The sequence below is a fragment of the uncultured Prevotella sp. genome, from assembly GCF_946407605.1.
GTDB lineage: Bacteria > Bacteroidota > Bacteroidia > Bacteroidales > Bacteroidaceae > Prevotella.
Genome location: NZ_CAMJOS010000026.1, coordinates 1 through 50,497, shown reverse-complemented (window position 1 = coordinate 50,497; position 50,497 = coordinate 1). Strand labels below are relative to the sequence as shown.

Annotated in this window: 36 protein-coding genes; 19 read left to right on the top strand and 17 right to left on the bottom strand. The window is 49.5% G+C overall.

The window, feature by feature from the left end:
• Positions 1-22: 22 nt before the first annotated feature.
• From thiL to sppA, 4 genes are read right to left on the bottom strand one after another with little or no spacing between them, the layout of a single operon-like run.
• Positions 23-1,141 (bottom strand): thiamine-phosphate kinase, encoded by a 1,119-nt coding sequence (gene thiL, locus Q0R57_RS10935; protein ID WP_294747369.1) that lies wholly within the window; start codon positions 1,139-1,141, stop codon positions 23-25.
• A gap of 22 nt (positions 1,142-1,163) precedes the next feature.
• On the bottom strand, positions 1,164-2,039 hold the full coding sequence (locus Q0R57_RS10930; protein WP_294747366.1) for a purine-nucleoside phosphorylase: 876 nt from the start codon (positions 2,037-2,039) through the stop codon (positions 1,164-1,166).
• Positions 1,924-3,099, bottom strand: a complete 1,176-nt coding sequence (gene lpxK / locus Q0R57_RS10925) for a tetraacyldisaccharide 4'-kinase (protein WP_294747364.1) — start codon at positions 3,097-3,099, stop codon at positions 1,924-1,926. Before lpxK ends, Q0R57_RS10930 begins: the two co-directional genes overlap by 116 nt.
• A 25-nt stretch (positions 3,100-3,124) precedes the next feature.
• Positions 3,125-4,918 carry a signal peptide peptidase SppA gene (gene sppA, locus Q0R57_RS10920; protein ID WP_294747361.1) on the bottom strand — a complete coding sequence of 598 codons (1,794 nt, stop codon included), beginning with the start codon at positions 4,916-4,918 and terminating at the stop codon, positions 3,125-3,127.
• 176 nt (positions 4,919-5,094) lie between these two features.
• Here sppA and Q0R57_RS10915 point away from each other — a divergent pair, with 176 nt between their 5' ends.
• The 6 genes from Q0R57_RS10915 (at position 5,095) to Q0R57_RS10890 (ending at position 11,545) form a co-directional block, all read left to right on the top strand.
• On the top strand, positions 5,095-6,396 hold the full coding sequence (locus Q0R57_RS10915; protein WP_294747358.1) for a glycosyl hydrolase family 28 protein: 1,302 nt from the start codon (positions 5,095-5,097) through the stop codon (positions 6,394-6,396).
• A 114-nt stretch (positions 6,397-6,510) separates the two neighbouring features.
• Entirely contained in the window at positions 6,511-6,783 is a 273-nt protein-coding gene (locus Q0R57_RS10910) for a co-chaperone GroES (RefSeq protein ID WP_294747355.1), read from the top strand.
• A gap of 55 nt (positions 6,784-6,838) precedes the next feature.
• On the top strand, positions 6,839-8,470 hold the full coding sequence (gene groL / locus Q0R57_RS10905; protein ID WP_294747352.1) for a chaperonin GroEL: 1,632 nt from the start codon (positions 6,839-6,841) through the stop codon (positions 8,468-8,470).
• Positions 8,471-8,763: 293 nt separating this feature from the next.
• Entirely contained in the window at positions 8,764-8,958 is a 195-nt protein-coding gene (locus tag Q0R57_RS10900; protein ID WP_294747350.1) for a hypothetical protein, read from the top strand.
• Between the two features lie 5 nt (positions 8,959-8,963).
• Positions 8,964-10,523 carry an RNase adapter RapZ gene (locus Q0R57_RS10895; protein WP_294747347.1) on the top strand — a complete coding sequence of 520 codons (1,560 nt, stop codon included), beginning with the start codon at positions 8,964-8,966 and terminating at the stop codon, positions 10,521-10,523.
• A complete protein-coding gene (locus tag Q0R57_RS10890) occupies positions 10,520-11,545 on the top strand; it encodes a helix-turn-helix domain-containing protein (protein ID WP_294747345.1) in 1,026 nt (341 codons plus the stop codon). The genes Q0R57_RS10895 and Q0R57_RS10890 overlap by 4 nt, the downstream gene beginning before the upstream one ends.
• Before the next feature lies 1 nt (position 11,546).
• Here the strand turns inward: Q0R57_RS10890 and Q0R57_RS10885 are convergent, their stop codons facing one another.
• Positions 11,547-12,251, bottom strand: a complete 705-nt coding sequence (locus tag Q0R57_RS10885; RefSeq protein WP_294747343.1) for a hypothetical protein — start codon at positions 12,249-12,251, stop codon at positions 11,547-11,549.
• 188 nt (positions 12,252-12,439) lie between these two features.
• Between Q0R57_RS10885 and Q0R57_RS10880 the strand changes: the two genes are divergently transcribed.
• Genes Q0R57_RS10880 through Q0R57_RS10870 form a run of 3 tightly spaced genes read left to right on the top strand, consistent with a single transcriptional unit; the run spans position 12,440 to position 15,635 of the window.
• Entirely contained in the window at positions 12,440-13,192 is a 753-nt protein-coding gene (locus Q0R57_RS10880; RefSeq protein WP_294747341.1) for a nucleotidyltransferase family protein, read from the top strand.
• A gap of 5 nt (positions 13,193-13,197) precedes the next feature.
• Positions 13,198-14,739, top strand: coding sequence for a glutamine-hydrolyzing GMP synthase (gene guaA / locus Q0R57_RS10875; RefSeq protein WP_294747337.1), 1,542 nt, complete (start codon positions 13,198-13,200; stop codon positions 14,737-14,739).
• Positions 14,736-15,635: a protein phosphatase 2C domain-containing protein gene (locus Q0R57_RS10870; protein ID WP_294747335.1), complete on the top strand. Its 900-nt coding sequence runs from the start codon at positions 14,736-14,738 to the stop codon at positions 15,633-15,635. Before guaA ends, Q0R57_RS10870 begins: the two co-directional genes overlap by 4 nt.
• 13 nt (positions 15,636-15,648) lie before the next feature.
• Here Q0R57_RS10870 and sulP read toward each other — a convergent pair whose 3' ends face one another.
• Positions 15,649-17,328 carry a sulfate permease gene (gene sulP / locus Q0R57_RS10865; RefSeq protein WP_294747332.1) on the bottom strand — a complete coding sequence of 560 codons (1,680 nt, stop codon included), beginning with the start codon at positions 17,326-17,328 and terminating at the stop codon, positions 15,649-15,651.
• 218 nt (positions 17,329-17,546) lie between these two features.
• Positions 17,547-17,978 carry a large conductance mechanosensitive channel protein MscL gene (gene mscL, locus Q0R57_RS10860; protein WP_294747329.1) on the bottom strand — a complete coding sequence of 144 codons (432 nt, stop codon included), beginning with the start codon at positions 17,976-17,978 and terminating at the stop codon, positions 17,547-17,549.
• 250 nt (positions 17,979-18,228) lie between these two features.
• Here mscL and gap point away from each other — a divergent pair, with 250 nt between their 5' ends.
• From gap to Q0R57_RS10825, 7 genes are all read left to right on the top strand, one after another.
• Positions 18,229-19,254, top strand: a complete 1,026-nt coding sequence (gene gap, locus Q0R57_RS10855) for a type I glyceraldehyde-3-phosphate dehydrogenase (protein ID WP_294747327.1) — start codon at positions 18,229-18,231, stop codon at positions 19,252-19,254.
• 251 nt (positions 19,255-19,505) lie between these two features.
• Positions 19,506-20,987 carry a hypothetical protein gene (locus Q0R57_RS10850; protein ID WP_294747323.1) on the top strand — a complete coding sequence of 494 codons (1,482 nt, stop codon included), beginning with the start codon at positions 19,506-19,508 and terminating at the stop codon, positions 20,985-20,987.
• Between the two features lie 9 nt (positions 20,988-20,996).
• Positions 20,997-21,935, top strand: a complete 939-nt coding sequence (gene miaA, locus Q0R57_RS10845; protein ID WP_294747321.1) for a tRNA (adenosine(37)-N6)-dimethylallyltransferase MiaA — start codon at positions 20,997-20,999, stop codon at positions 21,933-21,935.
• Between the two features lie 45 nt (positions 21,936-21,980).
• The gene (locus Q0R57_RS10840; protein WP_294747318.1) at positions 21,981-23,498 is read left to right on the top strand and encodes a glycosyl hydrolase; all 1,518 of its coding nucleotides are present in this window, start codon (positions 21,981-21,983) and stop codon (positions 23,496-23,498) included.
• A 222-nt stretch (positions 23,499-23,720) separates the two neighbouring features.
• Positions 23,721-25,262, top strand: coding sequence for a hypothetical protein (locus tag Q0R57_RS10835; RefSeq protein ID WP_294747315.1), 1,542 nt, complete (start codon positions 23,721-23,723; stop codon positions 25,260-25,262).
• Between the two features lie 184 nt (positions 25,263-25,446).
• Positions 25,447-26,760 carry an NCS2 family permease gene (locus Q0R57_RS10830; RefSeq protein WP_294747313.1) on the top strand — a complete coding sequence of 438 codons (1,314 nt, stop codon included), beginning with the start codon at positions 25,447-25,449 and terminating at the stop codon, positions 26,758-26,760.
• 31 nt (positions 26,761-26,791) lie between these two features.
• Positions 26,792-27,502, top strand: a complete 711-nt coding sequence (locus Q0R57_RS10825; protein ID WP_294747310.1) for a DUF5020 family protein — start codon at positions 26,792-26,794, stop codon at positions 27,500-27,502.
• A gap of 91 nt (positions 27,503-27,593) precedes the next feature.
• Here the strand turns inward: Q0R57_RS10825 and Q0R57_RS10820 are convergent, their stop codons facing one another.
• Genes Q0R57_RS10820 through Q0R57_RS10805 form a run of 4 tightly spaced genes read right to left on the bottom strand, consistent with a single transcriptional unit; the run spans position 27,594 to position 32,459 of the window.
• The gene (locus tag Q0R57_RS10820) at positions 27,594-28,931 is read right to left on the bottom strand and encodes a solute carrier family 23 protein (protein WP_294747309.1); all 1,338 of its coding nucleotides are present in this window, start codon (positions 28,929-28,931) and stop codon (positions 27,594-27,596) included.
• 4 nt (positions 28,932-28,935) lie between these two features.
• The gene (locus Q0R57_RS10815) at positions 28,936-31,134 is read right to left on the bottom strand and encodes a glycoside hydrolase family 3 C-terminal domain-containing protein (protein WP_294747306.1); all 2,199 of its coding nucleotides are present in this window, start codon (positions 31,132-31,134) and stop codon (positions 28,936-28,938) included.
• Positions 31,135-31,166: 32 nt separating this feature from the next.
• Positions 31,167-31,787, bottom strand: coding sequence for a deoxynucleoside kinase (locus Q0R57_RS10810; RefSeq protein ID WP_294747304.1), 621 nt, complete (start codon positions 31,785-31,787; stop codon positions 31,167-31,169).
• A 42-nt stretch (positions 31,788-31,829) separates the two neighbouring features.
• On the bottom strand, positions 31,830-32,459 hold the full coding sequence (locus Q0R57_RS10805) for a deoxynucleoside kinase (RefSeq protein WP_294747301.1): 630 nt from the start codon (positions 32,457-32,459) through the stop codon (positions 31,830-31,832).
• A 115-nt stretch (positions 32,460-32,574) separates the two neighbouring features.
• On the opposite strand from Q0R57_RS10805, the gene coaW reads away from it, so the two are divergent.
• From coaW to Q0R57_RS10790, 3 genes are read left to right on the top strand one after another with little or no spacing between them, the layout of a single operon-like run.
• Positions 32,575-33,393: a type II pantothenate kinase gene (gene coaW / locus Q0R57_RS10800; RefSeq protein ID WP_294747300.1), complete on the top strand. Its 819-nt coding sequence runs from the start codon at positions 32,575-32,577 to the stop codon at positions 33,391-33,393.
• Between the two features lie 21 nt (positions 33,394-33,414).
• On the top strand, positions 33,415-35,892 hold the full coding sequence (locus Q0R57_RS10795; RefSeq protein WP_294747297.1) for a zinc-dependent metalloprotease: 2,478 nt from the start codon (positions 33,415-33,417) through the stop codon (positions 35,890-35,892).
• 14 nt (positions 35,893-35,906) lie between these two features.
• Positions 35,907-38,384 carry a beta-L-arabinofuranosidase domain-containing protein gene (locus Q0R57_RS10790; protein ID WP_294747295.1) on the top strand — a complete coding sequence of 826 codons (2,478 nt, stop codon included), beginning with the start codon at positions 35,907-35,909 and terminating at the stop codon, positions 38,382-38,384.
• A 679-nt stretch (positions 38,385-39,063) separates the two neighbouring features.
• On the opposite strand, the gene Q0R57_RS10785 is transcribed toward Q0R57_RS10790, so the two are convergent.
• The 6 genes from Q0R57_RS10785 to Q0R57_RS10760 form a co-directional block, all read right to left on the bottom strand.
• On the bottom strand, positions 39,064-40,113 hold the full coding sequence (locus tag Q0R57_RS10785; RefSeq protein WP_294747293.1) for a hypothetical protein: 1,050 nt from the start codon (positions 40,111-40,113) through the stop codon (positions 39,064-39,066).
• Positions 40,114-40,194: 81 nt separating this feature from the next.
• Complete coding sequence (locus Q0R57_RS10780; protein ID WP_294747291.1) at positions 40,195-42,426, bottom strand: leucine-rich repeat domain-containing protein; 2,232 nt, start codon at positions 42,424-42,426, stop codon at positions 40,195-40,197.
• A gap of 90 nt (positions 42,427-42,516) precedes the next feature.
• A complete protein-coding gene (locus Q0R57_RS10775) occupies positions 42,517-43,554 on the bottom strand; it encodes a hypothetical protein (protein WP_294747288.1) in 1,038 nt (345 codons plus the stop codon).
• Positions 43,555-43,643: 89 nt separating this feature from the next.
• Positions 43,644-46,649 (bottom strand): leucine-rich repeat domain-containing protein, encoded by a 3,006-nt coding sequence (locus tag Q0R57_RS10770; protein WP_294747286.1) that lies wholly within the window; start codon positions 46,647-46,649, stop codon positions 43,644-43,646.
• A gap of 59 nt (positions 46,650-46,708) precedes the next feature.
• Positions 46,709-48,850 (bottom strand): DUF3244 domain-containing protein, encoded by a 2,142-nt coding sequence (locus Q0R57_RS10765; RefSeq protein WP_294747284.1) that lies wholly within the window; start codon positions 48,848-48,850, stop codon positions 46,709-46,711.
• A 36-nt stretch (positions 48,851-48,886) separates the two neighbouring features.
• Positions 48,887-50,266 (bottom strand): hypothetical protein, encoded by a 1,380-nt coding sequence (locus Q0R57_RS10760; protein ID WP_294747281.1) that lies wholly within the window; start codon positions 50,264-50,266, stop codon positions 48,887-48,889.
• Positions 50,267-50,497 lie beyond the last annotated feature (231 nt).

Here is a 50,497-nt window from a genome sequence, read left to right as displayed (position 1 = left end):
CGACTCGGCAATTCTTAAATTTTTATTTAGCATTGCTCTCACTGCTCAGCGGATTCCAGCCTTGGGCCTTGAGTTCAAATTCCTGACCATCTCGTGTCACGAGGACTTGTCCGAATTTCTGTTCGGTGATATGTCCAATGAGGTGGATATCCTCGATAGCCTTCACCTTCTCAAGGTCGCCAATAGGAACGGTGAACAGCAGTTCATAGTCCTCACCGCCATTAAGGGCACAGGTAGTAACGTTCATCTCCATCTCTTCAGCCATGACAGCTGTCTGATAGTCAATAGGCAGTTCCTTTTCGAAGACGCGACATCCGCAGCCACTCTGTTTACAGATGTGCATGAGCTCAGACGAGAGTCCATCGCTGATGTCCATCATTGCGGTGGGACGGATGCCTGCCTCACGCAATTTCTGAATGATGTCGCCACGAGCCTCTGTCTGCAACTGACGCTGCAGCAAGTACTCTTTTCCACTGAAATCAGGCTGGGAAAGCGTTGAGAGTTGAGCGTTGAGAGTTGAAAGTTTCTGGCTGTCGCCATTGGCCTTTGCCTCCGCCATTTTCTTCTGCAACTCATTCACCTGGGTATAGTACACGTTTTTCTCGCGTTCCAAGAGTTGGAGTCCCATATAAGCCGCACCCAGGTCACCACTCACGCAGATGAGGTCATTGTTTTGAGCACCATTGCGATAGACGATATCCTCCTTAGAAGCCTCGCCAATGCAGGTGATGCTAATGGCCAGTCCTGTATAAGAAGAGGTGGTATCGCCACCTACTATGTCGACATGCCATTTCTCGCAAGCTAGGCGCAGACCCTCATAGAACTGCTCTATGTCTTCCACGCTGAAACGCTTGCTCAGTGCCAGCGATACCGTTATCTGTCGTGGAGTGCCATTCATGGCGAATACATCGCTGATATTCACCATCGCCGACTTATAGCCCAGATGCTTTAGGTCGATATAGGTAAGGTCGAAATGCACGCCTTCCATCAGCAGGTCGGTGGTGACCAGCACTTCCTTGTCAGGATAGTGAAGTACGGCGCAGTCATCGCCAACACCGTACTTTGTTGATTCGTTCTTATTCTCAAGGTCTTTGGTCAGACGGTCTATCAGACCAAATTCTCCAAGTTTTGCTATCTCCATATATATAATAAGGTGTAACGGATTACTTCTTCCAATCCTCTGTAGGATGGTCAGCATTGTGGGTCTCGCGTTTGCTGTGCTCTACCTTCTCAGAGCGTACAATCATCTCGCGCATAATCTCTGTCATGATGGGCTGGGCCTTATCGGCAGCCTCCTGCACTTCCTCATGGCTCACCTCAACAGGATTGTCGAAGCCACCAAGGTCGGTAACCACAGAGATACCAAAGGTACGGATGCCACAGTGGTGGGCCACGATAACCTCGGGCACAGTGCTCATACCTACGGTGTCGCCACCAAGGATACGATACATCTTATATTCTGCAGGCGTCTCGAAGGTTGGTCCCTGCACACCCATATAGACACCATACTGCAGGCGGATCTTCTTCTCGCGAGCAATCTGACTGGCCAGTTTGATGAGTGCAGGGTCGTAGGTCTCGTGCATATCAGGGAAGCGTGGACCCGTGGGGAAGTTCTTACCACGCAGCGGATGCTCTGGGAAGAAGTTGATGTGATCGGTGATGACCATCAGGTCGCCAATCTTGAAGCCAGGGTTCATACCACCAGCGGCATTGCTGACGAAGAGCGTCTTGATGCCCAACTCATACATCACACGTACTGGGAAGGTCACTTCTTTCATCGAATAGCCCTCGTAGTAGTGGAAACGACCTTTCATAGCCATGATATCAACACCTCCGAGTTTTCCGAAGATGAGTTTCCCGCTATGGCCCTCTACTGTAGATACAGGGAAGTTGGGAATATCACTATAGGGAATTTCCAGTGCGTCAGTTATCTCTGAAGCTAATTGTCCGAGACCTGTCCCCAGAACGATGGCTGTCTTCGGACTTGTGGTCATCCTTTCTTTTAACCAGGATGCTGTTTCTTGAATTTTTGCGTACATAGCCTAATATGTTTTCGTTAAACTTATCTTCCTGCTCTAACATGAACTGAATACGAACAGGAAGCGAATAGATGTTTTTCTTAACCTCTTGGCTCAAAGTGCTGATACCAACCAATCGGGCTGCGTCCTTCTCGGTTGTGATGATACACTTAGGCGATGGCATAGCCTCAAAGGTGCTGTTGATGCACTCCACATCCTTTGCACTGAAGTTATGATGGTCGGCAAAACTGAGCGGTGTGAGTTCTTTCACCAACGGCTCAAGGTCTTCCACCATCTGTCGTGGTGAGGCGATACCTGTGAGCAGGAGTACGTTGTAAGACTCGAGATTTGATATTTGAGACAGGAGGGGCGAAGACGGGTTCTCGAAAATGGGCTTGAGATTCCCATACGCCAGTGTGGTAAAGAACAACTGCTGATAGGGAAACAGATCCATGGCTTTGGTGATAACACGATATTCCATGGGTTTCAATTCCTTGGGACATTTGGTGACAATGACTATATCTGCCCTGTTCTTGCCCTTCAAGGGTTCACGCATTCGTCCTGCCGGCAACAGTTTATCATAGATAATCAAGCGATGATAGTCTACCAGCAGAATGTTGATACCAGGTTTTACATAGCGATGCTGGAAGGCATCGTCAAGCAACACCACGTCGATATCTTTATCGCGTGCTGTCAGTTCCTCGATACCATGCACACGGCTTTTGTCTACTGCCACTGTAACTCTCGGAAACTTACGTTTTATCTGGAAAGGCTCATCGCCGATGTCGTGTACGGTGGTGTTATCGTCAGCCACTATAAAACCGTGTGTCTTACGCTTATAGCCTCGACTAAGTACTGCAACCTTCGTACTCCCCTGTAACAATTCTATTAAATACTCCACATGGGGCGTTTTACCTGTGCCACCAACGGTGATATTACCCACTGAGATAACAGGCAACGCAAAGGCACGGCTTTTAAGAATGCCCATCTCAAAGAGAGCATTCCTAAAGCCCACTGCCAGTCCGTATAGCCAGCTCAGTGGCAATAGCCACCTGTTGATCTTGATAAAATCGCCTTCCACCTTATCTCTCGTATGTTATATCGAGTTATCGAATACTGGTCGAGAAAGGCAGACGTGCCTGCAGACGGTTACGCTGACGGTCCTTGCGCAGTTCAACCAAGGGCTCATAGAGTTCGCCCAGAGCCTCACGCAGTTCTCCGTCCAGATAAGTATTCTTTGACTCTTTGGTCGATGAGAGCAGCTCATCAATCCAATCCTTCTTACCAGGATAAGGAGCAGTATAGTAGTTCTCGGCCTTGGCCAGCTCTGCTGCCTTCTTCACTGCATCATTCAAAGAGCCAATCTTGTCAACCAACTTAATATTCAAAGCGTCAGTAGCAATCCACACACGACCCTGAGCAATCTCATGCACCTGTTCTTTGGTCATGCCGCGACCCTCTGCCACGATGCTGAGGAAAGTATCATAGCCACGATCAACGTAAGTCTGCATAAAGCGCAGCTCCTCTTCGTTATCCTTGGCAAACACCAGGTTGGTCTCATAATCGGTGTGCTTGTTGGTCTGCACGCCATCCCATGTAATGCCCAGTTTGTCGGTAACCAGTTCACTGACATTAGGAATGAGTCCAAAGATACCGATAGAACCAGTCACAGTGGTAGGCTCAGCCACGATATAACTGGCTGGAGCGCTGATCATATAACCGCCTGAAGCGGCATAACCGCCCATCGACACTACTACAGGTTTCTTCTCCTTCAGCAACTTGATGGCATGCCAAATCTGTTCAGAGGCCACAGCACTGCCGCCAGGTGAGTTCACACGAATCACCACAGCCTTGACTTTCTCGTCATCAGCCAGTTCCTTCAGGTCTTTCACCACCTCACTGCCCACAATGTTATGGCCAGTAGAGAAGCTGCTGGTCATCTGATCGATAATCTCACCATAAGCATAATAGACTGCAATCTTGTCGCCATCATTATCATCGTCAGAGGCCTGGTCGTTTATCTCGCTGACAGTCACCTGATTGATATCGTCATCATCGTCAAGACCCAGCTTACCCTTGATAATGCCCTTTACAGCCTCGGGATACATATAGCCGTCAACCAGTTTAGCAGCCTTATAATCATCCACGCTGGCAAAGAGCATGATGCTGTCGTCAGCAAGCTTGTTCAGCTGTTCCTCGCTCACCTTACGGCTCTTGGCCATATCCTTCACCCAGTAGTTCCAGATGCCCTGATACATGGCCAGACGTTGCTCACGGTCGTTCTCACTCATATCTTTGCGGGTAACGCTCTCCACAGCGCTCTTGTATTTGCCCACACGAGTACACTGATATTTCAAACCAATCTTCTCGTAGAGACCAGTCCAATAGTAACCCTTGCCGCCCAGACCTTTGAAGTCAATCATGCCCGTCTTGTTGATAAACAGGCTGTCGGCCACAGAAGCTACATAATAACTGCCCTGCAAATACTGGTCGGCAAATGCAATAATCCATTTACCACTCTGCTTAAAGTCCTGCAAGGCGTCGCGAACCTGCTGAGCAGTAGCAGGTGAGTCAAAGGTGGTGGTACCGCCTTCGATGTAAATACCCTTGATATTCTCGTTGTCTTTGGCCTTGTTAATGGCGCTGACCAGATCATCGAGTCCCAGACTCGACAAGTCTGCCATTCCAAGCAGAGCATCGAAGGGTGTGCCTTCTTCAGCCCGCTCATCCACAGAGCCATCCATTTTCAGCACCAGTACTGAATTTTCCTTGATTTCGGTTTTGGCGCTACCACTTGCAATCATGCTTGCAAATGAGATCATAAACATAATGCCTGCCACAATGAACAGGATAATAATGCCGCAAATAGTGGCAAGTGCGTACTTGAAAAACTCTTTCATTTTTAATACTCGTATTTAGTTATTGAGCAGCAAAGGTACAAAATTTTTTCTTATCCTCGCTAAAAAGAGCGAAAAAAATTGTAATTTTGCACCCGAAAGAAACCTATTGTGCAAAAATGGCAATGAAACAGAGAATGATAATGGGGCTTGCGATGCTAACATTATGCGTCGTCGCCATGGGAAAGAAGAAGGTGGTGGAGCAGGAGACATGGCCCGACGGCACCCCCATAGAGACATGGTTTTCCGACACTTCGCGAGTGGATGTCAGCACGCTGGGTAAACGCTATGTTGTCACCGACTATGGTGTGAGCAACTATTCCACCCAGGTACAGACCCGCGAATTGCAGGCTGTCATCGACCGCTGTGCCAACGAAGGCGGTGGCATAGTGGTCATCCCACGTGGTTTCGTCGTCAGTGGATCTCTGTTCTTCAAGCCTGGCACACATCTTTGTATAGAAGAGAACGGTGAGCTACGAGGCAGCGACCGTATTCGTGACTTCAAACTGATGAAGACACGAATGGAGGGCCAGACGCTCAACTACTTTGCGGCCTTGGTCAATGCTGACGGGTGCGACGGGTTCACCATCACAGGTCCTGGAACCATCAACGGCAACGGACAGGCATACTGGGAAGAGTTCTGGATTCGCAGACAGTTTAACAAGGACTGCACTAACCTCGAAGCTATGCGTCCAAGAAACGTATATATCTCTCATTCAAAGAACGTTACGGTGCAGGATGTACGCATCATCAACTCACCTTTTTGGACAAATCACTTGTACAAATGCGAGAAGGTGCGCTATCTGGGATGCTATATCTTTGCGCCTACTGACAATGTGACACCTGTTGACCCCAAGCAGGGTGCGCCATCGAGCGATGCCATCGATCTGGATGCTTGTCAGGACGTGCTTGTCAGTGGTTGCTATATGAATGTGTGCGACGATGCCGTGGTGCTGAAAGGTGGCAAGGGCACTTGGGCCGACAAGGACCCCGATAATGGTCCCTGCGAACGTGTCATGGTAAGCGATTGTACCTATGGCAAGGTGCACGGTTGTCTGACACTGGGCTCAGAGAGTATTCATGATAGGAATGTGATTCTTCGTCGTTGTCATGTGCACACTGCCAACCGCGTGCTTTGGTTGAAAATGCGTCCTGACACACCGCAACATTATGAATATGTGAGAGTTGAGGATTTGACGGGCGATTGCGGTTCGTTCCTAGTGGTCCGTCCCTGGACGCAGTTCTTCAAGCCAGAAGATCGTGAGGACATGCCCCTGTCGAAGTGTAATAACATCATGATTCGTAATATCCAGATGGATTGTGAGAATTTCTTCAATGTAGGAAAGTCGGATAAGTTCATTATGACAGCCTTCTCGTTTGAGAATATCAACGTCACAGACAAGAAAAAGGCCTTTAATCCATCATTGATAGACGGATGTGTGGTGAAGAACGTTGTGATTAATGGTGAGAAAAAAGATTGAAACACCTCTTTATATTATAGCATGCGTGCCAAATTGTCAGTGAGAACAGTTTGGCACGCTTTTGGCATACCCCCTGGCAGATTATTTAATCAAAACAACAAAAATAAAAGTATTATGACTATCAAACCATTGGCAGACCGCGTGCTCGTAGTACCTGCACCGGCTGAAGAGAAAATCGGTGGAATCATTATTCCCGACACAGCAAAGGAGAAGCCCCTGCGCGGCATTATCAAGGCCACAGGCAAGGGTACCAAAGACGAAGAAATGATCTTAAAAGAGGGCGATGAAGTGCTTTATGGTAAGTATAGTGGCACCGAAATCGAACTTGAAGGCGAAAAGTTCCTGATGATGCGCCAGAGCGATGTGCTCGCTATCATTGAGAAATAATCATCGATATCTCGTAATATCGTAATAACGAAATAACGTAATAACGACAAAAATCATGGCAAAAGAAATTAAATTCAATATCGATGCCCGCGACGCTATGAAGCAGGGCGTAGACCAGTTGGCTAACGCTGTCAAGGTGACACTTGGCCCTAAAGGTCGTAATGTAGTGATCGAGAAGAAGTTCGGTGCACCCCAGATTACCAAGGACGGTGTTACCGTAGCTAAGGAGATTGAGCTCGAAGACCACTTCGAAAATACAGGTGCCCAGCTCGTAAAGAGCGTAGCCTCAAAGACTGGCGACGATGCTGGTGATGGTACCACCACTGCCACCATTCTGGCTCAGGCCATCGTCAGCGAGGGTCTGAAGAACGTTACTGCAGGTGCCAACCCCATGGACCTGAAGCGTGGTATCGACAAGGCTGTAAAGGCTGTTACCGACTATATCGCCAAGAGCGCTGAGCAGGTTGGTGACAACTATGACAAGATTGAGCAGGTAGCCACTGTTTCTGCCAACAACGACAAGGAGATTGGTGAGCTGCTGGCTGAGGCTATGCGTAAGGTTTCCAAGGATGGTGTCATCACCATCGAGGAGAGCAAGAGCCGCGATACCCACATTGGTGTTGTAGAGGGTATGCAGTTCGATCGTGGTTATCTTTCAGCTTACTTCGTCACCGACTCTGAGAAGATGGAGTGCGCTATGGAGAACCCATACATCCTCATCTACGACAAGAAGATTTCGAACATCAAGGAGTTCCTGCCTATCCTGCAGCCCGCTGCTGAGAGTGGACGCCCACTGCTGATTATTGCCGAGGATGTTGACTCTGAGGCACTTACCACTCTCGTAGTCAACCGTCTGCGTGCTGGTTTGAAGATTTGCGCTGTCAAGGCTCCTGGCTTTGGCGATCGCCGTAAGGCTATGCTCGAGGATATCGCCGTACTCACTGGCGGTACCGTTATCAGCGAGGAGAAGGGCTTGAAGCTCGAACAGGCTACCCTCGAGATGCTGGGCACCTGTGAGAAACTGAATGTGACCAAGGACAACACCACCATCGTTAATGGTGCTGGTGACTCACAGGCCATCAAAGACCGCATCAACCAGATCAAGGCTGAAATCGAGAACACCACCTCTTCTTATGATAAGGAGAAGCTGCAGGAGCGTCTTGCCAAATTGTCAGGCGGCGTGGCAGTTCTTTATGTTGGTGCCAACAGCGAGGTAGAGATGAAGGAGAAGAAAGACCGTGTTGACGATGCCCTCTGTGCTACCCGTGCTGCCATCGAGGAAGGTGTTGTGGCTGGTGGTGGTACCACCTATATCCGCTCACTCGATGCACTGGCCGGCCTCAAAGGCGACAATGCCGATGAGCAGACTGGTATTAACATCATCAAGCGTGCCATTGAGGAGCCGCTGCGCCAGATTGTCACCAACGCCGGTGGCGAAGGTGCTGTCGTAGTACAGAAGGTTCGCGAAGGCAAGGGCGACTTTGGTTACAACGCCCGCACCGATGTCTACGAGGATCTGCGTGAGGCTGGTGTCATCGACCCCGCTAAGGTTGCTCGTGTAGCTCTGGAGAATGCCGCTTCTATCGCTGGCATGTTCCTGACCACCGAGTGCCTTATCTGCGACAAGCCCGAGAAAGAGCCCGCTATGCCCATGGGTGGAGCCCCAGGAATGGGTGGAATGATGTAAGTCTGAAACAAGATTGAAATAGGGGCTATGCTTTACGTTATGTCTCATTTCCTTTGAGAATTGTCAAAATGCCTTATTTCTGATAAGAATTATTTGGCAGCTAAAGAAATGTTGACTACTTTTGCACCCCGAAAAGATATTTTTTTGATTTGTTTTAGTAGATTAGTTTTTAAGTAGTTTGTTTTAGTGCCGGATGTCGTGAGACACCCGGCACTTGTTTTATGACCTCACGTTGGAAAAACCTCCGAAATAATTTGGAAGTTCGCATTCTTCTTTGTACCTTTGTCGTCGTTATGAATTGGAAGTTTATTATAAGCTGGGCCATTAAGTTTGCCTTGAGCACAGTGGTCTTCGATATTGCACTAGCTTGGACGGAGAGTGCATGGTTGGCATTCCCCATGGCATTGGGCTTTCTGATTATTATTGCCATTCTTGAGAGTTATGCCATCGACTGGATTGGAAAATGGAAGGAGAAACACAATAAATAAAAGGTATGCAACAACTCATAGAACTATATAAGCAGTATCGGGGCAGCAAGCCAGCCACTGTTGAGCAACTGCCAGGAGCAGGTAGCAACCGCGCATATTTCCGCCTGGCAGACGAAGAGGGACAGACGGTAGTGGGATGCATCGGCACTAGCCGCGACGAGAACCACGCCTTTATCTCTCTGGCACGCCATTTCAAGTTGCGTCAGTTGCCTGTGCCTGAGGTGCTGGCAGTGAGCGATGATGAGCTACGTTACATACAAACAGACCTAGGGTCAACATCACTGTTTGATGCCATCAAAGGTGGTCGCGAGGCTGGAGGCCGCTACACGTTGAAAGAGCAGGATTTACTGAAACGCACCATCCGCGAGTTGCCCAACATCCAGATTCGTGGAGCCCGCGAACTGGACTTCTCCAATTGCTACCCGCAGCCAGAGTTCGACACAGACTCTGTGCTCTTCGATCTGAACTACTTCAAATATTGTTTCTTGAAGGCTACGGAGTTGGACTTCCACGAGTTGAAGCTGGAAGCAGACTTCCGCCTGTTGGCAAAAGACCTGACTGCTGCAGGTGATGAACAGTGTTTTCTCTACAGAGACTTTCAGGCCAGAAACGTGATGTTGTTAGAGGAAAGTGGAAAGGAGAAAGAGGAAGGAGAAAAGTATGTTCCATATTTTATCGACTTCCAGGGAGGCAGAAAGGGCCCATACTATTATGATCTGGCCTCATTTCTGTGGCAGGCCTCTGCCAAATATCCCCATAAGCTGAGACGTGAACTGGTGTTTGAGTATTATCACGCTCTGAAACAATACACAGAGGTACCCACACCCCATCACTTTGTAGCACGCCTCAGTCTCTTTGTCCTGTTCCGCACGCTTCAGGTATTAGGCGCCTACGGCTTCCGCGGTTATTTTGAGCGCAAGCAGCATTTCATTGACAGCATTCCGCCCGCTATCCAGAACCTGCGCGAGTTGCTTCACGCCACAAACTTCCCCTACCCTTATCTGGTATCATTGTTGGAGAAGTTGACTGAGCTACCTCAGTTTCAGCAGATTACGGCTACTGCCAGTCGTGCCGATGGTTATAAGACTACCGACAAGAACCCCTATAAGCCTCATCCACAGGATGGTCCCGCCACATTCTCCAAGTACGATGCTCAGGGACCGTTGGTGGTCAAGGTTTTCAGTTTCTCGTTCCGCAAGGGCATCCCCGAGGATGAAAGTGGCAATGGCGGCGGTTATGTATTCGACTGCCGTTCGACCCACAATCCTGGACGCTACGAGCCATACAAGCAGTTGACCGGTCTTGACGAACCCGTTATCCGCTTTTTGGAGGATGACGGAGAGATTCTGACGTTCCTCGACAGTGTGTATAAGTTGGCCGACGCCCATGTGCGTCGCTATATCCAGCGCGGCTTCACATCACTGATGTTCTCGTTTGGTTGCACGGGAGGACAGCATCGCAGTGTCTACAGCGCCCAGCACTTAGCAGAGCACATCCACCAGAAGTTCGGCATCGAGGTACGTATCTGCCATCGTGAACAGAACATCACCCAAGTCTTGAAATGACAGGTATCAATATCTCAGCCTTCTTTGCAGGAGCGTCAACGGCTTTCTATCTTATCTTCGCCTGCTTAATCTTGCGCAAATCGCCGCGTACCCGCTTTCAGACGGTACTGGGGTGGATGATGGCTATATGGGCTGCATTCAGTCTGAAGGATATCATCATCACCTTCCCTGTACTCTATAAACCCCATATGCTCAATTACATTGCTTTGATTGACGGATGGTCGGCAGTATCGTATGTGGTCTTTATCTTTGAGGCTACCATGCCAGGCTGGACATCACGCAAGAAAGTGCTGTTGTTGCTGCTACCTTTCCTATTTTTCACGCTTGCCTATGTATTCTACCCTATTCCCCAAATCATCAGTGCCTATTACATCTTCCTCTGGTGCTTCGCATGGACTGTTGTGGGCATTGGCTATTTCAAGGCACGACACTATATCCGCTATATCCGCGAGAACTACTCAAACATTGAGAATATAGACTTGTCATGGCTACGTTATGTGTTTTTCTTTGCCATTGTCAGCCAACTGTCGTGGCTGGCCACCAGCATATTAGCCAACGTATTCACTGACACCATCTATTATATCTCTACCATGGGATTGTGGTTACTGGTATTGCACTTCAGCTATAACTACCAACCCATTGCCATCAGCAACGAGAAGGTACCTGCCACTGAGGAAGAAGAATCCACGACGGCATTTCCTTTTGCCCATCGCTTGGAGGAGGTGATGGAACAGGAGGCCCTTTATCTGAACAAAGACCTGACACTGACCGACTTAGCCGTAGCCATTGGCACCAACCGCACCTATCTGAGCCGTTACCTGAGTCAAGTGCAACAACAGACTTTCTACGACTATATCAATAGATTACGCCTCAATAAAAAAAGTATACCCTTGATGAAAGATCATCCAGAGTATACATTGGAATTTGTTGCTTCAGAAAGCGGCTTCAAGAGCATTAGCACTTTCCGCCGCGCATTTATTAAGCTGACCGGATTAAATCCTAGCAACTATTTCCAGAAATGATTTAGTAGCCTGATGTGAAATAGAGGTGGTCGAACTTCAAACCAGTATCTTTGGTACCCACATTGATACCGTCGATCTCGATAGTAAACGTACCACCGGCCTTGATAGCACTGGCCTTGCCATATTTCACGATCTTGTTTTCCTCTGACACGTTCTTAAAGGAATCGAAGAACCAAGCCAGATCCCTCAGCTTATTGCCTTCAGCATCCTGCACCTGTGCAGAACAGATTTCTGTATCCTTGGCTGCAGTCAGTTCAACGATAATCTGATAGCGTGCACCTGAAACCTTGGTGGCTGCGGTATCGCCAGTAAGCACAATCTTGGCTTTACCTGCACTGAAGCACGACTCATCAAACGTCACCTTCACCTCTTTACCATCAAGAGCCTTCAAAGCTTCAATCTGCTTATCGCGGTAAATGACGTTGATCTCTGCGTTAGCAGCCTTCTTCTTGTTACCCAGTTCCGACATTTCCTCTCGTTTCTCGGCTTTGTCCATTGCCTTACTGATGTAGTCACTGATATAATCATTGGCTACTTTCTTCTGCTGGTCAAGTGAAGGAATGGTTCCCAGCACGGGTGACTCTGTGATTTGCACTTCTTTTTCAGCAGCACTGATGGCATCGCCAACGAGTGATGATGCACTGTCACTACAAGCTGTCAGCACAGAAGCTATAACAGCAAAAATAGCAATAAATGTCTTCTTCATTTTAAATACGTTTTAAGTTAAAAAATAATTTGTATTAGGATTTATGAGTGCAAAGATATGAAATAACGCTATAAGTAGTCATATCCTACGGTCTCATGATGCGTCATTGTAACAAAAATCATCGCTCAAATCGTAAAAAAACATGATTTAAGCGGTTTGTCTCAAAGAAAATTTGTAATTTTGCACCCATGAAACAGGCGATGATCTTCGCAGCGGGCTTAGGCACCCGATTGAAACCACTCACTGACACAATGCCGAAGGCACTTGTCAGGGTTGGTGGACAGCCTTTAATAGATATTGTGATATCAAGGCTGCTGGCGGCAGAGTATGATCATTTCGTGGTGAACATACATCATTTCGCTCAGCAGATTAAGGATTATGTGTCAATACGCGACTATGCCCCAATGGTGCAGTTCAGTGACGAAACGGCACAGTTATTAGAAACTGGTGGCGGACTGAAGAAGGCAGCACCCTTGTTTGATGCTGAGAAGCCCATCCTGATTCATAATGTCGATATTCTGGATAATGTTGACTACGACTGGTTCTCACGCCAGCACCTACCTGAAGAAGATGCCGTGCTGTTGGTGAGCAAGCGCAAGACCAAGCGTTATCTACTGTTCGACAACGCCATGCGACTCATGGGTTGGAAGAACATCGAGACTGGTGAGATTAAGAGTCCTTATGAATATGTGCGTCGCACTGGCCTCTCCCAGCATGGCGAGCCATTCAATGAGTTTGCCTTTTCTGGCATCCATTCTTTCTCGCCCCGTCTTTTCTCCCTGATGGAGCAGTTTCCCGAGCGTTTCCCCATTATCGATTTCTACCTCTCTGTGTGCCATCGTGCCCGCATCGTAGGCATGGTAAAGGATGACCTCCAACTCATGGATGTTGGCAAGCTCGACACACTGGACCAAGCAGAACAATTCATTAAATCATTATAATTACAATGCAAAAGATTATTATCCTCGATTTCGGTTCTCAGACAACGCAGCTGATAGGCCGCAGGGTACGTGAGCTGGACACCTTTTGCGAGATTCTGCCTTACAACAAGTTTCCCGTGGGCGATGACTCCGTCATTGGCGTCATCCTCAGTGGCTCGCCCTATAGCGTCCACGACCCCGAAGCCTTCAAGGTTGACCTCTCGCAGTTCGTAGGCAAAGTGCCTGTGTTGGGCATCTGCTATGGCGCCCAGTTCATTTCAAACGCCCTCGGTGGTAAGGTGGAAAAGGCCGACTCACGTGAGTACGGACGTGCCAACCTCGAGACCATCAACCTCGACAACCCGCTGTTCAAGGGCTTCGAGAAAGGTTCTCAGGTATGGATGAGTCATGGTGACACCATCACCGCCATCCCTTCTGACTTTGAGGTCATCGGCTCTACGAAGGATGTGAAGAACGCTGCCTTCGCCTCTACCACACACCCCATCTGGGCTGTGCAGTTTCACCCCGAAGTGTACCACACCCTACAGGGCAAGACATTGCTTCAGAACTTCGTAGTCAACATCTGTGGCTCTCGCCAGGAGTGGAGTGCTGCCTCATTTGTCGACAGCACCGTTGCTGAGTTGAAGGCTCAACTGGGCAATGACCGCGTGATTCTGGGCCTCTCGGGTGGTGTTGACTCCAGCGTTGCAGCCGTTCTTCTGAACAAGGCCATTGGCAACCGCCTCACCTGTATCTTCGTTGATCATGGCATGCTGCGCAAGAACGAGTTCACACAGGTGATGAACGACTACCGTTGTCTGGGTCTGAACGTCATTGGCGTCGATGCCAGCGAAAAGTTCTTTGGCGACCTCGCAGGTGTCACTGACCCCGAACAAAAGCGTAAGATTATAGGTCGCGACTTCGTCGAGGTGTTCAATGCCGAAGCCAAGAAGATTACCGATGCCAAATGGCTGGCACAGGGCACCATCTATCCCGACCGTATCGAGAGTCTGAACATCACTGGTAAGGTCATCAAGAGCCACCACAACGTAGGTGGACTGCCTAAGGAGATGCACCTGCAGTTGTGCGAGCCTCTGAAATGGCTGTTCAAGGACGAGGTTCGTCGTGTGGGCCGTCAGCTGGGCATGCCCGAGCACTTGATTACCCGTCATCCTTTCCCCGGTCCTGGTTTAGCTGTACGTATCCTGGGCGATATCACCCCAGAGAAGGTACGCATCCTGCAGGATGCCGATGATATTTACATCCGCGGACTGCGCGAATATGTCGATACCGATGGTGAGACTTTATATAATAAGGTGTGGCAGGCAGGTGCTATCCTGCTCTCTACCGTCCGCTCAGTAGGCGTGATGGGCGATGAGCGTACTTATGAGCACCCCGTTGCCTTACGTGCCGTCACCTCTACCGATGCTATGACTGCTGACTGGGCCCATCTGCCCTATGACTTCATGGCTAAGGTATCAAACGAGATTATCAACAAGGTGCGTGGTGTCAACCGCGTCTGCTACGACATTTCGTCAAAGCCACCTGCAACAATTGAGTGGGAATGAACTATAAGCTGTATCATCCGCAGGCCATCCACGAACTAGGACGACGCCAAAACCAGGAGGATGCCATCTACCCCCTACCCAACCAAGTCAACTGCGACCACCGTGTGTTTGTGGTGTGCGACGGCATGGGCGGACTCGACAAGGGTGAGGTGGCCAGTGAGGTCGTGTGTAAAACCTTGGGCAGAGTGGCAGAGACCATTCTGCACACTCTTGGTACCTTTACCGACGACGACCTCGCCCACTGTATGAGTGCCGCCTACGAGGCCTTGGACGCTGCCGATACAGACAACGAAGCCGCCATGGGCACCACGATGACCTTTCTCTGTTTTCACGAGCAAGGTTGTCTGGTGGCTCATATTGGCGACAGCCGCATCTACCACCTGCGCCCTTCACTGGGAGCGCAACGTGGCGTGCTGTTCCGTTCTCGCGACCACTCATTGGTGCATCAGCTCTACGAGATGGGCGAGATCAGCTACAACGATATGGCTAAATATCCCAAGAAAAACATTATTCTGAAAGGCATGCAGCCCCATCAGGTGGAGCGCACCCGTCCTTCTCTAGCCCATATCGCTGACATTAGGCCCGGCGACTATTTCTATATGTGCACTGACGGTATGCTGGAACAGTTGGAGGACGAGCGACTGATGGAGATTATTAGCGACTCCACGATGACCGATGAGTTGAAGGCCCAGTGTCTCATCGACGAGACCAGCAATAATTCCGACAACCACACCGCATGGCTCATCCACGTGGAGAATGTAGTCAAGAATCCAGAAAATGATAAAGACCTGCCCGATGATGAGTTGGCTCATCGTATTCGGAACAAGGTCTTAAACGACCGTCATAAGGATCAGGCATGGCATTTCGACGATGCTATTCCCATGCCTGATCTATAACGACTCCTTATTACTATTTCACAATCTCATTGGCTCTAGCCAGTGCCAGGTCAATGTGATTGCAGATATTCTCTTCGCCTAAGAGCTGGGGGAAACCATTGCGTTTCAGCACTGCCTCCACCTTCTCGTTCACACCCGAAAGCACCACAGTGATGCCTTCTTTCTTGCTCATCAGGCACATATTCTCAAGATTGTGCAGACCCGTTGAGTCGATGAAAGGCACCTTCCTCATACGGATGATACGCACCTTTGGACGATCGCCAAAACGTCCCATCAAATCCTCGAACTTATTACCTGCGCCAAAGAAATACGGACCGTTGATCTCGTAGACCTCCACGCCCTTGGGAATAGTGAGGTGCTCCAGGTTACCACGCTCCATATCGGCATCTTCGTTCAAGTCAATCTCATCGTAGACGGCCTTCACGTCGGTGGTCTCACTCATACGACGCATAAAGAGCAGACAAGCGCAGACAATACCCACCTCGATGGCGATAGTCAGGTCGAAGATGATGGTCAGGAAAAACGTCAGCAGTAGCACGGTGATGTCGCTCTTGGGGTTACGCATCAAGGCTGTGAACGAACGCCATCCGCTCATGCCGTAGCTCACAACCACCAGCACGCCAGCCAGACAGGCCATTGGGATATACTGTGCCAATGGCATGAGGAACAGGAAGATGAGCAGCAACACCACCGCATGAATGATGCCAGCGATAGGTGTACGTCCGCCATTGTTGATGTTGGTCATGGTACGGGCAATGGCGCCAGTGGCGGGAATACCACCGAAGATAGGCGTCACGATATTGGCTACGCCCTGACCGATAAGTTCTGTGTTTGAGTTGTGATGGTCACCTATGACACCATCGGCCACTGTAGCCGACAGCAATGACTCTATAGCGCCCAGGATGGCAATGGTCAGTGCCGGTGGCACCAGATTCTTGATGGTCTCCCACGTCAGCTCGGGCACTACGGCATCGGGCAGCTGCGATGAGATGCTGAACCTGTCGCCAATGGTCTCGATGCTGGTCACGCCGGCATATTGCTTCAGCAGCAAGGCTGTTACCGTCATCACGATAATGGCAATCAGCGAGCCAGGCACACGCTTGCTCAGCTTAGGTGCTGTGGCAATGATGGCCACACTTACCAAGCCCACACCCGCACTCCATGGGTCAATATGCGTCAGGTTCTGTGCATACGCTATCCATTTCTCAATGAAGTCACTCGGCACTGGGCCATCCATCTGCATGCCCAGCAAGTCTTTCACCTGCGTGGTGAAGATGGTCACAGCGATACCGCTGGTGAAACCCACGATGATGGGGTATGGAATATATTTGATGATGGTGCCCAGATGCAGCAAGCCAAAACCTATGAGAAACACACCAGCCAACAATGTGGCAATGGTCAGTCCCTGCATGCCATATTCATTGATGATGCCAGCTACAATAACGATAAATGCACCCGTAGGACCACCAATCTGCACCTTGCTTCCGCCCAATGCGGAGATAGTGAAACCTGCCACGATAGCAGTGATAATACCTTTTTCGGGCGACACACCGCTGGCAATACCGAAAGCAATAGCCAAGGGCAGTGCCACGATGCCCACAATGATACCAGCCATCAGGTCGGCCATCAGCGTCTGTTTGTTGTACTTTTTAATGGCCGAAAAAAGTTTCGGCTTCAGGTCTAAAGTATTCATTACGTCTTTATTATCCTTTGAAAATCGGGTGCAAAGTTATGCATTATTCATGAAAAAAGCGCATTATGTGCGATAACAACGACAAAAAAAGGCCCCTTTTCTTGATTTTCCGCAAGCAGGCATAGAATCATGTCATCCGCATCATCAGCGGTCGAAAACAAAAAAGAGGGGCTGTGGGGTTTTAGTCACAGCCGCCTCTTATTATATAAAGGTGTAACTTACTTCTGCTTCAGCAGATCGCGAATCTCGGCCAGCAGTTCCTCCTGGGTAGGACCCTTAGGAGCCTCGGGCTCGGGAGCGGGCTCTTCCTTTTTACGATTCAACTTATTGATGCCCTTGAGCATGAGGAAGATACAGAATGCCACAATCAGGAAGTCCACAACATTCTGAATAAACTGTCCATAGGCAAATACTGAGGCACCAGCCTCCTGTGCAGCCTGTATCGTCTCGTACTTTTCGCTGCCTGAAAGGTTGATAAACAGATTGGTGAAGTCAATGCCGCCAGTAGCAAGACTGATAACAGGCATCAGCACATCGTTGACCAAACTGGTCACAATCTTACCAAACGCACCGCCGATGATTACACCGACAGCCATGTCCATCACATTGCCCTTCATGGCAAATTCCTTGAATTCTTTAATAAATCCCATAGTCCTTAATGTTTTAAAGTTTAACGTTATTGTTTGAATTGTAATCTTCGAGTTGCAATATTGTCTATTTTTTCTTGATATATCTCAGTTTTCCGTTTTCTCTTTTCACTTTTCACTTAAATTAATACAGATTCTGGGTGCAAATATAGGAAATTTTTCGTAACTTTGCACGCGAAATGAGGAAAAAATGCTCAAAAAGGCAAAAATAACTCGAATTTTATAACAAACCCTTTTAATAAATTAAAGTAAAATGACAAAAGTAGCAATTAACGGTTTCGGCCGTATCGGTCGCCTCGCTTTCCGTCAGATGTTCGAGGCTGAAGGTTATGAAGTAGTAGCTATCAACGACTTGACCAGCCCCAAGATGCTGGCTCATCTGTTGAAGTATGACACCGCTCAGGGTGGTTTCTGTGGCAAGTTCGGTGAGAACAAGCACACTGTAGAGGCTGGTGAGGATTTCATCGTAGTTGATGGCAAGAAGATCACCATCTATGCTATTCCTAACGCTGCTGAGCTGCCTTGGGGCAAGCTGGACGTAGACGTTGTTCTGGAGTGCACAGGTTTCTATACTTCTAAGGAGAAGGCTTCTGCCCACCTGACCGCTGGTGCTAAGAAGGTTGTTATCTCTGCTCCTGCTGGTAACGATCTGCCCACCATCGTTTACAACGTTAACCACAAGACTCTGACTCCTGCTGACACTGTTATCTCAGCTGCTTCTTGCACCACCAACTGCTTGGCTCCTATGACCAAGGCTCTGAACGACTTCGCTCCCATCCAGAGCGGTATCATGACCACTGTTCACGCTTACACTGGCGACCAGATGATTCTGGACGGTCCTCAGCGCAAGGGTGATGTTCAGCGCGCTCGTGCTGGTGCTCAGAACATCGTTCCTAACTCTACTGGTGCTGCTAAGGCTATCGGTCTCGTTATTCCTGAGCTGAACGGTAAGCTGATCGGTGCTGCTCAGCGCGTTCCAACTCCTACAGGTTCTACCACTATCCTGCACGCTGTTGTTAAGGGTGAGGTAACTGTTGAGGGTATCAACGCTGCCATGAAGGCTGCTACCAACGAGAGCTTCGGTTACACTGAGGAGAAGCTCGTTTCTAGCGACATCATCGGTATGAAGTTCGGTTCACTGTTCGACGCTAACCAGACCATGGTTTCTAAGATCGGTGACGGCAACTCTCTCGTACAGGTTGTTGCTTGGTACGACAATGAGAACTCTTACACTTCTCAGATGGTTCGCACCATTAAGTACCTCGCTGAACTCAAATAAGCAGCGAGAGCAAATGAAAGTTTGCTTTCAGTTTGCCGAGTCGCGTATTTGAGTCGACGAAGTCAACTGAAGTAATACCACTCAGATATTAAATAAATGCCACTCGATTTTTATCGGGTGGCTTTTTTTTGTGTCTTTTAGCTTTGCTCAAAGGTACTCACATTCGGAAAAAACTCAATTTTATTTGGTTTTTCGCTCACTTATTAGTACCTTTGCCACCAAAATCAACCCGAATAACAAAAAACCTGATTATGAAGAAGATGTTATGGGGCCTCGCAGCCGTAGTGCTGACAACGATGATGGCCTGTGGCAATGCCACGAAACAACAGTCTCAGGATGCCGAAAACGACTCTATCGCCGCCGACAGCGCGCTGACAGAGTTGCCAGATGCTACACCCCTCCCCATGTTCGTCATGACTGCAGAGGACACCCAGTATATGCAGATGCTCTACTGGTCTGACCTTGATGAGCCTCAGAACACGGAAGAGAATGCCGACTGGTACGAAGAGGGCCATAAGGCATGGGCCATTCAGGATTTGTTCCGTCAACACAAGACAGAATACATCAACCTGCTTACGCAAAAAGGTACCGTCAAGGTGAAGTTCATCGATGAGGTGCTGAAAGACCCTGACGGCAACCGTCCCAGCATTGGCGAGATACATGGTCGCAACGACATTCCCTCGCTCTGCGCCCGCTTCGACTTCGAGAACAGCAAGAAGGACCTCAACACCGAGCACCTGAGCATCATCGTTACCGACAGCTATCTGCAGTCGCGCCAGCGCCTCGACATCAACGACAGTCAGGCTGGCACTCCCCTGCCCCAGGCCGCTGTGAAGCAGTTGGAACAGAAATACGGCATGAAGGTGGATGCCTCTGCCCAGACCTGCCGCATTGGCAAGGATTATATCTGGGGCAAGCTACAGTTCAAGGGCGAGTATAAGAATGCCCCCAAGGACGAGTACGACCCCGACCGCAAATTCTCGCTGGCTCTCGACGTGCTCATCAAGGGCGACGAGGTTTATGCCAACGAGAACATTGGCTATTACGACCCGCAATGGGGTTGCACGTGGAATGCCGATGACGATGGCGAGTATGTGGGCTGCTTTGTGGCTGCCGCTTTCGAGGGTCCCAAGGGCCTCGAGCTCTGCTATCGCCGCTATGCCCCTGAGAGTGTGGCTGTGGGAATGTTCTATGTCCGCGAAGGCCAGCTCACCCGTCTGAACTACGAGACCTACCACTGTCTGGTCGACGAGGAGACGCCTGTGTGGAAGAGCGACATCGCTAAGATGGAGAAGATATACCACGACGCCGAGGGTTCCGACGCCAGTGTGACGTTCACCAAGTGGGCCCACTGCTATATTGACTACGAGAACGAGTGGATATGGCTGCGTGACAAGGATGACGAGAATGGCGCCTTCTTCATTCGCGACAACGACCAGTTCGAACTGGTGGCCATCGAGACGCCAAAGTTCCGCGCCAACTGTAGTGAAAAGGATGGTGTGTATTACCTCCTGATTGGCGGTCCTGCTGGTGGTCCCTCTTGGTATCAAGAAATCTACGCCTACAAAAACGGCAAACGCATCTGGAAGTTCAACATGCTGAAGGTAGAGGGTAAAATTGACGGCGCTGAGCTCGATGGCAAGGAAATCTCCGAGGAAGAGGCGCAGGAATACCTCAGCCAAGTGCCCGAAGGCAAGGAAATCAACGTTTGGTTTAAGGACATCAACGAATAAAGACATAAGATGCTAATCACGATATTAGGTCCCACAGCCTCGGGCAAGACGCCCCTCGCAGCCCATCTGGCAGCTGAGATTGGCGGAGAGATAATCTCTGCCGACTCCCGTCAGGTGTATCGCCGCATGGATATCGGAACGGGCAAGGATCTGAGTGATTATAAAGTGGAAAGTGGAAAGAGGAAAGGGGAAAGAATCCCTTATCATCTGATTGATATCTGTGAGCCGGGGACGAAGTACAACCTGTTCCAGTACCAGCAGGACTTCCAGAAGGCCTACGACGACATCATGGCACGAGGGCGACAGCCTATACTTTGTGGCGGCACAGGCCTATATATCGAGGCAGTGCTGAAGGGCTACCAGCTCTCGCCAGTGCCCCAGAACCCCGAACTTCGCGCCTCGTTGGAGGGCAAGTCACTCGAGGAACTCACGGTGATGCTCAAGGAACTGAAGCGCCAAAACGGCTCCAACATGCACAACACCACCGATGTAGATACTGCTCAACGGGCTATCCGCGCCATAGAGATTGAGTTAGGGCAACAGGGCGACATGAAGCATGAAGCCTTTAACATGAAACAGACGCCCTACGTCATCATCGGCATCGATATTGATCGCGACCTCCGTCGCGAGAAGATTACCCGTCGCCTCAAGGCCCGCTTGGACGAAGGAATGATTGACGAGGTGCGAGGACTGCTGGCCGAAGGCATTCCTGCCGACGACCTCATCTACTACGGCCTGGAGTATAAGTACCTCACGGAGTATGTCATCGGACGTCTCACCTACGACGAGATGTTTCGTCAGCTCGAAATCGCCATCCATCAGTTTGCCAAGCGCCAGATGACCTGGTTTCGAGGCATGGAGCGGCGAGGATTTACCATTCACTGGATTGATGCCACACTGCCCATGCAGCAGAAAGTGGCGCAGATACGCCAGTTGACTAACATATAGCAGACAATGAACATTTATTTATAACTCATTTAATTCACCTACACAATGAAAAAAGTTTTTACTACACTCGTAGCGCTGGCAGCTGCCTCATCCATTCAGGCTGCCGTCATTCCGCTCATCATTAAAGACGAGGCCAAGCAGCACGTTACAGGCTTCGGAGCTGCGTGCTGCGATGGTGCCATGAAACCCTACGGCACCGAAACTGCTCCCGTAAAGTTGCTCTACGACCCACAGTACAAGATCTGTCTGAACATCATGCGAGCTGAGATTTCACCCAGCCACACTGGCGACGATGGTTCAAGTTGGGGAAACACCTATAACTGGCAGGGCGGCGTACCCTCAGCCAAGATTGTCAAGAAATTTGGCGGCATCGTCTTCGGTACCCCTTGGTCACCCCCAGGTGATTTCAAGACCAACGGCACTGCCCAGGGTGGTAACAGCGATTCTCAGGGCAAACAGAGGGGCAAGCTGCGCTTAGACTGCTATCCCAAGTTTTTCCCCTGGCTCAACGACTATCTGGCGTACATGAAGAAAAAAGGTGTAGAGGTCGATGCTGTCTCTATTCAGAACGAGCCCGACTGGTGGGTCGACTACTCTGGCTGTCTCTACGACCCTGCAGACTTGGTCAAGCTGGTGAAGGAGAATGCCCACATGCTCGACCGCGAGACCTACAACGGCGTCAAGCTCATCAGCGGCGAGAGTCTCGGCTTCACCCAGAACTATACTGACCCCTTGATGAACGACACCACCTGCCGCAAGCACATCGACATTGTGGCTGGTCACCTCTATGGTCACGCACCCCTCGAGTACATGAAGAAGTCGGCTGTCTTGGCCACCAAGTACGGCAAGGAAGTGTGGATGACAGAACACTCATGCACCGATAACATCGACCACCTGCCCAACTGGCACGAGCAGCTCATCTTTGCCGAAGAGCTCAACGAGTGCATGCTGGCCGGCTGTACAGGCTATATCTACTGGTATATGCGTGCCCACTGGGCCTTCGTAGGCACTGGCGAGACCAAGTACAACGTAGGCGACATGAAGAATACCAAGAACAAGCTGCTGCCCCGTGCCTATGTGCTCAGCCACTTCTCAAGAAACGTCACTGGCTCTACCCGCCTTGCCACCAATCGTGACAAGACCTCGGGTGAGGGTGCTGGTGCTGAGTATTCAGCTTATATCAAAGGCGACTCAATCATTGTGATGGCTATCGACACCACCAAAAACGCCCACGACCTGAAGCTCATCCTGCCTGTCAAGGTCAACGGAGGTATCCACATGAAGTCTACGGGCAACGAGAAAGACAGCCTCTGTCAGGAGATTCCCATCACCCTCGACCATCCTACTGACACCGTTATTGTTCCTATGCCCGCTCGCAGCCTCAACACCTACATTCTCACCATTGATCGTGGTGCTGCCGCCATCGAGCCCCTCAAGCTCCATAACGATGTCAACCTGCCCAAGACCTACTACGACCTGCAAGGCCGTCGTCTCGAAAATCCACGAGGCCTCTGCATAGAGCGTAGCGCCAACGGAAGGTCCAGAAAAGTATTCATAAAATAAGAGATATCTTCTTTCATTCAAGGAGATAGGCTCTTTCACTTAAAGAGATTGGCTCTTTACCCCTATAGGAATGGTTCCTTTCACTCAAAGGAATCATTCCTTTCTTTGATGGAAGGCATCTCCTTAAATCAAAGCAAGTCTTTTATGAAATAATTGCCGATTTATTTGGAAATATAAATGATATTTCCTATCTTTGCTGCGTCAATAACAACTTAGAACAATATGAAGACAATTTACAGATTAATGATGGTGAGCCTTGCGATGGTGACCCTGGCATGTGTGACAACAGCGTGCGGTGATGATGGCGACGGAGACGGAGGCAGCAAGAGTGTGAGCGGCCTGAAGTTTAAGAAGGCAAACATCGCAGGTGCCAAGATGCTGGCACTGACCAGTAGCGACGTGGCCATGTCGCGTGGAGAGGGTGATGTAGACGCCCAGGTGGCATCGATGCTCTACAAGATGAACGACAATGGCGTGCTGGAGGAGGTGACCTACACCATTGAGGTGAAGAGCGGTGACAGCGAGACGGCTGAGGTCATCCAGACCCGCATGAGGCTCGACATTGAGGATGTGCTCCCTATTGGCGACAAATGGCTGTGGTTAAAGGACTGTAAATATGCGTGCCCAACACTGAACGAGGTGAAGGACCAAGCCATCCGCGATGCTATCAAGAAGCTGCTGATTGACTGGGAGGGCACGTATAACTATCTGGTGCGCACCAGCGACGGAGCATTGTTTGAGTGGACATTCGGGCAGGGCTGTCCAGGCAGCAACATGACCTTGAAATCACGTGCACAGTACCTCTATGGCAGCATTGAGCCTTACGGCGATGGCATCCTGTCGACAGGCGCACAGAACATCATCTTCCAACTGAAGGACAAAGGTAACACGATGGATGTGGTGACGGTATCGCCCACGAGCATCTATGCCCACTACGTGATGCCGACAAACGAAGGCTACATCGGCACAGAGCTAATGTACAGCCAGAACCTCTGGGAGCCTTATATCATCATGCCCAACACCTATCAGGTGCTGCCCATAAACTTGAAAGAGGGAACTGATTATGACAACTATACCATTTATGAAGGAGGAACAATGGCAAGCGTGGGAGGCGAACTGTATATAAGTCGTATCGCCCACAAGAAGCAAGGTATGAATCAGGTTCTCAAGACATCATTCTATAAGGTGAAGGTTGCAAACGGAGAGGCTTCCGCCGACGAACTGATAGCAGAGACAGACGGCGAGGTGTCGTTCTTAGGCAGGGATAAAACAGGTCTGAACTTCCCCGTTTTCAAGGGTACTACAATGTCGTGGCTATCCAACAGCACGGTCTATGGCAGCAATAACAGCATCTACACCTTCGACCCGAAGAAACGTACGCTAACAGAGCGCCCCTTGCCTGCCCACTATCCCAAGGACGCCACAGAATATTTCGACGGCGTGACCTATGTGGTTGAGACGAATAGTGGTACACTGCCACAGTCGTACTGGCGCTGCGACCTGTCGAAAGACGAGGCTGAGGAAATTCCTCTGTCTTGGGCCAGCAACATACAACCGTATCTGAACCAGATGGTGCTGAGCTCGCTGAGGATGAGCTACGCTGGCGCCAGCCAGTCGCTGCTGGGTACCTGCATGCTGCTCGACGGACGCAAACTGAGCTTCCGAGCCGATGTGGAAGGCACAAACAAAGGTAAGGTAAGCGTACTGTTGGAAGGCGAGAAGACTGCTGGACAGGTTGTTTCGGTGATGGTGCGCCTGAACTAAGAAGAATCACAAAACAAACAAATAATCAGGGGGTCAGAGAGTCATTCTCTGACCCTTAATTTTTCTGTAAAGGTTTTAGTGCAATGATTTGGTCAGTTCAATAAGAATGACTACCTTTGCAGGAAATTTGACAAAGGAAAAACATTCTGCTGATAATAAATATCGCTTACATACAAAAAACAAGATGGAAAAATTATTAGTTTTTCTTGGATTTGATGCTGCTACAATGACCATCCGCAAGGAAGTCATAGGCGGCATCACAACGTTTCTGACGATGGCCTATATTCTGGCCGTGAACCCCGACATTCTCTCTAACACCGGCATGGACAAAGGTGCTGTTTTTACCACCACTTGCATCTCTGCCGTTGTCGGTACTATTGTAATGGCACTCTATGCCAAGTTGCCTTTCGCACTGGCTCCAGGCATGGGTCTCAACGCCTTCTTTGCCTTTACGGTGGTGCTGACGATGGGCTATTCCTGGCAGTTTGCGCTGACAGCCGTGTTCATCGAGGGTATTATCTTCATTCTGCTCACCATCACGGGTCTGCGCAGCTACATCGTCAATGCCATCCCACTGGTGTTGCGACGTGCCATCAGCCCGGGCATCGGACTCTTCATCGCCTTTGTTGGTCTGAAGAGTGCTGGTATCGTAGGTTCCTCTGACGCCACCTTCGTCACGATGGGCGACCTGCACGACCCTGCTGTGCTGCTGGGCATCTTCGGTATTCTGATCACCGCTGCTTTGTTGGTCAAGAACGTCACGGGTTCACTGCTTATCGGCATTTTGGTGACTACCCTTGTGGGCATCCCCTTGGGCGTTACCCACTACAACGGCATTCTGTCCACGCCTCCCTCCATCGAGCCCATCCTCTGGCAGTTCGAGTGGCATAACATCTTCACAGTAGATATGATTATCGTGGTGCTCACCTTTCTGTTCATCGATATGTTCGACACCATCGGCACGCTCATTGGTGTGTCCAACCGTGCCGGCATGGTAGATGACGACGGCAACGTGAAGAACCTCAACAAGGCCTTTATGGCTGATGCCGTAGGTACAACGGTGGGTGCCATGCTGGGTACTTCTACCGTTACCACCTATGTAGAGAGTGCATCGGGTGTGAATGCCGGTGGCCGCTCTGGTCTTACCAGCCTCATCACAGCCCTCTGCTTTGCCGTTGCCCTGCTCTTTGCCCCGCTGTTCCTTGCCATCCCTGGTGAGGCCACTGCATCGGCACTTGTGCTGGTAGGCGTCATGATGATGTACGACATCCGTAAGGTTGACTTCTCCGACTATGTGACAGCCATTCCCTGCTTCGTGTGCATCGTGCTCATGCCACTCACCTACAGTATTTCCGACGGTATTCTCATGGGTGTCATCTCTTATGTGCTCATCCACCTGCTGTCGTTCACCATGAAGGACCGCGATGCCCGAAACAACATCAACTGGGGAACGATTCTGCTGGCAGTCCTCTTCATCTGCCGCTATGCGTTTTTGTAATTAAGAAGTTAAATTTAAATAGTAAAAGAACATGAAAAAACTTATGACTATTGCGCTGATGGCTGTAGCAGCCCTGAGCGCCAACGCACAAAACATTCAGTTACACTACGACTTCGGACGTAACATCTATACTGGCGAAGAAGCCGGACGTTCGAAAGTGACTGTCACCCTCGAGCAGTTCAAGGCCGACCAGTGGGGTTCATGGTACTACTTCGTTGACCTCGACCTGTCAAGTCATTTCACAGAGAGTGCCTACACGGAGATTTCACGCGAGTTCAACTTAAGCAAGAACTTACCCATTGCTGCCCATATCGAGTACGATGGCGGACTCTCTAAGAGCGGTAGTTTCCAACAGGCAGGACTCATCGGTGCTGCCTATAACGGACACAATGCAGATTTCTCAAAGACGTGGTCTGTGCAGTTATTATACAAACAGTTCTTCAAGAGCTATGACAACACCCATTCTTATGCCAGCGCCCAGCTGACAGGTGTATGGGGTCTGAACTTCCTCGACAACAAGCTGTCCTTTGCAGGCTTCATCGACTTCTGGCGTGGTGAGAAAGCCAACGGCCACGGATGCCTCGTAGTGCTCACCGAGCCCCAGCTGTGGTACAACTTCACCAAGCACTTCAGTGTAGGCACGGAGTGGGAGATTTCTGATAACTTCGTCTATAACGCTGATCCTACAAGTGACAAGACATTCTTCATCAACCCCACACTGGCTGTTAAGTGGAACTTTTAAGGCCAAGGGCAATAAAGAATAAACAAAAAAACACTCCTGCCGCACGTTTGTGGCAGGAGTGTTTTTTATTTGATGGGATTAAAAAAGTTTATCACTGATGTTCTTTTTTCTCCTTTCCGTGAACACTCTTTACCTTCATGCCTAACTTACCAGGCAGCACAGCATTGAGCGTCACACCAACGATAGCAGAAAGGGCCAGACCCGAGAAATGGATGGGACCGATATTCACGTTATCATCAGCACCATATTTTACACCAATGGCAATAACCAGAATCAAGGCAGCCACAAACACGTTGCGTGAAGAGTTGAAGTCCACACTGTCCTCTATCAAGTTGCGCACACCTACAGCCGATATCATACCATAGAGAATCAGACTCACACCACCAATCGTGGCAGCAGGCATCAGGCCTATCAGGCACGCAAACTTAGGACAGAACGACAGCAGGATAGCAAAGCAGGCTGCCAGACGAATGACAGCGGGGTCGAACACCTTGGTCAGATTCAGCACACCAGTATTCTCGCCATAAGTGGTATTGGCAGGGGCGCCAAAGAGTGATGCCAGAGCCGTTGCCAGTCCGTCGCCCATCAGGGTGCGATGCAGACCAGGCTCCTTCAGGAAGTCCTTGCCTACGGTAGAAGAGATGGCACACATATCGCCGATATGCTCCATGATAGTTGCAATAGCGATAGGCATGATGGCGATGATGGTAGAGATGAGGAAGGTGGTATCCATATTGTCAAAGACGGCCAATGCGGTCTGCTCCCTGGTGAACGGCAGTCCAATCCATGCAGCCTCACTCAACGACGAGAAATCAACCTCGCCCATTGCCACAGCTGTAATATAGCTGACCACCACACCCAGCAGAATGGGAATAATCCTAATGATACCTTTACCACACACACTGGCAAGAATCACCGTTGCCAGCGCCACAATAGCCAACGTCCAATTGGTAGTGCAGTTCTGAATAGCACTACCAGAGAGCACCAAACCGATGGCGATAATCATGGGGCCAGTAACCAATGGCGGGAAGAAGCGCAGCATCTTCTCGATGCCAAACGTCTTAATAAGTGCTGCCATCAGGAAATAACACATTCCGGCAAAGAACACACCGATGCAGGCATAGTCCAAGGCCAGCGTCTCGCTCATGCCCTGCTCTACGCCCAGCGCCTTCACCGACATATAGCCCCCCAGGAAGGCAAACGAGGAGCCCAAGAAAGCAGGCACCTGCAACTTGCTGACTAAATGAAAGACCAGTGTGCCAACACCTGCAAACAACAGTGTTGACGACACGGAAAGACCAGTTAATACAGGCACCAGCACAGTGGCACCAAACATGGCAAACAAATGTTGCACACCCAAGATAATGTACTTGGGTGCGCCCAGTTTTCTGGCATCGGTGATGCCTTCTTTCTCTGTAATTTGGTTCATGTGATTATAACTTGAGAGTAACTTTATCACGAATATCAGCGCTGCTGGCGCCCACCTGGAAGGTGTAGGTGCCGCTGTCGAGCAGCCACTGGTGGGTGGCCTCGTCCCATGACGAGAGGTTAGCTTTCTTCAGCGTCATGCGTAACGTCTCGCTTTCGCCTGGCTTCAAGCTGCGCGTCTTACCGAAGGCCTTCAGTTCCTTGACAGGCTTCTCTATCTGCTTGTTCTTGGGGGCAGAGACATAGACCTGTGCCACCTCGCGGCCAGCCACACTGCCAGTGTTGGTGATGGTGGTCTCGACAACAATGTCATCGCCACTAAGGGTGACGGTGGGCTTTCCATACTTAAAGGTGGTGTAGCTGAGTCCGAAGCCGAAGGGGAACAAGGCCTTAGTCTTGTTACGCTCGAAGCCACGATAGCCCACAAAGATATCTTCCTTATAGTACACCTGCTTGTTGACACCTGGATAGGCCTCTGTGCCAAACTTCACATAGGGATAGTCCTCATAGTTCTGAGCAATGGTAACAGGCAGCTTGCCGCTGGGATTGACCTTACCCGTGAGAACATTGACCAGCGCATTACCGGCCTCGCTGCCCAGATACCAGCAGTGGAGCACAGCCTTCACCTCGTTAATCCAAGGCATCGCGTAGGGGTTGCCACCGAAAGTGACCACAATGATGTTCTTCTGAATCTTAGCCAACTCGCTGATGAGCTCGTTCTGACCAAAGGAGAGGTCATAGCTCTCGCGATCGCCATTCTCACAGTCCTGACGGTGGTTCTTGTTCAGTCCGCCGATGAAGATAATCAGGTCGGCAGTCTTGGCCTTCTCCAGCGCCTCGGCCTTCAGCTCAGCCTGCTTGGCGGGGTCAACACGGTCCACACGGTCGTACATGGCACGGCCAGACATATAACCCTGGGCATAGTCAGTTGAAAGTTGAGAGTTGAGAGTTGAAAGTTGAGAGCTGATAGCTTCGAGGGGTGACACATCCTTCAGGGTCTTCAGCTCTGACGAGCCACCGCCCTGGGTAAGCGAACGGGTGGCGTTCTCACCCACCACCAACACCTTATTATATATAGAGGAGCTGAGCGGCAGGATATCCTTCTCGTTCTTCAGCATCACGATACCCTCCTCGCCAATTTGACGGCAGGCGTCGTAGTGGGCCTCGCTGCACATAGAACCAATAACTTTCTGGGGGTTCATACCAGTACGGAACATGAGACGCAACACACGAGCCACCTTATCGTCGAGCACTGACATAGGCACCTTGCCCTCGTTGATGAGCTGCTCGAAGGGCTTGGCCAGATAATAGTCGTCGTAGCCAAACTCGCTCTCACGCAGCTTACCGTCAGTAAAGGTTCCCATCTCGATGTCGAGTCCACCAAAAACGGCCTCCTGGGTATTGGTGGTGCCACCCCAGTCGCTGACCAGTGCGCCATCCCACCCCCACTCTTTCTTCAGAATACCGTTGATGAGGGCATCGTTATGACAGCAATGCACGTTCTGCCACAGGTTATAAGAACCCATGATGCTCCATACATGGGCACGCTTCACGGCCTGCTCAAAGGGATATAGGTATATTTCACGGAGAGCACGCTCAGACACGTTGACATTGACGGCAAAGCGGTCGGTCTCCTGATCATTCAGCACGTAATGCTTCAAACAACAGCCTACACCATTCTTCTGAGCAGCCACGATATAGGGCACCGCCATCTCGCCTGCCAGATAGGGGTCCTCACCCATATACTCGAAGGCACGACCATTGAGCGGTGTGCGCTGGATATTGACACCAGGGCCCAGCAGCAGGTCCTTGCCGCGATAGGCAAACTCCTCGCTGATGGCGTTGCCATAGATAGCCGAGAGGTCACGGTTCCAAGTGGCTGCCAAGCAGGTGAGCGATGGGAAGGCCACACAGTAATCGTTGGTCCAGCGTGCCGGATTCCAAGTGTTCCACTCCAACTCCTCACGCACACCATGAGGACCGTCGTCCATATTCAGCTGGCGGATGCCCAGACGGGGCACACCTGTCGACGTGAACTTACTCTGTGCATGGAGCACTTTGATCTTCTCGTGGATCGTCATGCGACTCAAGGCATCCTTAACTCGTGACTCGATAGGAGCCTGCGGGTCGAGATAAACCTGTGCGTTGGCACTTGTCAGCGTCATCATCGCCATCAGCGACGCCAAGATGATTCCTTTTTTCATAAAAAAGAGGTATTTGGTTATGATTCGTTCTGTTACTCCATGGGGAAGAGACCATACAGCTTAGCGTCAATCATGTCGGTGACCTGCTTGAAATGCTCAGGGTTCTCGCCAAACTTACAGTGGTCGCCGTCGATAATGATGAGCTGACCCTTGTAGGTCTCAATCCATTCCTCATAGCGGCGGCTAAGACCTTCCAGATAGTCCAGACGCATGGTCTGCTCGTATTCGCGACCACGTTTCTGGATTTGTGCCACCAGCGTAGGGATACTGCTGCGGATATAAATCATGAGGTCTGGCAACTGCACCAGCGACATCATCAGGTCGAACAAGTCTTTGTAGTTGGCAAAGTCGCGGTCGCTCATCATGCCCTGACCATGCAGGTTAGGCGCAAAGATACAGGCATCCTCGAAGATGGTGCGGTCCTGAATGATGGTTTCCTTGGAATGGGCAATCTCTACCACCTCTTTGAAACGCTTGTTCAGGAAGTAAATCTGAAGGTTGAACGACCAACGTTTCATGTCGGCATAAAAGTCCTCCAGATAGGGGTTATTGTCTACGGGTTCGAACCTGGGGGTCCATCCGTAACGATGGGCCAGCATCTTGGTCAGCGTGGTCTTGCCACTACCAATATTTCCTGCTATTGCGATGTGCATCTTATTTAGAAGTTAGAAGAAGTTTAAGAAGTTAGAAGGAGTTTAAGGAGTTGAGGGAGGGAAGAGTCCAAAGAGGGTGGCATCTATGCGGTCCACTATCTGTGCGAAGTCCTTCGGATTGTTCTGGTAATCCAGATTATCTTTCTCGATGACCATCACACGGCCCTTATACATCTTATATATAAACTCGTCGTAACGACGGTTCAGGTTTTCCAGATATTCCAGCTGGATGGACTGTTCGTAGTCGCGGGCCCGCTTCTGGATGTTTCCCACCAGATGGGGCACCGAGGCACGAAGATAAATCATCAGGTCGGGATATTTCACCACTGTCATCATCTGCTCGAACAACTCCATATAGGTCTCATAGTCGCGGTCGGAGAGGTTGCCCATGGCTTTGTTGTTCTGCATAAACACATAAACACCTTCGAAGATGGTACGGTCTTGAACTATGGTGTGGTCGGCCTTGGATATATCAATCAAGTCACGGAAACGCTCTTTGAGGAAAAACACCTCCAGGTTGAACGACCAGCGGTGTATGTCACGATAATAGTCCTCCAGATAGGGATTCTGGTCGACAGCCTCGAAGCGTGCCTCCCAGCCGTAATGACGAGCTAGCATCTTCGTCAGCGTCGACTTTCCACTACCAATATTTCCTGCAATTGCTATATGCATTTTTTTAGGTTTCTGAGGGCAAAGGTACAAAAAACCTTTCAAGCGGCAAAATTATGAATGATGTATTTTGGTTTGTGATAAAAAAATTGTAACTTTGCGCACAAAATTCATCATTATGGGAATAATCATAGGTATTGATGTGGGCATTAGCACCACGAAGATAGTAGGACTAAAGGATGGTAAGCCAACGGCACCGATACGCATCACGGCAGCCGACCCTATCACCTCACTCTACGGCGCATTCGGAAAATATCTGCACGACAACGACCTGCAACTGGAGGAAGTGGATCATGTGATGCTGACTGGCGTAGGAGCCGCCTATGTAAAGGGCGACGTGTATGGTGTGAAGACCAGTCGCTGCGACGAGTTCATTGCCGACGCGCTGGGAGCTCGCTACGAGAGTCATCTGGACCATGCCATTGTCATCTCGATGGGCACAGGTACTTCGTTTGTGATGTGTCATGGCGACAAGATTGAACATATCGGTGGTATCGGCATCGGAGGTGGCACCCTGCAGGGTCTGAGCCGTATCATGCTGAACACCAGCGACATCAAGCAGGTGTCAGAGATGGCCAAGCAGGGTAACATCCGCAATATCAACCTGCTCATTGGCGACATCTCGGCACAGCCGCTGCCTGGTCTGCCTATGGAGGCTACGGCATCACTCTTTGCCCATGCCAAGAACGACGCCTCACGAGAGGATATCGCCTGCGGCATCATCACGATGGTGCTACAGAGCATTGGCTCGGCAGCCGTACTGGCCGCTCAGGGTACCGACTGTCGCGACATGGTACTCATCGGCAACCTGTCGCTATTGCCCCAGAGCCAGGAGATATTCCCTGCCCTGGAGAAGCTCTACAATGTGCGCTTCCATATTCCCAAGTATTCACAGTTCTGCACCGCCATCGGTGCTGCGTTAGCATACAAACAATAAACATCATAAACTAAAAACAAAATGAGAAAACTAACAATCGTTATGGGACTCATGCTGGCTACAACCATGCAGGCCAGAGAGTTTCGTTTCGCACCTGCCGACACACTGAAGCAGGACACCGTATCAACCGTAGTAGCCAACCAGGACACCACCGCTGTTGACACAGCGAAGGTGGAAAAGCCTAAGAAGGAAACGGAGTATGAGAAAATCGTGAAGAAGGGCGGCACCGTCATGAAGGGCCTCTTCACCGTGCGTCACATCGAGGATAAGTATTACTTCGAGGTGCCCGACTCCATGCTGGGTCGTCTCATCCTCTGTGTGAACCGCTTCACCGCTGTTCCCCAGAACTTCGGTAAGTTTGCTGGTGAGGAAGCCAACGACATCGCCTTCTATATCGAGAAACGCGACACGTCACAGCTGCTGGTGCGCCAATATGTGGTGACACAGGTGGCCAAGGAGGGCGACAATATCCGTCGCACCCTGTTGCAGTCTACCGTCGACCCCATCGTGATGGACCTCAAGATTATTGGTCATAACGAAGAGAACGACGCACAGCTGGTAGAGGTGACGCCCCTGTTCAAGGGCAACAGCAAGCTGACAGACCTGTCGCAGAGTCTGAAGACCAGCCTGAAGCTGGGCGGTCCACAGAACAACACAACCTATATCGACACCATGAAGGTCTACCCCACCAACATCGAGGTGGTGACCACCCGCACCTATGGCGCTCAGGCCGGACAGTCGCCTGCCTCACAGGCTGGCAACATCACGCTGGGCATGAACACCAGCATCGTGCTGTTGCCTAAGGAGCCCATGCGTGGTCGTCTGTGGGATGAGCGCGTCGGCTATTTCGTCAATGGCATCACGCTGTTCAGCGACGACCAGCACAAGACGCAGCACGAGTCATACATCGCCCGTTATCGTCTGGTGCCAAAGGATAAGAAGAAGTATCTGCGTGGCGAGCTGACCGAGCCCGAGAAGCAGATTGTCTATTACATCGACCCCGCCACACCTAAGAAGTGGATTCCCTATCTCATTCAGGGTGTCAACGACTGGAACGTGGCTTTCGAGGCCGCCGGCTTCAAGAACGCTATCGTTGCCAAGGTGCTGCCCGAGGATGACCCCAACGTCAGCATGGAGGATGCCCGCTACTCTGGCCTGCGCTATCTGCCTGCCGAGATTGAGAATGCCTATGGTCCCCATATCATCGACCCCCGTTCAGGTGAGATTATCGAGGCGCATATCTGCTGGTATCACAACGTGATGAACCTGCTGACCAAATGGTATATGGTACAATGTGGTGCTGTGGACAGCCGTGCCCGCAGCATGAAGTTCGACGACAAGCTGATGGGTGAGCTGATTCGTTTCGTCAGCAGTCACGAGGTAGGCCACACCCTGGGTCTGCGCCATAACATGGGTGCTTCGTTTGCCACGCCAGTAGAAAAACTGCGCGACAAGGCATGGGTGGAGAAGAACGGTCACACCTCCAGTATCATGGACTATGCCCGCTTCAACTACGTAGCCCAGCCCGAGGACAACATCTCGGAGAAGGGACTCTTCCCCCGCATCAACGACTACGACCGCTGGGCCATCAAATGGGGATACCAGTGGCGCCCTGAGTTCAAGGACGAATATGAGGAGAAGGAAAAGCTGATGAAGGAGACCACCGACGTGCTGCGTGGCAACCAGCGCCTGTGGTTCGGTGGCGAAGGCTGGGGCGACGACCCTCGTGCACAGACCGAGGACCTAAGCGACAACAACATGAAGGCTTCGGAATATGGTATCAAGAACCTGAAGCGCATCATGGAGAAACTGCCCAAATGGACCAAGCAGGACAACGACCAGTATGAGGACCTTTGCGAGATGTGGGCTGCTGTCAGAGACCAGTTCAACCGCTATGTAGGTCATGTGTACAGAAACATCGGAGGCCGCTTCAACAACAACATGCCTGGCGAGGAGCCTTTCGTAAATGTACCCAAGGAGCGTCAGCAGGAGGCTCTGCAGTTCATTGGTCGCAACGTCTTCGAGACTCCCGAATGGCTCTACCCCGAGAATATCATGTCGAAGACTGGTACCAACGTCATGATAGCTCAGAACGACTTGCAGGAGAGTCTGCTTAGAAGACTGATGGAACCCAGGAACCTGAGTAACCTCGACGCTTTCGGCTATCCTATCGACGAGTATTTGGACGACCTCTTTGCCGAGGTGTGGAAGACAGAAAGCGGCAGCGACCTGAAGGCCAAGCTCCGCAGAAGTCTGCAGCGTTCTTATCTGAAGAACATGAACAGTGCCATCAATCCCACAACGACAGGCGTCCAGAACACGACAACTTCACAGTTTAACAACTCCGATGCTGTGCTCTTTATGATGATGAACCTGCAAAAGGTGGAGGATTTCTGCAAGCAGCAGGCTCAGGTCGAGAGCGGCATCAACAAGTTGCACTACGAGGATCTGCTTCGTGAAATCAAGCTGATCCGCGACCGAAGGACAACAGTAAAATAAAACATAAACAGCGTATGAGACCTAAACTATTCTTAGCAGGCTTCTTTCTTTTAGCCCTGCAAAATGCTAACGCACAGACAGAGCTTTATCCGAAGCATTTCGACCTGGAGCAGGTAACACTGCTCGACGGACCGTTCAAGACCGCACAGGACAAGAACATCGACATGCTGCTCCAGTACGACACCGACCGCCTACTGACGCCCTTCGTACGTCAGGCAGGTCTCTCGGCCACTACCGACCCGCAGAGCCCCTACTACCAGTGGGAGCAAAAGCACCCCAACTTCAAGAACTGGGGCGGCGATGCTGGCTTCGACCTCAGCGGACATGTGGGAGGACACTATGTGTCAGCCCTGGCACTGGCCTATGCCGCCAGTCACGACGAGGGCCAGCGTGCCAAGATGAAAGAGCGCTTGGACTACATGCTGAAGGTAATGAAAGACTGTCAGGATGCTTACGACAAGAATACTGAAGGTCTCTACGGATTCATTGGCGGACAGCCCATCAACGACTCCTGGAAGAAACTCTATGCCGGCGACCTCTCTGGCATTCAGAAAAACTGGGGATGGGTGCCCTTCTATTGCGAACATAAGATTCTGGCCGGACTGCGCGATGCCTATCTCTATGGCAATAGCAAGGAGGCCAAGGAGATGTTCCGCAAGCTGGCCGACTGGAGCACTAACCTCATTGCCAAGGTCGATGACCAGGCTTTCGAGGGTTTCCTCAACTGCGAGCACGGCGGCATGAACGAGTCGCTGCTCGATGCCTACCAGCTCTTTGGCGACGCCAAATACCTGGCTGCCGCCAAGAAATACACCCACAAGGCGATGCTCAACGGCATGCAGACACTCAACGAGACCTTCCTCGACGGCAAGCACGCCAACACCCAAGTGCCTAAGTTCATTGGCATGGAGCGCATCGGTGAGATGGACGCTGCAGCAACTAATTATATTACTGCTGCCGAGAACTTCTGGCAGGATGTAGCTACCAACCGCACCGTCTGCATTGGTGGCAACTCAGTGAACGAGCACTTCCTGGCTGCCACCAACGGCAACCGCTATATCGACCAGCCCGACGGCCCCGAGTCGTGCAACACCAACAACATGCTGAAGTTCTCGGAGATGCTCTTCGACCGCACTGCCGATGCCAAGTACGTGGACTTCTACGAGGCTGCCATGTGGAACCATATCCTCTCCACACAGGACCCCGAGACTGGCGGCTATGTGTATTTCACCACCCTGCGTCCACAGGGCTATCGCATCTACTCTGTTCCCAACAACGGCATGTGGTGCTGTGTGGGTACCGGCATGGAGAACCACTCTAAGTATGGACACTTCATCTACACCCACGATGGCAAGCAGACACTCTATGTGAACCTCTTCACCGCCTCACGCCTCGACAGCAAGGACTTCGTTGTCACCCAGGAGACCCAGTTCCCCTTCGAGCCTAAGACCACCATCACCATTGGCAAGAACGGCACATTCACCTTAGCTGTCCGCCATCCATCATGGGTAGGCAGTGGCTTCGCCATTACTATTAATGGTGCTGCCGTCGAGACAACAGCCGTTGCCGCTGGCAAGGCTTCCTATGTCAACATCACTCGCAAATGGAAGAAGGGCGACAAAGTTGAGGTCTCTCTCCCCATGACCCTTCGCTACGAGGAGTGCCCCAACTACACCGACTATATCGCCTTTAAGTACGGTCCCATCCTGCTCGGTGCCAATACCACACAGGGCAGCGAGAAGTTGCAGAACGAATACGGCTTCGAGGGTCGCATGGACCACTCCCCCGGCAGTCGCGGCACGTCAAAGAAGCTCACCGACTCGCCCATGCTTATCGGACAGCGCGACAATGTGCTGAGCCGCATCAAGAAGGTCAGCGACAGCGAGCTGCGCTTCACCATCGACGCCAGCCGACCCGGCGTCAACACCTACAAATGGCAGACCCTGACCCTGCAGCCCTTCTATCAGATTCACCACGACCGCTATATGTGCTACTGGTACCAGCAGACAGAACAGAACTATGCCAACAGCGAAATGGCTAAGAGCGAGGCAGAGGCAGAAGCCCTGGCTAAGCGCACCATCGACTTCGTGGCTCCTGGCGAGCAGCAAAGCGAGGCTGGTCACGAGGGCATCTACAGCAGCGACACCAACACGGGACTGTTCAACTCTGAGCGCTACCGCGATGCCCGCAATGGCGGCTTCATCCAGTACACACTGGCCAATACCGACAGCAATGCCAAGAACCTCAGCATCATGATGCGGTTCAGTCGTGCCGACAGGGGACGCAAGGCTTCTGTTACCGTCAACGGACAGGTCATCGCCACCTTCACCATAGAGGGTAGCAGAGAGGGCGGATTCTACAACCTGGAGTTCCCCATTCCCGCAGAGATTGTACAGGCAGCACAGGCCAACAATAATATATATAAGGTACGCCTGACGGCTGATTCCTCATCCCTCTGTCCTGGCCTCTACTATCTCCGACTTCTGAAATAAACCTATCTATGCATATACAGTGGAGGGGATGCGTTGATTTGCATCCCCTCCACTGAAAGAACCGACTCCATGATCTATTAGCCTAATTGACAAGTTTCACTTGTCGACTGATGCCGCGGCTTGTGAAAGGTATGTCACTTTTGGGGCGTCCGGGACGTTTCTTTCACCCGAGGGAACGTCACTTTGCGGTCGTAGATGCGATACTTTACCCCCCTAAAGTATCATCGGAACGGGTCGCAGATGACGTCGGAACGAGTCGCAGATGACGTCGGAACGGGTCCAAGATGACGTCGGAACGGATGGAAACCCTCCCTCTATACTGGAGTTCCCCTTTTAGGGGGAACGGAAAAACAAGAAGGAAATGAGATAAGTCCGTCCTGACGGACTGAGAATCCGCTCCCCACGGACTACGAGTCCGAAGGCTACGGACTTGATGAATCGGACGCGAAAAAATCAAAGAATTCGAAAATGTCCCTCACATAGTGTAGTCATATCCTACCCTTAGTCTACCTATACTCTACCCATACTGAATGAGTAAGCCTAGAGTATATCTAGAAGCTGTCTAGAGTATATCTAGAAGCTGTCTAGAGTATATCTAGAAGCTGTCTAGAGTATATCTATAGGTTCTTTCAGTCGCTACGCTTAGTGAAAGTGGCAGGGCCGAGCGCTCCTGATTATATTACTTCACCACCTTCTTTCCGTTCTTTATATACACCCCATGCTTAGGTTCTGCATTGAGGCGACGGCCCTGGAGGTCAACAATAGAAGGATCTGTGGCTGCACCAACTGTTTGAGAGGAACCAACACCTGCTACTACGAGAGAATTATAGTCATTATCATCAACTATTGGAATAGATACAGTATTGTTTGCATCTGGCACATTTAAGACACCATCATACAGGCATACAGAACATCTTACTTGCCTTTCCTCATCAGCAGAAACAATGGTATGATAAAATTTCAGGTGATACGATTCTCTAAATACATTGACAAGATTAAAGAACAAGGTGGCTACTCGCAGACAACCCTGACCAGGAATTCCATCTGTCATCACATTAATCAGCAGTGTGCTGTCTTTATCAAGTTCTGCCTGAACGTCAAGATAGGAGTATTCGCATGGCAACACATAATTCTGATATGAACAAAAAAGACTGTTCTGTCCTTCGCCCCGTAGAAACTCAAGTACCTTATTCAGATTCTCACCAGGCTGAATGTTTTTAGTAAATTCATATGTTGACAGCCCCTCTACCTTTACAGGATAGTCAAAGCCTTCCTCATAGGCCTGCGCCAACGTTACCAAGTCTATTTCCACAACAGAATGTTCCTTGAAAGACACCTTACCAATATTCTTTCCTCTCACAGTCACTTGGTATTCGTCCTTTAGCGCATTGAATATGGTGAAATAAATATTGATCTGACAGACACAAGCGGCAAGTATATCACCAGTACCTGCGTCAACACCGATGTTGAGATTTGAATCATTTTCCTGACATATCACCTTAACGTCACCATAAGCACAGTTCACCTCACAGTTGATAAGTTCTCCATACAGACCACCTTCAAAACGCGTGAGTTTTAGCCTCGGGTTTCCGATATTGCCTTCGGATCTCGTCCTCATTGCACAATCCGTATTCGACACATCACCTACCGTTACGTTCGATTCTTGTGCCACAGCGCCACCTGTAGCCAGAACAAGCAAAAACACTAGTAGTAATCTCATCTCTTTCATAACACTTCAGTTATTGGGTTTCGCTATTTTCTGCAAAGATAATAAAATTCTCAATACGTTGTTCTGTTTCGAGCCAGTTTTTCACTTTATCACCTTCTTTCCGTTCTTTATATACACCCCATGCTTAGGTTCTGCATTGAGGCGACGGCCCTGGAGATTGAAGATGTCAGTTCTGGCCTTCACCTTATTATATGTTACCTCTGTGATTCCAGTTGTCTGCACTTCGAATTCGCCAGTGAAGGACTCAAGGCTATTCTCCATCGTTACGGTGTAACGGCCCTTGGCGTAGGCAGAGATGTCGATGTTCAGACCCACGATGCTGCCTGCGTTGATGGCTTTCTCGTAGACGGCCTTGCCTGACTCATTGGTGATACTTACCATATAGGCATCAGCAAGGGGATTGAGGTTGATGTCGAGCTGCAGCTCGTTGTATTCACCATATATTGGTTCTTCCGCCTCCCTCATCGGAGCCTTTGCCATAATGCTCGCATCGCTCTCCTCTTGCTTACTCGGCACCTTGGGTCTGGGCTTGATGATATGCACAAAGTCGAAGCGGTCCTTGCGGGCTCCTGCCGCATCAATGCTGGCCCCGTCCTCATAGTCGTCGTTGAGGTAGATGACCTCATCACCAACGGAACACGACATCAGGAACAACCCATGGCCTTCTTTTCCATAATAGACATTTACGGTTGGACCGTCAATACCTCCAACACCTTCCAACCAAGTGGTATTGTAATAGGGTTCTTCTTCATCATACCACATGACATCTCTATAAACGCCCTTAAAGCCATCTAATCCTCCAGTCTGCTTCGGCCCTATTACATAGGAATAATAGTCATCAATCAGGAAGGATTCATTGGCTTCGAGGGAGAAGTCGTACATCATCTTATATTGTTTGTTTTGTGCGTTATAAAAATACACTTTCTTGTCCTCTTCGTACCATGCTCCAATATTTCTTAAGGAAGGAATCTGTATCATATCATCATAATCCGGATGATCAGGGCTGACATATCGTTGGCACATCATCTGCTTGCAGGTCCTTCCGTCAACAATCGTGTCGCCATCAAGATAGTAGTATTCAACCATTTTCACAACACCATCCGAAATACCAGTAGTGCTTCCCACCTTCCACACCTTACCATCTTCAACGAATGGACGATAAGCCACTTGATCCTCAAGGGGAACTATAGCTCCAAACTCGTTCCAAGGCGATACATTCCGATAAGCATCTATGGAAGCTGCAGGCACATACAATGTCGCATTCTTTCGGCTTGTAAACACATTTTGCTTAATTGCTATCGGAGTAGGATTTAAAACTGTGACAGAGGTGAGACTAGAGCAATTAGAGAAAGATTTACTACCTATACTCATTACGCTGTTGCCAATTGTTACGGAAGTAAGATTAGAGCAATATGCGAATGCAAAAGTTTCAATACTCGTCACGCTGTTAGGGATGATGACGGAGGTGAGTCCTGTGCAACCATGGAAAGCACCACCGCCAATACTCGTTACGCTACTGGGAAAGGTAACGGAGGTTAGGCCAGTACAACTATAGAAAGCACCACTGCCAATACTCGTTACGCTGTTAGGGATGATGACGGAGGTAAGGCCAAAGCAATTATGGAAAGCTGACTCTTGAATGCTCGTCACACTATTGGGAATGGAGATAGAAGCAAGGCTAAAGCACTCTTGGAAAGCAGCCCTACCAATACTCGTTACGCTGTTGGGTATGGATACAGAGGTAAGGCCAGAACAATGTGCAAAAGCATAATCACCTATACTTGTTATGCTGTTGGGGATGGTGATAGAGGTAAGGCCGGAGCAGCCATAGAAAGCATCTTCGCTGATACTCGTCACGCTGTTGGGGATAACAATGGAGGTAAGTCCAGAGCAAGACTGGAAAACACCACTACCAATACTCGTTATACTGTTTGGGATAGTGACAGAGGTGAGGCCAAAGCAGCCATAGAAAGCTTTCTTACCAATACTCGTTACGCTGTTGGGGATAGTGACGGAGGTGAGGCCAGAGCAGAAAGCGAAAGCATTCTCGCCAATACTCGTCACGCTGTTAGGAATAGTGATGGAGATAAGACCGCAATCATAGAAAGTCCAATTGCCAATACTCGTCACCTTATAGATCCTGTTCATATAGGTCACTTCCTCAGGGATTATCACGTTTCCCGTATATTCAAAGGGAATGTAGTTGTCACCACGGAAAGTAACTTCCAACTCCGTACTATCATTGGTGAAATTGTAATAAATGGTAACACCATCACCATTTGGAACTTCAATGTCGTGGGCACTTGCTGCCATCGGCAATAAAGTGGTTAACAGTAGAAATATTATTTTTTTCATGACTTATATTATAGTTATTCGATGCGATGATAATTCTGGATTAAGAGGTTAGTAATGGAATCTGACAGTCAGCATGGCACCCAAGTGGTCAAAGCCATACGACTCATTATCAGGCTGCTTAAAACCATCAGGTTTAGAGAAGACGCTACGTTGACGCACACCGTCGATACCGATGCCCAACGTCTTTGTCACCATAATCTCCATTCCCACAGTCATTCTCGATCCAAATCCGATTTCGTTCTGGCCGTCATCGTGATAATAAGCCAGACCTAAACCCAACGATGCATCAAGGCGCAACCAAGGAGTGATATTGCCACCAATAAGGGCGCTGGGGCCGAGATACATCATGATGTAATCGGGTTTATTTCCGATGTACATGAAATTATCGGGAATCTCAATCTCCGTACGGCTACCATAAAAGTCGGCACCGAAGCCATATATCTTCTTTCCTGTATAGGCTATTGACAGGTTGATGGCATAGCCACGCTGGTCTGAGACATAGTTCTTAGCATCTTTGCTCAGATAAAGCTTCGAGGTAGTCCACATAGGTCCAAAGCCGAGTTTGAATATAATGCCCTGCGACTCCTCTTCCTGCTGCCAGCTGGTGCTTTCTGCTTCTGCTGTCGCAGCATCAGGGATATCGGTCTCCGTTTTGTCGGTCTTTGTCGCTGCTGTGTTGACGGTTGTAGGCTTGCCCCATAGATGAGCTTTCAACTCGTCTATTCTCTTCACTGAGAGGGTCAGCGAGTCTATCACCTTGCCATCGGTGTGGCCCATCGTGCCCTTCAGCAGGTTCTTGTCTATCGCGCTGTTGTCCACCACCAGCATGTTGCCGCCCTTCTGTGCCGTTTCCCTGACGGCCAGGCCCAGCATCTTACCATACTGGCTCTTCACCGACTCCGTCTTTCCGTCAACCGTCACCTGTCCTATGGTCTGCATATCCCCTGTGCTCTCACCCTCACCAACAATCATCACCTTGTTCGTTGGCTGGGGCGAAAGCCCTTCCGTCACTAGTTCCGATGTTACCTGGGGCGAGCATCCCACCAATGCTCCTGTCACTATCAAAAGAAATAAATACTTTTTCATATAACTATTTTTACTAATCATGTAGATTCAATGCTCTTTCAGTCGCTACGCTTTGTGAAAGCGGCAGAGCCGAGCGCTCTTGATTATTTTCACTTCACCACAACCTTACGCCCATTAACGATATTCAGACCCTTCTGCAAGGAGCTAAATCGCTGGCCCTGGAGGTTGAAGATGTCAGTTCTGATTTTCACCTTATTATTATATGTTACCTCTGTGATTCCAGTTGTCTGCACTTCGAATTCGCCAGTGAAGGACTCAAGGCTATTCTCCATCGTTACGGTGTAACGGCCCTTGGCGTAGGCAGAGATGTCGATGTTCAGACCCACGATGCTGCCTGCGTTGATGGCTTTCTCGTAGACGGCCTTGCCTGACTCATTGGTGATACTTACCATATAGGCATCAGCAAGGGGATTGAGGTTGATGTCGAGCTGCAGCTCGTTGTATTCACCATATATTGGTTCTTCCGCCTCCCTCATTGGAGCCTTAACCATTATTTTCTCTTGCTTACTCGGTGCCTTAGGTCTAGGCTTGACGATATGCACAAAGTCGAAGCGGTCCTTGCGGGCTCCTGCAGCATCGATGCTGGCCCCGTCCTCATATTTATCGTTGAGGTAGATGACCTCATCACCAACGGAACACGACATCAGGAACAACCCATGGCCTTCTTTTCCATAATAGACATTTACGGTTGGACCGTCAATACCTCCAACACCTTCCAACCAAGTGGTATTGTAATAGGGTTCTTCTTCATCATACCACATGACATCTCTATAAACGCCCTTAAAGCCATCTAATCCACCAGTCTGCTTTGGCCCTATTACATAGGAATAATAGTCATCAATCAGGAAGGTTTCATTGGCTTCGAGGGAGAAGTCGTACATCATCCTATATTGTTTGTTCTGTGCGTTATAAAAATACACTTTCTTGTCCTCTTCGTACCAAACTCCAATATTTCTTAAGGAGGGAATTTGTATCATAACATCATAATCCGGATGATCTGGGCTGACATATCGTTGGCACATCATCTGCTTGCAGGTTCTTCCGTCGATGATTGTGTCGCCATCGAAGTAGTAGTACTCAACCATCTTCACAACACCATCCGAAATACCAGTAGTGCTTCCCACCTTCCAGACCTTACCATCTTCTATCATTGGGCGATAATTGTTCTGATCCTCGATGGGAACAATATACTTGAAGTTGCTCCATGGAGCTGTCTTCTTGTAAGCCTCTATTGAGGCGGCAGGTACGTGAAGAACTGCTTCAGGGTTTATGTCACGGAACTGCATTGTCTCATCAGTAGTAGGTAGCGTAGTGGCACGGCAATATACGTTCTCCAGGCTTTGGCAATGCGAAAAAGCATATCTGCCGATGCTTTCCACACTGGCAGGGATGTCAAGCTCCTTTAATTTCAGACACGTCTGGAAAGCCCAGCCTCCAATTGTTTTGAGATTTTCAGGAAGGACAAGAGATGTCAGGCTCTTTAATCCGAAGAATCCTCCATCTTTGATTGTAACCAGCGTTGAAGGCAGGGAAAGAGAAGTTATACTTTCGCATTTACGGAATGCTTCTTCTCCTATCTCAACCACTCCCTCCGAAATCTCGACAGATGTAATGGCATTACAGTCATAGAATGCGCCATCATTTATAGCTGTCACGGTACAAGCAATTCCCCATAGCTCTACGGAGGAAGGGATTACCACGTTGCTCAATGTCTGATAGCTGTCGGAATGTAACACAGTAGCCGTCTTTGGCCCCAGCTCAACCCAATAGGACAGCGGCCCTATCATTAGATTGTCACGGAATTGCGAAGGACGGTCGCCTTCTTTCTCAAAGTCCTCTTTCGTGAAGAAACACATATCGCCATCATAGCATCCCACGAACTGAATGCTATCCATCAGTGTGCCTGCGCAGTATTCCAGCAGTCCCTTTGAACTGCCGACGCCCTCAACCCAGTAGTATAGGCTGTCCTTGTCCAGAGGAAAAGGATCGTAACGCCTTTTGTTCAACATTTGAATCCTATGAAGCTTATCATTACCTGCCATAATAGAATCATCGTTGACCACGAAACGTGAGATACCGCTATACTCAAAAACAGATTGATAATGCTGGGTAAAATCATAGAGTGGCACAGCTTCTGATGAGTCAGATGGCAGGAAGTGGAGGCTATTTGATATCTCGTTGAAAGCACCGATATAGCCAGAGCGTACCACATTCTTCGTCTCGTTGTCCGTCAATGTCATATAGACCTTGGCCCGCTTGTATGCATGCAGCAAGGTATCACCCTCAACAGTATAGGTCAGTGTGCCCTTCATCTCCCCATTGTCATAGTTATATACCCAACGGCGGCCTTGTGTCAGCATTTTGTTGGGATTACCATTCATCTCATTAATTGTGGCATCAAAATCGCGGGATAAGATACGTTGAAGCGAGCCATCCTCCTCTCTTATGCCATAATAAGTCAACAACCCAACATTCCTCATTCTCTCTTTACAATCGGGCTTTATGTTCAGCCAATACAGCAGAAAGCCTGGTGAGTTGGTACACCCTACGCCCTCTATCAGGTCGAGGCCATTGCTCAGTGTCAGACGGCGGCGAGAAATGCCATCCTCCGTTGTCAACACACTCACATTGGTTACCGTCAGCGAAGTGCCGTCAGTCAACTGGCAATACTCATCTCCCACATTCTTAGTAAAGTCATAGAGCACTAATTCGCCGTCAACCGTTTCTTCATACGGCAGAGGCTCACCCTCACCTACTAAAGACCAGCTGTTTTCTTGCGTCAGCAAGCTCAGATACTCTTCCTTGTTGACATATATTTTTCCCCCTTCATCGCGGATGCCAAGGGTGGCGTGATACCATGAAAGATCTTCAGGTCCCATCGCCCTCGCTCCATCATACGAACGACGTTCCATATTAAGCAGACCATACGTCTTGCCATTCATGGCTTTTGTTCCCTTAATAGTATAAGAATCCCCTGTCCAATAACCTGCATACCCCCACGCAGTTCCTTCATGGAGCATCTCGCCAACCACCGTCTCGCCATAAGCGAAACCTGTCAGCATCAATAACAGAAATAACAAACTTGATTTTCTCATATCTACAAATTTTTATCTATTTCTATCTTTTTCTGACCGCAATTACTGATAGATTTCTTCTATTTCACCACCTTCTTTCCGTTCTTGATATACACCCCATGCTTGGGCTCTGTATTCAGGCGGCGGCCCTGGAGGTTGAAGATGTCAGTTCTGGCCTTCACCTTATTATATGTTACCTCTTCTATTCCTGTTGTCTGCACATCGAATTCGCCTGTGAAGGACTCAAGGCTATTCTCCATCGTTACGGTGTAACGGCCCTTGGCGTAGGCAGAGATGTCGATGTTCAGACCCACGATGCTGCCTGCGTTGATGGCTTTCTCGTAGACGGCCTTGCCTGACTCATTGGTGATACTTACCATATAGGCATCAGCAAGGGGATTGAGGTTGATGTCGAGCTGCAGCTCGTTGTATTCACCATATATTGGTTCTTCCGCCTCCTTACTCGGTGCCTTTGCCATAATGCTCGCATCGCTCTCCTCTTGCTTACTCGGTGCCTTAGGTCTAGGCTTGACGATATGCACAAAGTCAAAGCGGTCCTTGCGGGCTCCTGTAGCATCGATGCTGGCCCCGTCCTCATAGTCGTCGTTGAGGTAGATGACCTCATCGCCGACACTACATGACATCAGGAACTCTGGCACATGATCTACGTCCTCAGGAGAGGCATTCCTGGTAGGTCCGTCAATACCTCCGACGCCTTCCAGCCAGATGTTACAGAAGTAGTTGCCTTCATCCGACAGCTCTGTTATGTCTCTATAAACGCCCTTGAAACCTTTTAAGCCTCCTGTCTGCTTTTGTCCTATCACGTATGGACCATTATTACCAATCATCAGAGTGTCATCAGCATCGACGGAGAAATCATACATCAACATAAACTGATTGTTAGTTGTATTAAAGACATAAACTTTCTGGTTCTCTTCGTACCAAGCTCCCACCTTACTCAAGGAAGGCTGTTGCGACATATAGTCAAAATCCGGATGATCTGGGCTGACATATCGTTGGCACATCATCTGCTTACAATTCTTTCCGTCAACAATTGTGTCGCCATCGAAGAAATAGTAATCAACAATCTGCACAATACTATCTGAAATACTTGCCGTGTTTCCTAGCTTCCAAACTTTCCCATCTTCAATCATTGGACGATATGCTCTTTGTGGCGTCTTGTTAATGACTAGATGTTCCTCGCCTTGATTGTCTACCACGATATAGTTCATGTTAGGGTTGAAGCCTGGAACATAGAAGTTGGTAGCATGGAGGGCCATACAATCAGCTAATGGTTCCACTTCTTTTATTACGAATTCAATTTTGTTGACCAACGGGTCATCAGTTTTGCTCTCGTAGAAAATTGCATAGTGATTTGGTCCACATTGGGTAAAAGCATTTCCATAGACATGCAGACGGTCACCTTCTAATTCGTAAGTAAGTTTATGATGCCCGTCGTCTTCTGAATTGTCTTCTGCACCAGTTGGCAGATTGCAACCATGAATGTGTCTCATCCAGTCGTAAGCGTTATAAAACATGAATGGCAGATATTCGTTTTGATAGCTTGTTTCGTTATCTTTCCTTTCTACGTAAGCCAGATACGTCTTCACTCCGTCAGAAGCAAAGGAACCAAACATATTATCAAGTGACCCAACACCTTCTACCCAAGTAGTAACCTCATCATATCCCCCCACCCCGTTATCACGACCAATTGTCCATGTGTGTAGTCGGCGATACTCAAATTCCAGTGTATCAGCTGATGTGAGGATACTCGAAGATACTATCTGGGGACCGTTGTTCAACCATCCTTGCTTCAATACCTTACAATTAGTAGGTTGGCCAAAACCAAATTCGTATGTGAATGTATCGCCCTCTTTGAGCGAGAAGTCATACAACATGACGTCCCTGCCAGTCGTCTCATCATATTTATACACCCGACGATTTTCCTCACGAAACAGTCCTTCCTTTCGAATCGTACACAAAATGTCTTCAAAACAGGATGTCTGTATGTATGTCTTGCCGTTACGCTCTACATTTTCGTACATCTCGTATCTTACAAAATAATAAATAGAGTTCGGATCTGAAGTCTCAAACACATGCCACTGCTTGCCTAACTCTACAAATGGAATGTAGTCAACGCTATTTAAGATATCTTCTGATTCCTGTGACTGCATGGGCAGCGCACCAAGAAGGAATAGGAATAATAGTTTTATTGTTTTCATAATCTTATGATTTTAAGTTGTTAGCATGCTTATTTATTACCTTAATAGTATCTGTTCCAGCGTGATGTCTGGATTGGTTTCTCCGAACACGTCCTTCTTCAGCTTGAGCTTGCGATGCTGGACGGCAGAGACGGTGATGCAGTAGATGTTGCCAATGGTGCGGTTGCTGATGCCAAGACGGGTGAGCAAGCACAAACGGATGTCGTCTTCCTGCATGTTGGGATACTGCTCGCGGAGGTTGGCAAAGCGATTGTTGTCGATGGCGTTGAGCGTTCGTTCTATCTCGCTCCATTCGTGGGGACTGAGGTAGATGAGCAAGTCGCCACTTTGGTTGAGCTTCTTCACCGCCTCTGTACGTTCCAGGATGAAGTGCTGCATGAATGTCACCACCTCGTTGGCCTGATGCAACAGGGTCTTCTGATGCTCAGCCTCCTGTTGCAACTGACGTTTCTCCTGATGCTGTGCCCGCATCCTGTATCTTACCATCAACACGATAGCCACGATGACGAAGAGCGAGGCAATGATAACAATAAGGAGGGTGCGGCCATACATCTTTGAACGGTATTCCAGCTGCTGGTTCTCCATCTCCTGACGCAGCGACTCCTGATAGTACTGATCCTTCTGTTCGAGGGCCTTGAAATAGATATCCTCTATCTGATTGAAAGCTTCGTCCACACTGTCCTCCACCGCTGTGGCGCCCAATCGCCGAAGGGCTATCTTGGCAAGGTGACTCTGTACGATATATGCCAGATGGACATCATCGCCTGGTTCCATCTGCCGATAGACGGTCTCTGCCGAGTCGAGCATATTGAGACAGAGGTAGCTGCGAGCCAGCACCTGAAGCGTGCCAGACTGCGTGTCGCCAGTAGCCATAGCCTGATGGGCATAGTCTATGGACTGTCGATAATCATCCTGTGCCCAGGCAATGTTGGCGAGGCTGGTGAGCGTGAGACCCATCAGGTTAGTCATCTGTTCCTTCTTGGCTATGTCGTAGGCTTTATTGATGTAGTCGAGTGCTTCGTCGAAAGTACCCTCATTGACAAATGCCACTTGTGCGGCATACGTTCCAGCATAGTCGAGCAGGAGGATGTAATTGCTTTCATCGTCAGGATGCTGCTCATAAATGCTCAGGGCTTTCTTCATCAGTTGCAGAGCCTCCTCAGGGTTGCTCTCCGCCAATGCTTCAGCCAATCGCTGATAGGCAATATAATTGGTATGCCAATCTTCTGACTCTTCAGCCAGGCGGATGGTCTTACGTAGTAAGGTCTCTCCCTGCAGGATGCTGTCATTGGCCAGAGCGTCCTCAGCCTGCTCCAGGCAATGTGCTGCCGAGGGCATCTGCGGCTCCTGTTGCGACTGACTGCAAGCCGTCAGCAACACACCTATTATTAATATGAAGAATGACTTTTTCTGCATAGCTATTGGTTTTCGATTGCAAAGTTACAAAGTTTTTTCCAAAGTTGTATCAGTTGCCTATGGAAAATACGAAAACCATCCGTTTCTGTAAGTCATTAAAAATAAACACGTTACAAAAACAAACACGCTAAGACCTATGGAATTCTGTTGAAAAAGGTATGGAATAATGGTACACAAAGGTAAAAAAACAAAGAAGCCCTGAATCATTTCTGACTCAGGGCTTCGCTTCAA

Excerpts from the sequence above, each read along its gene's own strand:
- Q0R57_RS10820 (WP_294747309.1), bottom strand. The coding sequence starts at position 28,931 with ATGAACCAAATTACAGAGAAAGAAGGCATCACCGATGCCAGAAAACTG.
- sulP (WP_294747332.1), bottom strand. The coding sequence starts at position 17,328 with ATGAATACTTTAGACCTGAAGCCGAAACTTTTTTCGGCCATTAAAAAG.
- Q0R57_RS10895 (WP_294747347.1), top strand. The coding sequence starts at position 8,964 with ATGCAACAACTCATAGAACTATATAAGCAGTATCGGGGCAGCAAGCCA.
- Q0R57_RS10760 (WP_294747281.1), bottom strand. The coding sequence starts at position 50,266 with ATGCAGAAAAAGTCATTCTTCATATTAATAATAGGTGTGTTGCTGACG.
- Q0R57_RS10850 (WP_294747323.1), top strand. The coding sequence starts at position 19,506 with ATGAAGAAGATGTTATGGGGCCTCGCAGCCGTAGTGCTGACAACGATG.
- Q0R57_RS10840 (WP_294747318.1), top strand. The coding sequence starts at position 21,981 with ATGAAAAAAGTTTTTACTACACTCGTAGCGCTGGCAGCTGCCTCATCC.
- coaW (WP_294747300.1), top strand. The coding sequence starts at position 32,575 with ATGGGAATAATCATAGGTATTGATGTGGGCATTAGCACCACGAAGATA.
- Q0R57_RS10890 (WP_294747345.1), top strand. The coding sequence starts at position 10,520 with ATGACAGGTATCAATATCTCAGCCTTCTTTGCAGGAGCGTCAACGGCT.
- Q0R57_RS10885 (WP_294747343.1), bottom strand. The coding sequence starts at position 12,251 with ATGAAGAAGACATTTATTGCTATTTTTGCTGTTATAGCTTCTGTGCTG.
- Q0R57_RS10805 (WP_294747301.1), bottom strand. The coding sequence starts at position 32,459 with ATGCATATAGCAATTGCAGGAAATATTGGTAGTGGAAAGTCGACGCTG.
- gap (WP_294747327.1), top strand. The coding sequence starts at position 18,229 with ATGACAAAAGTAGCAATTAACGGTTTCGGCCGTATCGGTCGCCTCGCT.
- Q0R57_RS10880 (WP_294747341.1), top strand. The coding sequence starts at position 12,440 with ATGAAACAGGCGATGATCTTCGCAGCGGGCTTAGGCACCCGATTGAAA.
- Q0R57_RS10915 (WP_294747358.1), top strand. The coding sequence starts at position 5,095 with ATGGGAAAGAAGAAGGTGGTGGAGCAGGAGACATGGCCCGACGGCACC.
- Q0R57_RS10910 (WP_294747355.1), top strand. The coding sequence starts at position 6,511 with ATGACTATCAAACCATTGGCAGACCGCGTGCTCGTAGTACCTGCACCG.
- Q0R57_RS10780 (WP_294747291.1), bottom strand. The coding sequence starts at position 42,426 with ATGGCAGCAAGTGCCCACGACATTGAAGTTCCAAATGGTGATGGTGTT.
- guaA (WP_294747337.1), top strand. The coding sequence starts at position 13,198 with ATGCAAAAGATTATTATCCTCGATTTCGGTTCTCAGACAACGCAGCTG.
- Q0R57_RS10825 (WP_294747310.1), top strand. The coding sequence starts at position 26,792 with ATGAAAAAACTTATGACTATTGCGCTGATGGCTGTAGCAGCCCTGAGC.
- Q0R57_RS10770 (WP_294747286.1), bottom strand. The coding sequence starts at position 46,649 with ATGAGAAAATCAAGTTTGTTATTTCTGTTATTGATGCTGACAGGTTTC.
- thiL (WP_294747369.1), bottom strand. The coding sequence starts at position 1,141 with ATGGAGATAGCAAAACTTGGAGAATTTGGTCTGATAGACCGTCTGACC.
- Q0R57_RS10870 (WP_294747335.1), top strand. The coding sequence starts at position 14,736 with ATGAACTATAAGCTGTATCATCCGCAGGCCATCCACGAACTAGGACGA.
- sppA (WP_294747361.1), bottom strand. The coding sequence starts at position 4,918 with ATGAAAGAGTTTTTCAAGTACGCACTTGCCACTATTTGCGGCATTATT.
- Q0R57_RS10775 (WP_294747288.1), bottom strand. The coding sequence starts at position 43,554 with ATGAAAAAGTATTTATTTCTTTTGATAGTGACAGGAGCATTGGTGGGA.
- groL (WP_294747352.1), top strand. The coding sequence starts at position 6,839 with ATGGCAAAAGAAATTAAATTCAATATCGATGCCCGCGACGCTATGAAG.
- mscL (WP_294747329.1), bottom strand. The coding sequence starts at position 17,978 with ATGGGATTTATTAAAGAATTCAAGGAATTTGCCATGAAGGGCAATGTG.
- Q0R57_RS10790 (WP_294747295.1), top strand. The coding sequence starts at position 35,907 with ATGAGACCTAAACTATTCTTAGCAGGCTTCTTTCTTTTAGCCCTGCAA.
- Q0R57_RS10795 (WP_294747297.1), top strand. The coding sequence starts at position 33,415 with ATGAGAAAACTAACAATCGTTATGGGACTCATGCTGGCTACAACCATG.
- Q0R57_RS10765 (WP_294747284.1), bottom strand. The coding sequence starts at position 48,850 with ATGAAAACAATAAAACTATTATTCCTATTCCTTCTTGGTGCGCTGCCC.
- Q0R57_RS10835 (WP_294747315.1), top strand. The coding sequence starts at position 23,721 with ATGAAGACAATTTACAGATTAATGATGGTGAGCCTTGCGATGGTGACC.
- miaA (WP_294747321.1), top strand. The coding sequence starts at position 20,997 with ATGCTAATCACGATATTAGGTCCCACAGCCTCGGGCAAGACGCCCCTC.
- Q0R57_RS10785 (WP_294747293.1), bottom strand. The coding sequence starts at position 40,113 with ATGAAAGAGATGAGATTACTACTAGTGTTTTTGCTTGTTCTGGCTACA.
- Q0R57_RS10815 (WP_294747306.1), bottom strand. The coding sequence starts at position 31,134 with ATGAAAAAAGGAATCATCTTGGCGTCGCTGATGGCGATGATGACGCTG.
- Q0R57_RS10830 (WP_294747313.1), top strand. The coding sequence starts at position 25,447 with ATGGAAAAATTATTAGTTTTTCTTGGATTTGATGCTGCTACAATGACC.
- Q0R57_RS10930 (WP_294747366.1), bottom strand. The coding sequence starts at position 2,039 with ATGTACGCAAAAATTCAAGAAACAGCATCCTGGTTAAAAGAAAGGATG.
- Q0R57_RS10900 (WP_294747350.1), top strand. The coding sequence starts at position 8,764 with ATGAATTGGAAGTTTATTATAAGCTGGGCCATTAAGTTTGCCTTGAGC.
- Q0R57_RS10810 (WP_294747304.1), bottom strand. The coding sequence starts at position 31,787 with ATGCACATCGCAATAGCAGGAAATATTGGTAGTGGCAAGACCACGCTG.